This window comes from Peptoniphilus ovalis (assembly GCF_018919265.1).
Classification (GTDB): Bacteria; Bacillota; Clostridia; order Tissierellales; family Peptoniphilaceae; genus Peptoniphilus_A; species Peptoniphilus_A ovalis.
In genome coordinates this window covers 1-57,671 of sequence record NZ_JAHLQO010000004.1, presented here as the reverse complement: position 1 = coordinate 57,671, position 57,671 = coordinate 1, and the positions used below count along the sequence as shown (strand labels likewise).

52 protein-coding genes, 1 pseudogene and 2 other annotated features (1 of these 55 running past the window's edge) are annotated in these 57,671 nt (G+C 28.8%); of the genes and pseudogenes, 46 read left to right on the top strand and 7 right to left on the bottom strand.

What is annotated here, in order from left to right; genetic code table 11:
- The 23 genes from KQI68_RS06005 to trpA form a co-directional block, all read left to right on the top strand.
- Window positions 1-241, top strand: the 3' portion of a protein-coding gene (locus KQI68_RS06005) for a peptidylprolyl isomerase (protein ID WP_216549226.1). Its footprint begins 365 nt before the window's first position; the window shows 241 of its 606 coding nt (coding positions 366-606); its start codon lies beyond the left edge, outside the window; it ends in the stop codon at window positions 239-241.
- A gap of 7 nt (window positions 242-248) precedes the next feature.
- Window positions 249-851, top strand: coding sequence for a thymidine kinase (locus KQI68_RS06000; RefSeq protein WP_216549225.1), 603 nt, complete (start codon window positions 249-251; stop codon window positions 849-851).
- A 107-nt stretch (window positions 852-958) separates the two neighbouring features.
- Entirely contained in the window at window positions 959-2,020 is a 1,062-nt protein-coding gene (locus KQI68_RS05995) for a carbohydrate kinase (protein WP_216549224.1), read from the top strand.
- Between the two features lies 1 nt (window position 2,021).
- The gene (locus tag KQI68_RS05990; protein WP_216549223.1) at window positions 2,022-2,942 is read left to right on the top strand and encodes a pseudouridine-5'-phosphate glycosidase; all 921 of its coding nucleotides are present in this window, start codon (window positions 2,022-2,024) and stop codon (window positions 2,940-2,942) included.
- Window positions 2,923-3,429, top strand: coding sequence for an acyl-CoA thioesterase (locus KQI68_RS05985; protein WP_216549222.1), 507 nt, complete (start codon window positions 2,923-2,925; stop codon window positions 3,427-3,429). Before KQI68_RS05990 ends, KQI68_RS05985 begins: the two co-directional genes overlap by 20 nt.
- A gap of 100 nt (window positions 3,430-3,529) precedes the next feature.
- On the top strand, window positions 3,530-3,811 hold the full coding sequence (locus KQI68_RS05980) for a DUF503 domain-containing protein (protein ID WP_216549221.1): 282 nt from the start codon (window positions 3,530-3,532) through the stop codon (window positions 3,809-3,811).
- A gap of 15 nt (window positions 3,812-3,826) precedes the next feature.
- On the top strand, window positions 3,827-4,468 hold the full coding sequence (gene nth / locus KQI68_RS05975; RefSeq protein WP_216549220.1) for an endonuclease III: 642 nt from the start codon (window positions 3,827-3,829) through the stop codon (window positions 4,466-4,468).
- Window position 4,469: 1 nt separating this feature from the next.
- Entirely contained in the window at window positions 4,470-5,864 is a 1,395-nt protein-coding gene (locus KQI68_RS05970; protein WP_216549219.1) for a VanW family protein, read from the top strand.
- A gap of 3 nt (window positions 5,865-5,867) precedes the next feature.
- Window positions 5,868-6,836, top strand: a complete 969-nt coding sequence (locus KQI68_RS05965) for an aromatic acid exporter family protein (RefSeq protein ID WP_246541265.1) — start codon at window positions 5,868-5,870, stop codon at window positions 6,834-6,836.
- A 60-nt stretch (window positions 6,837-6,896) separates the two neighbouring features.
- Window positions 6,897-7,472, top strand: a complete 576-nt coding sequence (locus tag KQI68_RS05960; RefSeq protein ID WP_216549218.1) for a hypothetical protein — start codon at window positions 6,897-6,899, stop codon at window positions 7,470-7,472.
- The gene (locus tag KQI68_RS05955; RefSeq protein ID WP_216549217.1) at window positions 7,463-8,290 is read left to right on the top strand and encodes a CvfB family protein; all 828 of its coding nucleotides are present in this window, start codon (window positions 7,463-7,465) and stop codon (window positions 8,288-8,290) included. Before KQI68_RS05960 ends, KQI68_RS05955 begins: the two co-directional genes overlap by 10 nt.
- A complete protein-coding gene (gene rlmD / locus KQI68_RS05950; protein ID WP_216549216.1) occupies window positions 8,277-9,638 on the top strand; it encodes a 23S rRNA (uracil(1939)-C(5))-methyltransferase RlmD in 1,362 nt (453 codons plus the stop codon). The genes KQI68_RS05955 and rlmD overlap by 14 nt, the downstream gene beginning before the upstream one ends.
- 511 nt (window positions 9,639-10,149) lie before the next feature.
- Window positions 10,150-10,941 carry a YwaF family protein gene (locus KQI68_RS05945; RefSeq protein ID WP_216549215.1) on the top strand — a complete coding sequence of 264 codons (792 nt, stop codon included), beginning with the start codon at window positions 10,150-10,152 and terminating at the stop codon, window positions 10,939-10,941.
- A gap of 471 nt (window positions 10,942-11,412) precedes the next feature.
- A complete protein-coding gene (locus tag KQI68_RS05940) occupies window positions 11,413-12,567 on the top strand; it encodes an MFS transporter (protein WP_246541264.1) in 1,155 nt (384 codons plus the stop codon).
- A gap of 25 nt (window positions 12,568-12,592) precedes the next feature.
- On the top strand, window positions 12,593-13,852 hold the full coding sequence (locus tag KQI68_RS05935; protein ID WP_216549214.1) for an amidohydrolase family protein: 1,260 nt from the start codon (window positions 12,593-12,595) through the stop codon (window positions 13,850-13,852).
- Window positions 13,853-14,112: 260 nt separating this feature from the next.
- Window positions 14,113-17,646, top strand: coding sequence for a S8 family serine peptidase (locus tag KQI68_RS05930; protein ID WP_216549213.1), 3,534 nt, complete (start codon window positions 14,113-14,115; stop codon window positions 17,644-17,646).
- 140 nt (window positions 17,647-17,786) lie between these two features.
- The gene (locus KQI68_RS05925; RefSeq protein ID WP_216549212.1) at window positions 17,787-19,115 is read left to right on the top strand and encodes a C1 family peptidase; all 1,329 of its coding nucleotides are present in this window, start codon (window positions 17,787-17,789) and stop codon (window positions 19,113-19,115) included.
- Window positions 19,116-19,826, top strand: coding sequence for a YaaA family protein (locus tag KQI68_RS05920; RefSeq protein WP_216549211.1), 711 nt, complete (start codon window positions 19,116-19,118; stop codon window positions 19,824-19,826). It begins immediately after the preceding gene.
- A 64-nt stretch (window positions 19,827-19,890) separates the two neighbouring features.
- Window positions 19,891-20,129: a binding site (T-box leader), on the top strand.
- 75 nt (window positions 20,130-20,204) lie between these two features.
- A complete protein-coding gene (gene trpD / locus KQI68_RS05915; protein WP_216549210.1) occupies window positions 20,205-21,221 on the top strand; it encodes an anthranilate phosphoribosyltransferase in 1,017 nt (338 codons plus the stop codon).
- Window positions 21,218-22,006 carry an indole-3-glycerol phosphate synthase TrpC gene (trpC, locus tag KQI68_RS05910; protein WP_216549209.1) on the top strand — a complete coding sequence of 263 codons (789 nt, stop codon included), beginning with the start codon at window positions 21,218-21,220 and terminating at the stop codon, window positions 22,004-22,006. Before trpD ends, trpC begins: the two co-directional genes overlap by 4 nt.
- On the top strand, window positions 21,999-22,601 hold the full coding sequence (locus KQI68_RS05905; RefSeq protein ID WP_216549208.1) for a phosphoribosylanthranilate isomerase: 603 nt from the start codon (window positions 21,999-22,001) through the stop codon (window positions 22,599-22,601). The genes trpC and KQI68_RS05905 overlap by 8 nt, the downstream gene beginning before the upstream one ends.
- A complete protein-coding gene (gene trpB / locus KQI68_RS05900; RefSeq protein WP_216549207.1) occupies window positions 22,598-23,779 on the top strand; it encodes a tryptophan synthase subunit beta in 1,182 nt (393 codons plus the stop codon). Before KQI68_RS05905 ends, trpB begins: the two co-directional genes overlap by 4 nt.
- Complete coding sequence (gene trpA, locus KQI68_RS05895) at window positions 23,772-24,542, top strand: tryptophan synthase subunit alpha (RefSeq protein WP_216549206.1); 771 nt, start codon at window positions 23,772-23,774, stop codon at window positions 24,540-24,542. Before trpB ends, trpA begins: the two co-directional genes overlap by 8 nt.
- 110 nt (window positions 24,543-24,652) lie before the next feature.
- Here the strand turns inward: trpA and KQI68_RS05890 are convergent, their stop codons facing one another.
- Window positions 24,653-26,122, bottom strand: a complete 1,470-nt coding sequence (locus KQI68_RS05890; protein WP_216549205.1) for a helicase HerA-like domain-containing protein — start codon at window positions 26,120-26,122, stop codon at window positions 24,653-24,655.
- Between the two features lie 107 nt (window positions 26,123-26,229).
- Here KQI68_RS05890 and KQI68_RS05885 point away from each other — a divergent pair, with 107 nt between their 5' ends.
- Window positions 26,230-26,964 carry an AAA family ATPase gene (locus KQI68_RS05885; RefSeq protein ID WP_216549204.1) on the top strand — a complete coding sequence of 245 codons (735 nt, stop codon included), beginning with the start codon at window positions 26,230-26,232 and terminating at the stop codon, window positions 26,962-26,964.
- Window positions 26,965-27,294: 330 nt separating this feature from the next.
- Window positions 27,295-29,091, top strand: coding sequence for a homoserine O-acetyltransferase/O-succinyltransferase family protein (locus KQI68_RS05880; RefSeq protein ID WP_216549203.1), 1,797 nt, complete (start codon window positions 27,295-27,297; stop codon window positions 29,089-29,091).
- A gap of 66 nt (window positions 29,092-29,157) precedes the next feature.
- Here the strand turns inward: KQI68_RS05880 and KQI68_RS05875 are convergent, their stop codons facing one another.
- A complete protein-coding gene (locus tag KQI68_RS05875) occupies window positions 29,158-30,015 on the bottom strand; it encodes a GIY-YIG nuclease family protein (protein WP_216549202.1) in 858 nt (285 codons plus the stop codon).
- Between the two features lie 61 nt (window positions 30,016-30,076).
- Between KQI68_RS05875 and KQI68_RS05870 the strand changes: the two genes are divergently transcribed.
- On the top strand, window positions 30,077-30,886 hold the full coding sequence (locus tag KQI68_RS05870; RefSeq protein WP_216549201.1) for a J domain-containing protein: 810 nt from the start codon (window positions 30,077-30,079) through the stop codon (window positions 30,884-30,886).
- Entirely contained in the window at window positions 30,879-31,274 is a 396-nt protein-coding gene (locus tag KQI68_RS05865) for an HIRAN domain-containing protein (protein ID WP_216549200.1), read from the top strand. Before KQI68_RS05870 ends, KQI68_RS05865 begins: the two co-directional genes overlap by 8 nt.
- A 27-nt stretch (window positions 31,275-31,301) precedes the next feature.
- Here the strand turns inward: KQI68_RS05865 and KQI68_RS05860 are convergent, their stop codons facing one another.
- Window positions 31,302-32,582 carry an O-acetylhomoserine aminocarboxypropyltransferase/cysteine synthase family protein gene (locus tag KQI68_RS05860; protein WP_216549199.1) on the bottom strand — a complete coding sequence of 427 codons (1,281 nt, stop codon included), beginning with the start codon at window positions 32,580-32,582 and terminating at the stop codon, window positions 31,302-31,304.
- A 62-nt stretch (window positions 32,583-32,644) separates the two neighbouring features.
- Window positions 32,645-32,875 (bottom strand) — a binding site (T-box leader).
- Between the two features lie 150 nt (window positions 32,876-33,025).
- Here KQI68_RS05860 and KQI68_RS05855 point away from each other — a divergent pair.
- Window positions 33,026-33,700: a GNAT family N-acetyltransferase gene (locus tag KQI68_RS05855; RefSeq protein ID WP_216549198.1), complete on the top strand. Its 675-nt coding sequence runs from the start codon at window positions 33,026-33,028 to the stop codon at window positions 33,698-33,700.
- A gap of 44 nt (window positions 33,701-33,744) precedes the next feature.
- Here KQI68_RS05855 and KQI68_RS05850 read toward each other — a convergent pair whose 3' ends face one another.
- Both KQI68_RS05850 and KQI68_RS05845 read right to left on the bottom strand, forming a co-directional pair.
- Window positions 33,745-35,343 (bottom strand): zinc-ribbon domain-containing protein, encoded by a 1,599-nt coding sequence (locus tag KQI68_RS05850; protein ID WP_343221672.1) that lies wholly within the window; start codon window positions 35,341-35,343, stop codon window positions 33,745-33,747.
- A gap of 147 nt (window positions 35,344-35,490) precedes the next feature.
- Window positions 35,491-35,784: a hypothetical protein gene (locus KQI68_RS05845; RefSeq protein ID WP_216549196.1), complete on the bottom strand. Its 294-nt coding sequence runs from the start codon at window positions 35,782-35,784 to the stop codon at window positions 35,491-35,493.
- Window positions 35,785-35,949: 165 nt separating this feature from the next.
- Here KQI68_RS05845 and dnaX point away from each other — a divergent pair, with 165 nt between their 5' ends.
- The 5 genes from dnaX to KQI68_RS05820 all read left to right on the top strand — a co-directional run bounded on the left by dnaX (window position 35,950) and on the right by KQI68_RS05820 (window position 41,922).
- Complete coding sequence (dnaX, locus tag KQI68_RS05840; RefSeq protein WP_216549195.1) at window positions 35,950-37,602, top strand: DNA polymerase III subunit gamma/tau; 1,653 nt, start codon at window positions 35,950-35,952, stop codon at window positions 37,600-37,602.
- An 8-nt stretch (window positions 37,603-37,610) separates the two neighbouring features.
- Window positions 37,611-37,952 carry a YbaB/EbfC family nucleoid-associated protein gene (locus KQI68_RS05835; RefSeq protein ID WP_216549194.1) on the top strand — a complete coding sequence of 114 codons (342 nt, stop codon included), beginning with the start codon at window positions 37,611-37,613 and terminating at the stop codon, window positions 37,950-37,952.
- Entirely contained in the window at window positions 37,952-38,557 is a 606-nt protein-coding gene (gene recR / locus KQI68_RS05830; RefSeq protein ID WP_216549512.1) for a recombination mediator RecR, read from the top strand. The genes KQI68_RS05835 and recR overlap by 1 nt, the downstream gene beginning before the upstream one ends.
- A 51-nt stretch (window positions 38,558-38,608) precedes the next feature.
- Complete coding sequence (gene ftsH, locus KQI68_RS05825; protein WP_216549193.1) at window positions 38,609-40,489, top strand: ATP-dependent zinc metalloprotease FtsH; 1,881 nt, start codon at window positions 38,609-38,611, stop codon at window positions 40,487-40,489.
- 137 nt (window positions 40,490-40,626) lie between these two features.
- Window positions 40,627-41,922, top strand: a complete 1,296-nt coding sequence (locus tag KQI68_RS05820) for a GntT/GntP/DsdX family permease (protein ID WP_216549192.1) — start codon at window positions 40,627-40,629, stop codon at window positions 41,920-41,922.
- A gap of 173 nt (window positions 41,923-42,095) precedes the next feature.
- Here the strand turns inward: KQI68_RS05820 and KQI68_RS05815 are convergent, their stop codons facing one another.
- Window positions 42,096-42,509: a Fur family transcriptional regulator gene (locus tag KQI68_RS05815; protein WP_216549191.1), complete on the bottom strand. Its 414-nt coding sequence runs from the start codon at window positions 42,507-42,509 to the stop codon at window positions 42,096-42,098.
- 110 nt (window positions 42,510-42,619) lie between these two features.
- On the opposite strand from KQI68_RS05815, the gene KQI68_RS05810 reads away from it, so the two are divergent.
- The 13 genes from KQI68_RS05810 to KQI68_RS05750 all read left to right on the top strand — a co-directional run bounded on the left by KQI68_RS05810 (window position 42,620) and on the right by KQI68_RS05750 (window position 56,950).
- Complete coding sequence (locus KQI68_RS05810; protein ID WP_216549190.1) at window positions 42,620-43,633, top strand: metal ABC transporter substrate-binding protein; 1,014 nt, start codon at window positions 42,620-42,622, stop codon at window positions 43,631-43,633.
- On the top strand, window positions 43,630-44,292 hold the full coding sequence (locus KQI68_RS05805; protein WP_216549511.1) for a metal ABC transporter ATP-binding protein: 663 nt from the start codon (window positions 43,630-43,632) through the stop codon (window positions 44,290-44,292). Before KQI68_RS05810 ends, KQI68_RS05805 begins: the two co-directional genes overlap by 4 nt.
- Complete coding sequence (locus KQI68_RS05800) at window positions 44,292-45,083, top strand: metal ABC transporter permease (protein ID WP_216549189.1); 792 nt, start codon at window positions 44,292-44,294, stop codon at window positions 45,081-45,083. The genes KQI68_RS05805 and KQI68_RS05800 overlap by 1 nt, the downstream gene beginning before the upstream one ends.
- A gap of 88 nt (window positions 45,084-45,171) precedes the next feature.
- A complete protein-coding gene (ybaK, locus tag KQI68_RS05795) occupies window positions 45,172-45,642 on the top strand; it encodes a Cys-tRNA(Pro) deacylase (protein WP_216549188.1) in 471 nt (156 codons plus the stop codon).
- Window positions 45,643-45,644: 2 nt separating this feature from the next.
- The gene (locus KQI68_RS05790; RefSeq protein WP_216549187.1) at window positions 45,645-47,306 is read left to right on the top strand and encodes a phospho-sugar mutase; all 1,662 of its coding nucleotides are present in this window, start codon (window positions 45,645-45,647) and stop codon (window positions 47,304-47,306) included.
- An 8-nt stretch (window positions 47,307-47,314) separates the two neighbouring features.
- On the top strand, window positions 47,315-48,223 hold the full coding sequence (locus tag KQI68_RS05785; RefSeq protein ID WP_216549186.1) for a 1-phosphofructokinase family hexose kinase: 909 nt from the start codon (window positions 47,315-47,317) through the stop codon (window positions 48,221-48,223).
- 10 nt (window positions 48,224-48,233) lie between these two features.
- Window positions 48,234-48,785: an isochorismatase family protein gene (locus tag KQI68_RS05780; RefSeq protein WP_216549185.1), complete on the top strand. Its 552-nt coding sequence runs from the start codon at window positions 48,234-48,236 to the stop codon at window positions 48,783-48,785.
- 67 nt (window positions 48,786-48,852) lie between these two features.
- Window positions 48,853-49,878 (top strand): metallophosphoesterase, encoded by a 1,026-nt coding sequence (locus KQI68_RS05775; protein ID WP_216549184.1) that lies wholly within the window; start codon window positions 48,853-48,855, stop codon window positions 49,876-49,878.
- Window positions 49,868-52,114, top strand: a complete 2,247-nt coding sequence (locus KQI68_RS05770) for an ATP-binding protein (RefSeq protein WP_216549183.1) — start codon at window positions 49,868-49,870, stop codon at window positions 52,112-52,114. Before KQI68_RS05775 ends, KQI68_RS05770 begins: the two co-directional genes overlap by 11 nt.
- 7 nt (window positions 52,115-52,121) lie before the next feature.
- Window positions 52,122-52,805 (top strand): metallophosphoesterase, encoded by a 684-nt coding sequence (locus tag KQI68_RS05765; protein ID WP_216549182.1) that lies wholly within the window; start codon window positions 52,122-52,124, stop codon window positions 52,803-52,805.
- Complete coding sequence (locus KQI68_RS05760) at window positions 52,805-53,338, top strand: class IV adenylate cyclase (RefSeq protein WP_216549181.1); 534 nt, start codon at window positions 52,805-52,807, stop codon at window positions 53,336-53,338. Before KQI68_RS05765 ends, KQI68_RS05760 begins: the two co-directional genes overlap by 1 nt.
- A 54-nt stretch (window positions 53,339-53,392) precedes the next feature.
- On the top strand, window positions 53,393-55,732 hold the full coding sequence (gene ppsA, locus KQI68_RS05755; protein WP_216549180.1) for a phosphoenolpyruvate synthase: 2,340 nt from the start codon (window positions 53,393-53,395) through the stop codon (window positions 55,730-55,732).
- Window positions 55,733-55,879: 147 nt separating this feature from the next.
- Window positions 55,880-56,950, top strand: a complete 1,071-nt coding sequence (locus KQI68_RS05750; protein WP_216549179.1) for a BMP family lipoprotein — start codon at window positions 55,880-55,882, stop codon at window positions 56,948-56,950.
- A 95-nt stretch (window positions 56,951-57,045) separates the two neighbouring features.
- Here the strand turns inward: KQI68_RS05750 and KQI68_RS05745 are convergent.
- Window positions 57,046-57,671 (bottom strand): annotated as a pseudogene (locus KQI68_RS05745) (IS30 family transposase); the annotation flags it as partial.

Below are 57,671 nucleotides of genomic sequence, written 5' to 3'. Positions count from 1 at the left end.
TGATATTATTTCACAAATGAAAGAAGCTGGAGAAAAAAGAGGTTATCCAGAAGAAGTTGTAAAAGCTTATGAAGAAGTTGGTGGAGCATTTTGGCTTGATGGCAAGCATTCTGTTTTTGGTCAAGTATTTGAAGGAATGGATGTAGTTGATGATATTGCCAAATCAAGAGTAAATCCTATGGATAAACCAATTAATGATGTGGTTATTGAAGAAGCTGAAGTAGAAGTTTATCAAGGATAGAAAAAGTATGCACCAATATAAAGGTAGAATGATTTTACACACAGGTTCTATGTTTTCTGGAAAAACTAGTTCCTTAGAAAAGGATTTAAAGAGATTTTCGATAGCAAATTATAAAGTTCTTGCATTTAAGCCAATTGTAGACAGAAGATATTCTAAATCTGAAATAATTACTCATGATAAAATTTCTATCGAAGCAATAGAAGTTGACTCAAGTGCTGAAATCTTAGAAATCGTTGAAAGTAAATCTCCTGAAGTTATAGGAATAGATGAAGTACAATTCTTATCAGATAGCCCAGAAGAAGTTCTTAAAAATTTAGAATATATTCTTTCTATGGGAATAACAGTAGTTATGGCAGGGCTTGATATGGACTACATGGCTGAGCCTTTTGAAATAGTAAAAGAACTTATGCCAAAGGCTGATTATCTCAATAAACATCATGCAGTTTGCAAAAAGTGCGGAGCAGATGCATGGGTATCTCATAGAAAAATAAAATCAGATAAAAGAGTTGAACTTGGAGCGGTGGAAGAATATGAACCACTTTGCAGATCTTGCTACAAAAAAGAACTTGAAATAGATAAGCTAAAGAAAAATCAAGAAAAGTTTTTATAATTTAATAATTTTACAAAGAGACTATTTAATTAATTTTAAATAGTTTTTTTTATTGACAATTATTAATCATTTAATTATAATTTAATCAAATGATTAGAGGTGATTAAATGACGCCAAGAGAAAAGGAAATTATAAATCTCTTAAAATCTAATCCAACAATATCGCAGCAAGAGATTGCAAATGCTTTAAATATAACTAGATCAGGAGTATCAGCTCATATAAATAATTTGGTAAGTGCTGGGTATATCTTAGGTAGAGGTTATATTTTAAGAGAAGAAAATTACATCGCAATCATTGGTGGATGTAATATGGATATAGTGGGTTCAACCACTGATATTTTAAGAGAAAGGGATTCAAACCCTGGTAGAATTGAGTATTCAAGTGGAGGAGTTGCTAGAAATATTTGCGAAAACTTGGCAAGACTTGATGTAAATTGCACGTTTTTATCAGTGCTTGGTCAAGATGATGCTGGAAGAAATATAATGAGTGAACTAAACTCATTAAATGTAGACACATCTAAGATTATGATTACAGAAGGAATTACTCCGCATTATCTAGCAATACTAGATGAAACTAAAGACATGTATGTCGCAGTTTCAGATATGGAACTTCTAAAAAAACTTGATGAAGAATATTTTGAAAAGAATCGTGGCATTGTTGAAAATGCTGATTTTGTAATAATGGATACAAATTTAGAAAAATCTTTTATTGAATACGCTGTTAAAAATGTCACAGCTAAATTTTTGGTGGATGCAGTTTCAACTGCAAAAGCTATGAAATTAAAAGATGTATTAGATAAAATTTATTTCTTAAAAGTAAATATATATGAAGCAAAAGCACTTTCAGGAATAGAAAGTGAAAATATTGAAGAAATTGGTAAAGATTTAATTAATAAAGGTCTAGAAACTCTTGTAATAACTGCAGGTGAAAAAGGATCTTATTATTTTGAAAAAGATTTATGTATTATAAAAAAATCTAGACCAATAGAAGTTGTAAATGCAAGTGGAGCAGGAGATGCCTTTATGGCAGGTTATGCCTATGGACTTTACAATGATTTAGATATAGAAGATAGACTTAGCACTGCTGATGCAGCAGCAAGAATTGCTCTAAAGAGCATTGGAAGCACGTCAAAGGACATGAATGAGAATAATTTAAAAGGAGAAATGTAAAATGAATAAGGAAATACTAAAAAATTACTTAGAATTTAATGATGAAGTTAAAAAAGCTATGGAAGAAGGTAAACCAGTTGTTGCTCTTGAATCAACAATTATTTCTCATGGAATGCCATATCCACAAAATATTGAAACAGCTAAAGCTTGTGAAGAAATTATAAGACAAGGTGGAGCAGTTCCTGCAACTACAGCTATTATTAATGGTAAAATTAAAATTGGATTAACTGATGAAGAATTAGAATTTATGGCAACTTCAAAAGATATTATCAAAGCATCAAGAAGAGACTTTGCTTACATTGTTTCTCAAGGACTTAACGGAGCTACAACTGTTGCATCAACTATTATAGCTTCAAGATTAGCAGGAATTAAAATATTTGTAACAGGTGGACTTGGTGGTGTTCATAGACATGCTGAAACTACATTTGACATTTCAAGAGACTTAGATGAACTTGCATCAAATGACATAATGATTGTTTGTGCAGGATGTAAATCAATTCTTGATATTGGACTTACTCTTGAATATCTTGAAACTAAGGGAGTTCCTGTTTTTGGATACAAAACTGATGTAATGCCAGCTTTCTTTACTAGAAAAAGTGAATTTAAAGTTGATTACAATATAAAAGAACCAAAAGAAGCTGCTGAAGCTGCACTTACTCAATGGAATCTTGGACTTCAAGGAGGAATTCTTCTTACAAATCCTATTCCTGAAGAAGCTTCAATGGACGAAGAAAAAATTAATAAAGCAATTGAAGATGCTCTTGTGGAAGCAGAAGAAAAGCACATCCATGGAAAGGAAACAACTCCATTCTTACTTTCAAAAGTATTAGAAGTTACAGAAGGAAAATCTCTTGAAGCAAATATAGCTCTTGTAAAAAATAATGCAAGGTTAGGTGCTGAAGTTGCAAAATACCTTTACTAATTCAAAGAAAGTTTCAGAATCAAAAGTAGTTTTCACTTATGGAGTTATGCCAACTGATTTAAACACAGGTGGCACAATGTATGGACCAAGAGTTTTTGAAATAGCTGATCACAGTTCGGGAACTTGTGCAATAAGACATACTAGATCAAGAGTTGCTACAATTTCATGCGATAACTTAACTTTTTATAAACCAATTCATCAAGGAGATTTTTTAACTGCTACAACTTATATTTCTGGAGTTGGAAATTCTTCAGTTGAGGTTTTTACAAAATTTGAAAAGGAAGCTCCTATGACAGGTGAGGTTGAACTTTGTGCATTTTGTTTTTTAACTTTTAAAGTTAAAGGACTTGACGCAGGCACAATTCCCGCAATTGAGCCAGAAAATGATGAAGAAAGAAAAGTTATGGAAGGCTACGAAAAAAGAAGAGAGATAAGTAAATTAAGACAAGCATCAAATGCAACTGTAATTAATTTATTTCAAAAATAAAATTTAGAGGCTTGATTACTCAAGTCTCTTTTTTTCGGCAAAATACAATTAATTTAATAATTTTACGGGAAATAAATTAACTTATGTTATAATTTAAAGTATGGTTATAGGAATATGCACTTGTGAAATATTGATTTATGAATGTAATTCTTTGAAGGAAAAAAGATCAGTCATAAAAAGTATTATAAACAAGTCAAAAAATAGATTTAATATTTCAATTGCAGAAGTTGGAGAAAATGATATATGGCAAAAATCAATTATAGGATTTTCAACTATCTCAAACGACACTAAAATTGTGGATGAAACAATTGAGAAAGTTATTAAATTTTTTGAAAGCTATACTGAAATTGAAATTCTAAAAATTAAAAGAGAAATATTGTGAGATTGGTGAATTATTTTGAGTAAACTTTTAACCCATGATGAAGCAGATTACTGCTTAGACATCTTGGAAGAAACCTATCCTGATGCAAAATGTGAACTAGAACACAGAAATCCCTTTGAACTTTTAATAGCTACAATTTTATCAGCTCAATGTACCGATGTTAGAGTTAATAAAGTGACTAATGAAATGTTTAAAGAATACAATATGCCAGAAGATTTTGCAAATATGGATATTCATAAACTAGAAAATTTAGTTAGAGAATGTGGACTTTATAGAAATAAGGCTAAAAATATAAAAGCGGCAAGCAATGTAATAATTGAAGAATTTAATGGAGAGGTTCCAAAGACTATAGATGAATTAATGACACTTCCAGGAGTCGGAAAGAAAACTGCAAATGTTGTAGCTTCAACTTGCTTTGGAGTTCCTGCAATTGCGGTTGACACTCATGTTTTTAGAGTGAGCAATAGAATTGGTTTTGTAAGTGAAAAGACTGTTGAGAAAACTGAAGTTGCTTTACAAAATAAAATTGATAGAGACAGATGGACTAAGGCACATCATTTATTTATTTTTCACGGAAGATATTGCTGTAGTGCAAGAAGTCCACAGTGCGAAAAATGTAGTATAAATCATATATGTAATTATTATTCGGGGGAATAATATGGAAAGTTTAAAAGATAAAATTTTAAATATTGATAAGAAAATTTTAATTGCAATTTCTATTATTCTAATGCTATTTTTTATATCTGTGATGTATTTTTCTTATGAATATTCAAATAAAGATATTCACAGAGGAGTTAAGATTGAAGGAATTGAAGTTTCAAACTTGAATAAAGATGAAGCTCTTAAAAAAGTAAAATCAGAAACTGATAAATTAATTTCGGATTATAAAGTAAATTTTGTAACAGGCGAGGAAGAATTCAAAATTCCTCTTAAAGAATTTGGATATTCACTTGATTTAGATAAAGCTATAGATGAAGCATATAATTACGGCAGAAGCAATAATATATTTAAAGATTATTACCAAATTTTAAAAAGCTTAATTGCCAAAGAAAATATAATAGCAGCAACAAAGATTGACAATAGAGCAACTAATGAAGTTGTTGAAGATTTAGGAAATAAAATTTTCATTAAGCCTAAGGATGCGAATCCAGTAATTAATGAAGATAAAACTGTCACAATTTCTAAAGAAAGTATTGGAAGATATTTAGATCTAAATGAGACAAAGAAATTATTAAATATAGATATTTTAAAAGCAGATAAAATTGAGCTTCCTGTTTATAAAACTGAGCCAGCAATTTATTCAGATTATTATCAAGGAATTGATAAAGTATTGGGAGAATTTGAAACTGATTACTCAACTTCAACTAATAATAGAAAGGAAAATGTAAAACTTTCTGCATCTAAATTTGACAACTTAAAACTTGAACCAAATCAAGAAATTTCTTTTAATGATCAAATAGGAGATATTACAGTAGAAGAAGGATTTAAAACAGCAACTGTAATAGTTTCAGGCGAATACGAATCTGGAGTAGGTGGAGGAGTTTGTCAAGTTTCCACAACTTTATATAATTCATTAATACTTTCAGATTTAGAAATTGTAGAAAGACATAATCATTCAAGACCTATAAGTTATGTGGAACTTGGTACAGATGCAGCAGTTGTAAAAGGATATAAGGACTTAAAATTTAAAAACAATACTAATCATCCTATTTTAATAGTAGCCTCTGCAGATGGAAAGAAACTAAACTTTAAAGTTTTAGGAAATTCTCAAGATAGAGATTATGAAGTTAAAATAATTCCTGAAAGAAAGGGAGTTATTAGCCCACAAGTTAAGACAAAATACTCTGACAAAATGTATGAAGGAGATTCTAAAGTTGAGCAAAGTGGCAGCAGAGGATATTCTTATGTCACATTTAAAGAAATTATAAAAAATGGAGAAGTACAAAATACAACTCAAATTTCAAAATCATATTATATTCCTAAGGATAAAATAGTTGTAGTAGGAACAAAAACTTCTGATAGTAGTTCAGATAAGGATAATGATGAGGATTGATTTATGAAGAAATTGATGAATGAGACGATTCTAATAAGGACTTTAAAGACTGCCTTTGCTGCAATTGCTTCAATTGTAGTTGCAAATACTCTTTCATTAGATTTTTCTGCTGCAGCGGGAATTATTGCCATATTAAATGTATTTGATACTAGAAAGGCAACAACAGATGGAGGCCTTAGAAGAACATTATCTGCAATTTTAGCTTTAGCAATTGGCGGAATCTGCTTTGAACTTTTTGGCTACAAGACTTGGGTATTTGGACTTTATTTATTAATTTTTGTGCCAGTTTCTTTTATATTAAATATTCAATTAGGACTTGGCCCATCAAGTGTCATAGTTACTCATTTAATGTCTTTTGGAGATGTTAATAAATTTATTATTTTAAATGAAATGGCATTAGTATTTATAGGTACTGGCTTTGCAATGATTACAAATTTTTATGCTCCAAATAAGCAAAAGAAATTGCATAAATTAGTAAGTTCAATTGACAATCAAATTAAATTTCTACTAAATTTATTTGGTGAATCACTTGTTGCAAATATAGATGTTTCATTGTATCGTGACAGAATTGAAAAGCTTGATAAGGACTTAGACAAGGCAATTGAAATGGCAGTTATAGAGAGTGAAAATATGATTGAAAATAGTAATGTAATGCTTTATGATTTGCACCTAAGAGAAAGAGAGCTAAATTATCTAAAGGATATTTACAATGATCTTAAGAGCATACCGTCAGAGTATGATGAAGGTCATTATTTATCTAAGATTTTAATTGATACTGCAAATAACCTAACTGAAAAAGATGCAATAGTTGATGTAAAGGCTAGACTAATTTATTTTAAAGAACATGTTGAAATGATGGAGCTTCCTAAAAATCATAAAGATTTTGTAATAAGGGCGACTGTATTTCAAGTTTTTAGAACAATAGATCAATTTATTGATGTAAATAACTATATAGTGAATAAACCAATTTAAGACTCCTTGTGGAGTCTATTTTTTTGAGATTAAATAAAGAACATATGATAAAATGTAGTTATGAAATTTTTTAAAAAATTTAAAAAGAAAAAATCTATTTATCAAATTTTAATATCTAATAATTTTAATTTAGAATCAAAAGAAGTAAAAGAATTAAATTTGTCAGACGGAAGTTACGAATTAGAAATTATAGAGAAAAACGAAATAAATCATATTTCTACAAAAGAAATAAATAAAGCAGTTGATGATTATTATTTTAAAGATAGAGAAGCAATAGAAGAATTTGAAAATTTCTTTAGAGAGAATAAAGCCCTTGAAGCTGAGAGAAATTTTTTGAAATACTTGCTTTCGAAAATAGAATTTGACGAGTCTAAATTAGTTGGACTTTCAATACTTTTAATGAGAGATAGTAGAGTTGAAGAATGTGTAAAATTTGGGATGCTTCTTACAAAATATTTCAATTTAGGAGAAGTGAGAAGAGCCAAAGAAATATTTATGAATTTATTAAATCATCCAGCATTTGTTTATTATGGAATTGATTTTGTAAAAGAGATAGACTATGCAATCTTAGACGATTTGCATGAAAAAGGTACGGAGATATCAAAGAAGATTATAGAGGAGAAAGCATGGAATTAGGAAAAATTCAAAAATTAAAAGTAGCATCAAAGGATAAAAACAAAATATATCTTGCAGATGAAGAAAATAACAAAGTTTTATTAAATAAAGACGAGGGAAAAGATTTAAAAGTAGGAGATATAGTAGATGCATTTGTCTACAATGGGCACGAAGATTTTGAGGCAACATTAAAAACTCCATACGCAGAAGTTGGAGATTTAAAAAAATTAAAAGTTGTAGATAAAGCAAGAGTTGGATATTTTGTAGATAATGGAACTGATAAGGATGTATTCTTACCTTATAAAGAAGCTTATGGAAGGCTAGAAGTCGGAAGGGAATACCTACTTTATCTATATCATGACAAAAGCGATAGACTTGCCTTTACAATGAATATCAAAGATAAATTAAAAACTAATGAAAATTTTAAAGTTAATGATATAGTCAAGGGAGTAATTTATAGCATAGGAAGACCTGGGGCCTTTGTTGCAATTGAAAATGAATATGACGGAATGATTCCCAAAGAAGAGCTTAAAGGAGTTTATAGAATTGGAGATGAAGTAGAAGCAAGAGTACAAAGAATACTTCAAACAGGATTTGTAACCCTAACATTAAGAGAAAAAGCCTATAAACAAATTGACGCAGATGCCGATGAAATTCTAGAACTTCTAGAAGAAAATAATGGAGTGTTAGAACTTGGAGACAAAAGTGATCCAGAGCTAATTAAAGATATTACAGGTCTTAGCAAAAAAGCGTATAAGAGAGCAATCGGACATCTTTATAAGAAAAAATTAATTAATTTATATAGCACTAAGATTGAGTTAAAAAATGGCAGAAAATAATTTTATTGGAGAAATTGTAGACTTTGACTTCAAAGGTAAGGGTATTGTTAAGCTCGATGGAGTTCCAGTTTTTTTAGATGGTGGAATAATTGGAGATAAAGTAGAGTTTCAAATTACAAAAAAGAAAAAGAATTTCTGCAATGGAAAAATAATAAAAATTATAAAAAAATCTTCAAAAAGGGTGAAATCACCATGCATATATTCCAAAACTTGTGGAGGATGTGACTTTTTAGAATTAGATTCAGAAGAAGAATTAAAATGGAAAGTCAGAGATATAAATAATAACTTAAAAAAGATATCTGGCATTGATATAGAAGTATCTGAAATAATTCAATCAGAAAAACTTTTTGAGTATAGAAATAATATGCAATTTCAAGTAAAAGATGGAAAGATTGGACTTTATGAGAAAAATTCGAGAGATATAACACCCATTAAAAAATGTCTTATGCAAAGTAAAAATGCAAATAAAGTTTTAGAAATACTTTGGAATTTCAAACACATTAATAAATTAAAAAGAATCGGAATAAGAACAAATTATAAAGATGAAGTACTTTTAATTCTTGTAACTAAAAGCGAAAAGGTTGATATTAAATCCATTATTTATGAACTAATTAATTCAAATGTAAAATCAATTTATATGAATTACAATAGCGGTGATAAATATCACTATTCAAGAGAATTTGAATTAATTTATGGAGATCAAACTCTTGAAGAAAAACTACTTGATATAAAATATGAAATTTCTCCAGAATCTTTTTTTCAAGTTAATAGACTTACTACTGAAAAATTGTATGAAAAAGCCATAGAATACATTGAACCAAAAGAGGAAGAAAAAATATATGATTTATACTGCGGAGTAGGCTCAATAACACTTTCAGTTGCAAGATACGATGCAGAATTAATCGGAATAGAAATTGTCGAAAAAGCTGTGGAAGATGCTAGAAAAAATGCAGAAAACAATAATTTAGAAGCAAGATTTATAGCAGGAGCTTCAGAAGATATAATAGAAAAACTTAAGGATGAAGAAAAAATCTATCCAGATAAAATAATATTAGATCCACCTAGAAAAGGACTTGATGAAAGCTTAGCAAACTTCTTAGTAGAAAATCCAGTAGAAAGAATTGTATATATATCTTGTAACCCATCAACACAAGCAAGGGATTTAAAAATTTTAAAAGAAAAGTACAAAATTGAAAAAATAGCGGCAGTGAATTTATTTCCTAATACGGTGCATGTGGAGACCATAGCTGTGTTATCAAAGATTCAACTAGATAATCATAAAACTGTCGAAATTGAAGAAGATTATATATCGGATATTAACTTTTCAGAAGTTTTTACAAATAATTAAATACTATATTACAATTTAGAAAATTTTAAAAAAGATATTTTAGTAAATAGAGAATTTGATTTTACCTACCATAATAATATTTACTCTGTTACTTATTCTAAAGAAGGATACATTTTTACTGATATTAATAATAAAAGGGATTCTGTATACGCTTCTTATGAAGATTTGTTAAATAATACAAAAATTGAAGGCAAAAAAATTGAAGAAATAATAGATATAAAACTTTATGAGGATTTAAGCATTTATTAGATAATATTATTAAATAAATAGAAGAAGATAAGCATCTAGAAAACTAGGTGCTTTTTTTGATACATAAATAATATTCTTGAAATATGCAGAAAATAATTTTTATTTAAAATCTAATTTATATTAGAGATATTGAGTTTTAGATTTATATAATAAAATTAATTTTACTTTTTATTTACATAAAGTTAACAACCCAAAGATAGACAAAATTATTACATTTTTATAAACTTTAAATGTAACAATTCTTATTTTAAGGTGGTTTTTTATGGATATAATTAGGTATTTTTTCCGCGTAAATAAAGATTCGGTTCGTTTTGAAGCTTATAGTTTAGAGCATTTAATTCTTTTACTCCTAATGCTTGGAGTGAGTTTGTTATTCTTTTTAAAAAAAGATTTAATTCGCAAAAATGAATCTCTTGATAAATTTATTCGTTATCTTTTAATGAGTTTAATTATATTTCAACAAGGGACTTTTCTTTATTTTAATTTCGTTTTAAGGGAAAATGGATTAGCATTGGGTTTACCTTTATATACTTGCAGGATAGCTCTTTATACTGGCTTTTTTGCTCTTGCTACTTCTTGGAAAATGCCAAAAGCTGTTACAGTTTATTGGGGATTTGTTGGGGGAATTATCCCAATGATTGTTCCAGATCTTGAATATTATATTTGGCCCCACATCAGTGTTTTAAATTATTTTTTAACTCATTTTTTAGTTTTTTGGTCAGCGTCCTATTTACTATTTGTTAAAAACTTCAAATTTTCAAAAAATACTTTAAATTTGAATTTAGTTTTTACAAATATTTTTCTAACTATATCCTTAATAGTGAATTTATTATTTGGTGGAAATTACGCATACTTAAGTACTAGTCCAATATTTAAAGATATGTTAATGGAGATTCCAAAACCTATTTATGTTCTTATAGCCTATTTAGTTTATAATCTTTTTGCTCTTATCGTTCATATTATTGGAGTAAATGGACTGAAATTAAAGGCAAATAATAAGGTTAGTTTAGAAAGTTTTTTAAGAAAAGCTAATTATAATAATTTAAAGTTTTAGAATTTGAAATTTTCAAAAGTTACTTAATAAAATATAAAATTTTAAAATGATTCATAGTTTTATTTATTTTGATAGGAAATCTATAAGAAAACTATGAGTCATTTTTTCTATATTTAATAATTAAGTTATCTATTTTAAAATTTAAATTAAAAAGTTCTATATTTTTATATTTAATTCATATTTATTATAAGTTAGAATTAATAATAATTAAAAATATACATAGACTATAACTAATTCATTTCAATAAATCTCATAGTTTTTCCATCAAAATTTTATTCTTTTTGTTTAATTTTTCATTTAATAATCATATTATTTCTGTCCCATAATACTAAGGTTTTACTTAAAGGAAGATAATTGACGTTATCTTTATTTAAAAGCCTTAAATAGAGTATTATTCATATATTGTATTTAATATTTTAAATAGTATAATATATGTACAATCATAATTTTTAATGAAGGAAGGTTTTATTTTTGGAGCAAAGAAAAAGATTTGATTGGCCAGATTTTATTTTAATGGCCAGCGTGACTTTTATGGCGATTTTATCTGAGCTTGTTCCATCTGGAATTTTGCCTGAACTTATGGAAGGATTAAATATCACAGAAGCTCAAGGTGGTACATTAGTTGGATTTTATGCCATAGCCAGTGCAATTTTTGCAATTCCACTTATCTCTGCCACTGTAGAAATGAGCAGAAAGAAATTATTACTTATATTATTGATAGGATTTGCAATTAGTAATGCCTTGGTAGGAATTTCAACAAGTTATAATATGGCTATTGTTGGAAGAGTGCTTGGAGGAATTTGTGCCGGTGTTTTATGGCCAATGGTTGCTGCTTATGGTATGAAGCTTGCAGATGATGAACACAAGGGTTTTGCTGTTGCTGTAATTATGAGTGGTACTACTTTTGGAATGAGTATTGGACTTCCAATTGTAACAGCAATAGGAACTAATATTGGATGGAGACAAGAATTTTTCTTTATATCAGCTGTTATTCTTGTTATTACAGTTTTAAGTTTTTTAAAATTACCTAATGTTCCTGGAGAAAAGAGACAATCTTCTAATTCTCCGCTAACTCTTATTAAGAATAAGGGAGTACTAATTATAATTTTATTGACTTTTATAGCTGTAGTAGCAAACTATGGAGTATACACTTATATAACTTATTTAGTTGAATCAATTAAATACAGTGGAGGAATTGGACTTGCTCAAGTTTTATTTGGAATTGGTTCAATTTTATCTGTTGTAATTGCTGGTAAAATTATTGACAGACATATTAAGAATTTAACTCTTTTAATGCTTGGAAGTTCTTGTATCGCATTTATAATATTTTGGTTATTATCAGGAGTTACAATATTTTGTCATATTGCATTTGTAATATGGGGAATTGGATTTGGAGCTTTAGTTACACTTTTCCAAACTGCAGTTGCAAGACAAGTTCCAGAAAATGCTTCAGCTGTTGCAACATCACTTCAATCGGCATCATTTAACTTTTCAATAATGGTAGCAAGTTCTCTTGGAGGAGCACTTCTATCTACAGGTTCAATGAATGCTATGCTTATAATAATGGCAATACTACTTGCAGGTGGAATTGTTGTAGCATTTTTGTCAAAGAAAACACTAGCTTAAATATATAATTTTAGGAGGAATTAAAATGAAAAAGAAATTTATTAATGCAAAAATTTATGGTCACGATGATGCTTCAGAAATTTTAGTTGAGGATGGAAAATTTGTAGAATTTGGAAATAATTTACAAGGAGCAGATGAAGAAATTGATCTTGATGGAAACCTTGTAATTCCACCATATGTTGACTCACATCTTCACCTAGATTACTACTTTGTAGGTCAAACAGATGAAGCTAAAAATGAATCCGGCACACTTTTTGAAGCAATTGATATCTGGAATGATTTTAAAAAGGGATCAACTAAAGAAGAGATGAAGGATAGAATCAGAAAAGCTGCTTTAGATTGTGTAAGCTATGGAACACAATACATCAGAGCTCAAACTGACTGTACTGATCCCAATTTAACTGGAATTAAGGCAGCTCTTGAAGTTAGAGATGAACTTAAAGATATTGTTACTATTCAAGTTGTTGCATTCCCTCAAAATGGAATGTATTCATATAAAGAGGAAGGAAAGACTGGTAAGGACTTAGTAGAAGAAGCTCTTAAATTAGGTTGTGAAGTTGTTGGTGGAATTCCTCACAACGAATGGAGTCGTGAACTTGGAGAAAAATCAATTAAAGATATAGTTGAATTAGCAGTTAAATACGACAAATTAATAGACGTTCACTGTGATGAAACTGATGATATTATGGCAAGATTTATCGAAGTTTTAAATGCTGAAGCTATGGAAAAGGGAATAGGCGAAAAGACTACAGCAAGTCATACTTGTTCCTTTGGATCAGCTGATGACTCTTATGCATTTAGAATGATGGGTCTATTTAGAAAATCAAAAATTAATTTTGTTTCACTTCCAACAGAAAATGCATTTTTACAAGGACGTCAAGACACTTATCCAAAACGTCGTGGACTTACAAGAGTTCTTGAATTTGTTGACAATGATGTAAATGTATGTTTTGCTCAAGATTCAATTGTTGACCTTTGGTATCCAGCTGGAAATGGAAACCTAATGAATATTTTAGACAATGGTATTCACATGGCTCAACTTATGAGAGAAGAAGACTTCAAGAGAGACTTTGACCTTGTAACTTACAATGGAGCTAAGGCAATGTATCTACAAGATGAATATGGTTTAGAAGCTGGTAAGCCTGCTAACTTTATTGTTCTTGATGCACCTAATGAATTCGAAGCGATTAGAAATAGAGTTGAGTGTCTATCTTCAGTGAGAAATGGAGAATTTTTATTCAAGAAAGCCAAAAGAGAATTTGAAATAGAACTTAAAATAGACTAATAATTTTATGTTTGTCCCTTAATCTAATAAGATTAGGGGATTTTTTTTGATAATAGTTAAATTTTTATAAACTTTTTGAACTTTTTAGAAAAAAATAACTTAAACACATAGTAAAATTTTTAATAAGAAATATCAAGAAGCTCTATTTTTACGAATTATAAAATAGATAAATTAAGTAGACATCAAGGTTTGGTTATTGACACAATAATTTTTTCGATAATATAATAATTTTTGCTGACAATTTAATACAAGGAGAATAAATGAAAAAAAGACTATTAATTCTTATTTTGACTTTTGTTTTATTTTTTAATATTGATTTTGTATTTGCTAGTGAGTTTACAAAATCATACATTGTAAATGTTAATGTAGAAAATATAAACAAAGGTTACAAAGATAATTTTGAAAAACAAAATTATAAAGCAGCTAAGGAGATTTCAGATAAATCCTTAACAAGTTTTCAACAAAAATTAGAAGAGAATTTTCCTAATATTAAGGTAAAGGGTAGAATTTCATTATTACTACCATCTTTACTAGTAGAAGGCAACGATAATGACATTGAAAAAATAAAATCTTTTGCAAATGTTGAAAATGTTTATGAAAACAGAACATTGATTGAAGATAAACCTGTTGAGAGAGCTGGATATTATTCTAGAGATCAAAAACAACTCATGATGTCTTCTAATTTATTAATTGGCAATGATGAAGAACTTCAAAGAAAATATGATGGAGAAGGTAGAGTTCTTGCTGTAATTGACGGTAATATGGAGCCTGATAATTCATGCTTTAGACTTGATTCAAATTATAAAAGATATGATAGTAATGATATTTATAATATAGTTAATTCTGGATTAACTTACGGAAGAGATTATATTAGAAATATTTATAAATCTGACAAAGTACCTTTTGCATTTAATTACAGAACAGGAACTACAGATTTAAATCCAGAAGGCGAAAGAGTTGCTCATGGACAACATGTATGTGGAACAGTTGCAGGTAATAGATTTAATTTTAGAGGAGAAACATTTAGAGGAGTAGCCCCTGAATCTCAATTGTTAATGATGAATGTAATGAGAAGAGGTTCAACTAATTCATTTGTTTATATTAAAGCTATGTCAGATGCTTTGGTATTAAAAGCAGATGCTGTTAACATGAGTTTAGGATCAACTAAGGGTCAAATGCAAAATCTTGACCCAGCAATTGTTGAAGCTGTTAACAGAGGTTATAATTCTAACACAAACTTTGTAATTGCAGCTGGTAATGAAGGAGATTACAAAGGAGATTTATCCTCTGACAATCCTGATTACGGTGGAATTGGTGATCCTGGTATAGTCGAAAATTCTATTACTGTAGCTTCACTTGAAAATGAAAAGATTTTTGGTAGAGCTATAGAAATTGCTGGTGTTAAATACAGCTATGAAAACTCAAATTTTCTTTTGAGAAGAGGATACTATGATGTAGTTGACTGCGGCGAAGGAAAAGCTGAAGATTTTTCTGGAAAAAATTTATATGGAAAAATTGCTTTAGTTAAGAGAGGAACAAATTCTTTCAATGAAAAAATTGCAATTGCTGAAAATGCAGGAGCAAAAGCGATTATAATTTTTAATAATATTAAGGGATCTTTATGGGTTGATGGAAGAAATGCAAATATTCCTGTCTACACAATAGCAAATAAACCTGGAGAAATATTAAAATCTATAGAAAATAAAAGAGTTTATTTAAACACTAGAAATGAAAGAGTTGAAAATCCATTATTTGGAGAAATTTCTGACTTCTCAAATTGGGGACTTACTTCAGGTGGATATATGAAACCAGATATAACTGCACCTGGTGGAAATATAATGTCTACAACAACTGTTGATGGTTCTTTTGCCAATATGTCAGGAACTTCTATGGCAACACCTCATGTAACAGGAGCAATAGGAGTATTAAGAGAAGCTCTAGATGATAATCCAATTTACTCTAATATTCCTAATAAAGCTAAACTTGTAAAACAGTTAATTATGAATTCTGCTGTTCCTCACACAGATCCATTTACTCATTATTTGACTTCTCCAAGAAGACAAGGAGCTGGAGTTTTAAATCTTAAAAATGCAGTAGACCTTGACTTTACAGTCGTAGATGCAAAGAGTGAAATTCCATCAAGATTTTTAGGAAATATTAATAATGAATTAGAATTTAATTTAATTATCAAAAATTATTCTAATGAAAGAAAAGTTTTAATTCCATCAATTGCGACAACTGTTGAAAAAAGAGATGGTAAAAAATTATTACTTAGACCAGATGAATTATTTTCTAGAAACTTCGATGATAGTCCACTTGTTTTGAGACCAAAAGAGGAAAGAAAAGTTTCTTTCTCTATTCCAATTGAAAATCTTGATAAAATTAAAGATTTTTCTAATGGATTATTCGTTGAAGGATTTTTAAATTTCAAGGATCAAAATAATAAGAGTGCAAACTTTGCATTTGTTGGGTTTAAGGGTTCATTTGAAAAAATTCCTGGAATAGAAAAACCTATTTATGATTTTGACTTTGCTAATGAAAATCCAATGTATTACAGAATAAATAGTGTGTCTAGTCCATGGTATTATTTTGTAACATCACTAATAACTAATAAAAATATTAATACTCAATACGGTTATAGTAATATTAATGTAATTGCTGGTATGAGTAATTTTATTGATGTTAATAATTCAAAAAATACTAGAAATGAAGTTAAACCAAATTTTGAAAATATTGTTATAAGTCCTAATAATGATGGAAACAACGATAAGCTTAATTTAAGTCTTGTGGCTACTAGAAATGGTCTACTTTCTGTAAAACTAAAAGATGATCAAAATAATACTTATGTATACAGTAGAAGAAGATTAATGTCTAATTTCTCAGCTGACCCAGATAATGCAGGTGGAAGATATGGTTTCGATGGATATACTTTTATCAAAAACCCTATTTACAATCTTAACGATTTAAAAGATGGTAAGTATGAATTGATTTTAGAAACTATGGCTGATAACTATAATTACAGCGGTGAAACAAATTCAAGTACTATTAAATTTAATATTGATAGAAAAGCTCCAACATTAAAAGATGTTGTAGTTACAGAAAATGAAAATACTTTAACTATTAGCTTTTCTGCAAATGATTTAAGCTTTATTAGAAGTGCGAGAGTTGAGCTAGGAAGAGATTATCAAAACTTAAAACCAGAAAATGGAAGATACACTATTTATTGTGATAAAGAAGATTTACCACATCTAAGAATTAGACTAATTGATGGTGGATATAATGAAAGCTTAAACAAAATTACTGATTACAAATACGTAGATAATCGCAATACTTTAAGAGGATCATTAAAAATTAACGCTATTAAAGAAGTTTTACCTTCACTTAATATTAAATTATTAGATGAAAATAACAATGAAGTGAAAGAATTAAATAACTTAAAACTTGGTAATTATAAATTGTATATCTTAGGCTATGATGAAAATTATGAATTATTAGGTAATGATAGTTATGAATTTGTCGTTGATAGAAATAATTTAGATTATGTTCTTGATTTACAATTTAAAGAAAAAGAAAAGAAAGCTTTAGTTAATTTTATTTTCAAATACAATAACAGACCTATTGAAGGAATAAGATTTAAACTTAATGATGATGTTTATTATGATGGAGAAAATGAAATTAATTATGGAGAATATAATTTAAGCCTTTATGATAATATTGAAGGTTTTAAAAATGTATATGGTAAAGTTACAATTAATGAAAAAACTAAAAATGTTATTGTAAATCTTTACAAATAAAATATAATTGTCAGCAATTAGCAAAGTTTATCTTTGCTAATTTTTTTATAAATTTAAAAGACAATTTGATATTTTAAATCAATATGTCTTATAATATTATTTATAAATTAAAAGTACTAAAATAAAATTGAGGCGATAAAATGCAAAAATTAAACAGTGAATTATTAAAGAAATTTGAAAATCAATATGATTCTGACATTAAAAATAACCTCATTGAAGGTGCAATTTCAAATGTTGGAGTTGTTGAAGCAAGCAAAAATAAAAGAGTTATAAATAAACACAACTTTTTATTTAATGAAGAAATAGATCATAAAAATATAACAAATCAAAATCAATCAGGAAGATGTTGGATGTTTGCCGCATTAAATATGGCAAGACCAAAAATTATGAAAGATTTAAACTTAGATGATTTTGAATTATCTGAAAGTTATTTATACTTCTATGACAATATGGAAAAGACAAATGTGTTTTTAGATAAGATAATAAAGACAAAAGATTTGGATATTAACAGCAGAGAAGTAATTGATGCACTTAAATTTAAAACAGATGATGGCGGATACTTTGAGTATTTTAAAATATTAATTGATAAATATGGTATAGTTCCTAAAAATGTAATGGGTGAAAGCTTTAACACTGATAATGCTCGTGAAATGTTTTTGAGAATTGAAGAAGTTACTAAAAAGTATGCCATGGATATAAGAAATGAAAATAGCTATGAAGAGATTGATAAATTAAGAGAAGAATGTCTGTCAAAAGTCTATAACATCTTGGTTAAATGCATTGGAAAGCCAGTTGAAAAGTTTGATTTTGAATATCAAGACAAGGACAAAAATTACCACATTGAAAAAAATATGACACCTATGAGTTTTTATAAAAAGTATTTAGATGGATTTTATGACAACAAAATAAGACTTATAAATGACCCAAGAGAAAGAAATCCGTACGCAAGAGTATTTATTAATCCTGAAATAAAAAATTTAGTTGAGCTTGAAGGACTAAGGGGATTAAATGTGCCGACAGAAGAAATGAAGAATGCTATGGTTAAATCTTTAAAAGATGGAAACACAGCATGGTTTGCTTGTGATGTTGGAAAAATGAGCGATAGAAAATCAGGTATTCTAGACTTAGATTTATATAATTATGATGATACATTAGTTCCTGTAGGAGAATTTTCAAAAGCTGATAGAATAGATTCCCGTCAATCAATGGCAACTCATGCAATGAATATAACTGGTGTAAAAATTTTAAATGATAAGCCAGAAATGTGGAAAGTAGAAAATTCTTGGGGAGAAAAAAATGGTAAAAAGGGAATTTTCTCAATGTCTGATGCTTGGTTTGACTCATATGTCTATGAATTAATAATTGAAAAAGATTATGTTGATGAAAAATATTTAAAGGGACTTGATGAAGAAGCAATCGAGTACAGTCCTTATGATGCATTTTGTACTGCTTTTGGAAAAGTTAGATAAATGAAAAATATAATAATATTATCACCAAGTAAAGAAATGGATTGGAATAGCGGTAAGGAAAATATTGATTTAGATGAGACTAGTCTTAAAATTATAAATGAAATTAAAAAATTTAGAAAAGAAGAGTTGGCAGATTTTTTTAAAATTGACAGCGAACTAGCTCAAAGGGTATTTACTGCATATAAAGAAATTGATAAAAGTACTGCAAAAAATGCAATTGATACCTACAATGGACTGGCATTTAGACAATTTGATTCTGAAGTTCTACATTATGATTTTACAAAGAATCATCTATTAATTTTATCCGCTCTTTATGGACCAGTTGGCCCACAAAATAAAATAAATCCTTATAGATTGGATTTTTCTAAAAACTTAAAAATTGAAGATACAAATTTGAAAAAGATTCAAAAAGAAAATTTTAATGATAAGTTAAAAGGTTGCAGGATTTATAATTTAGCATCAAAAGAATTTTCAACTCTTTTAGATAAAAAGAAAATGGGTGAGTGGGTTGAGATTGAGTTTTACGATGATTTTGAAAATAATAAAAAGACTCACTCAGCTACAAGTAAAAAACTTAGAGGACAACTTGCAAATTATATTTTAAAAAATGAATCTTTTGATGAAGAAATTTTTAAAAATTTTAAATTTGAGGGTTATAAATTTAGCGATAATAGTAAAGAAAAATTTTATGTTTATGAAAATAAAATTTAAAAAATTTAAAATAGTTATTGACTTAAATTTTTAAAAATGATATTATTTACACAATTTCATAAAAAATAAACCGTTGAAGCGGAGATAAAAATAATGATGCCTTTACAGAGAGTCTAAGTTGCTGAGATTAGATAAGAAACAAGTTATTAAATGGACCGCTGAGGGCACAGTGAAAAGTTTTTACTTAGTACTCTGTGACGTATGCATACGTAAGTTGCAAGGGGTATGATGGTACCCTGGAGAGTGTGGTATTTCCATGAATACAAGGTGGCACCGCGGATATTTTGATTATTCGTCCTTGGCAGAATATATTCTGTCAGGGACTTTTTTTATTCCTTGATAGAATTTCATAAAAATATATTTATTAAGGAGAGAAAAATGATTAAAGATGCAATTGTAAAAATAGTAAACAAAAAAGATTTAACTTTCGAAGAAGCTTATGATGTAATGAATGAAATAATGAATGGAGAATCATCTAGTATTCAAAATGCCGCTTATTTAGCTGCGCTTTCTACAAAGTCTGCTAGAGCTGAAACTATAGATGAGATATCAGGTTCTGCCTTAGCAATGAGAGAACATGCTGAAATTTTAGATCATGATTTTGAAGTTTTAGACATAGTTGGAACTGGAGGAGACAAATCAAATTCTTTTAATATATCTACAACAGCTGCATTAATACTTGCAGCGGGTGGTGTTAAAATTGCAAAACACGGAAATAGAGCAGCATCTTCTAAAAGTGGAACTGCTGATTGCCTTGAAGCACTTGGAGTAAATATTAATCAAAGTCCTGAAAAATGTAGAGAGCTTTTAGAAAAAATAGGTCTATGTTTTATATTTGCGCAACAATATCACAAATCCATGAAATATGTGGGACCTGTGAGAAAGGAATTGGGTTTTAGAACTGTATTTAATATCTTAGGACCTTTAACTAATCCAGCAAAACCAAAGTATCAAGTATTAGGTGTTTATGATGAGTATTTATTAGAGCCTGTGGCGAAAGTTTTACAAAATCTAGGATTAAAAAGAGCGATGGTAGTTTTTGGTCAAGATAAGCTTGATGAGATTTCTCTTTCATCTAACACTAGTGTCTGCGAGATAAATGGTGACGAAATTAAAAAATATGAAATAGATCCAAGAGATTTTGGATTTGAATACTGCTTAAAAGAAGATTTAGAAGGTGGAGATGCAAAGGAAAATGCTAATATTACAAAATCTATTTTAAGAGGAGAAAAATCTCCAAGAAGAAATGTAGTCCTATTAAATGCTGCTTCAGGATTTTATATTTATGGCAAGGCTAATACTCTAGAAGAAGGTATTAAAATAGCTGAGGATATTATAGATTCAAATAAAGCTTTTGAAACATTAGAAAAACTAATAGAAATGAGCAACAAATGATGAATATTTTAGAAAAAATTGTTAAAGATCAAGAGGCGAATTTAAACTCAAGGAAAAACAAAGTTTCTCTTGAAGAAATAAAAAAATTAGCAAAAGAAAAAGAAAGAGGAGAATTTAAATTCGAAAAAGCTTTAAAAAAAACAGGGATAAGTTTTATTTGTGAATGCAAGAAAGCATCTCCATCAAAAGGAATAATAGATTCTGAATTTGATTATCTTAAGATTGCAAAAGAATACGAAGAAGCAGGAGCAGATATGATATCTGTATTGACAGAAGAAAATTATTTTCTTGGAAGTATAGATTATTTAAAAGAAATTAGCAATGAAGTGAATATACCTTGTCTTAGAAAAGACTTTATAGTAGATGAATATATGATTTATGAGGCAAAAGTTTATGGAGCAAGTGCAATACTCTTAATAGTTTCACTCTTAGATTCTGATAAATTAAAGAGATTTATAGAAATAGCAGACTTCTTAGGACTTTCATCTCTAGTAGAAGTTCATGATGAAGAAGAATGTAAAATTGCTATAAATGCTGGAGCCAGGATTATAGGTGTAAACAATAGAAATTTAAAAGACTTTAGCGTCAATACTAACAATACAAAAAATTTAAGAAATATAGTACCAGACAATATTTTATTAGTTTCAGAAAGTGGAATAAAAACTAAAGATGATATAGATATTTTAGCTGATATAAGAGTAGATGGAGTTTTAATCGGAGAAACCTTAATGAGAGCAGAAGATAAAAAGGAAAAATTAAATTATTTGAGAGGTAATAATGACTAAAATAAAAATTTGCGGATTAAAAAGAGAAGAAGATATTAATTATGCAAATAATTTAAAATTAGATTATATAGGTTTTGTATTTGCAGAAAAAAGCAAAAGATATGTTAGTTTAGAAGAAGCTAAAAAACTTAAAAACTTACTCAGTAATGAAATAAAATCAGTTGGTGTATTTGTAAATGAAAGTATTGAAAATATCTTAAGATATATCGATGAAGATATTATTGATATTATTCAACTTCATGGAGATGAGACCGAAGAATATATATCTAAACTAAAATCAAAAACTAATAACAAAATTATCAAAGCTTTCGAAGTAAAAAGTGAAAATGATTTAGAACTTGCTAAAAATTCTTCTGCAGATTATATCTTATTAGATTCTGGAAAGGGAACAGGAAAGACTTTTGATTGGAATAAAATAAAATCTTTTGATAGAAATTTCTTTTTAGCCGGAGGGATATCGAAGGAAAATATAAATGAAGCTATAGATAAATTTAATCCTTATGCATTAGATGCATCTTCTTCATTAGAGACAAATGATGTTAAGGACTTTGAGAAAATGAAAGAATTTGTGGAAATAGTTAGGAGAAAAAGATGAAAACTAAATTTGGAATTCATGGTGGTCAATATATTCCAGAAACACTAATGAATGCTGTAATTGAACTTGAAAAAGCCTATGAATATTATAAAAATGATAAAGGTTTTAATAAGGAATTAGATTTCCTTCTTAAAGAGTATGCTAACAGACCTTCTAAATTATATTTTGCAGAAAAAATTACAAAAAAACTTGGCGGAGCTAAAATTTATTTAAAAAGAGAAGATTTAAATCATACAGGTGCTCATAAAATTAATAATGTTTTAGGACAAGCTCTACTTGCAAAGAAAATGGGAAAGAAAAGATTAATTGCTGAAACAGGAGCAGGTCAACATGGAGTTGCAACTGCAACAGCTGCAGCACTTTTAGATATGGAATGTGTAGTATTTATGGGAGAAGAAGATATAGAAAGGCAATCTCTAAACGTTTATAAAATGAAACTTTTAGGTTCAGATGTAATTTCTGTAAAATCAGGAACAGGCACATTAAAAGATGCCGTCAGCGAAGCAATGAGAGAATGGACTAGAAGAATTGATGACACTCACTACTGCTTGGGATCTGTTATGGGTCCGCATCCTTTTCCAACAATTGTAAGAGATTTTCAAGCTTTGATTTCAAAGGAGATAAAAGAAGATATTCTTGAAAAAGAAAATAAACTTCCTGATTATGTAATTGCATGTGTTGGTGGAGGATCTAATGCAATTGGCTCATTTTACAATTTTATTGATGATAAAGAAGTTAAATTAATAGGATGCGAGGCAGCAGGAAGAGGAGTTAACACAAAAGATACAGCAGCCACAATTGCCGTTGGAAGAGAAGGAATATTTCATGGTATGAAGTCATATTTTTGCCAAGATGAGTTTGGACAAATAGCTCCTGTTTATTCTATTTCAGCAGGTCTTGATTATCCAGGAATAGGACCTGAGCATGCATATTTACACGATATAAAAAGAGCAGAATATGTTCCAATAACTGATGAAGAAGCTGTAGAAGCTTTTGAATATCTTTCTAAGACAGAGGGAATAATTCCTGCTATTGAATCATCTCATGCACTAGCTTATGCAATAAAGATTGCTCCAAATTTAGATAGGGATAAAATAATTGTTGTAACTCTTTCAGGAAGAGGAGATAAGGACTGTGCACAAATAGCAAGATATAGGGGAGTTGAAATAAATGAGTAGAATTAAAGAAGCCTTTAAAAATAAAAAAGCTTTTATTGCTTTTATAACTTGTGGGGATCCCAATCTAGAAGTTACGAAAGAAATTATTCTTGAAATGGTAGAAAAGGGTGTGGATTTAATAGAACTTGGAATTCCTTTTTCAGATCCTACTGCCGAAGGTCCAGTTATTCAAGAGGCAAATTACAGAGCTTTAAAAGGTGGAGTAACAACTGATAAAATCTTCGAATTTGTAAAAGATTTGAGAAATGAAATTTCGATTCCTTTAGTTTTTATGACTTATTCAAATGTAATTTTTTCATATGGAAGCAAGAAATTTTCAGAAAAATGTAAAGAAGTTGGAATTGATGGAATTATTTTACCAGATTTACCTTATGAAGAAAAAGATGAGTTTTATGAAGTTTTTAAAAATAATAATATTGATTTAATTTCTATGATAGCTCCAACTTCTGAAGATAGAATTAAAAAAATAGCAAAAGAAGCCGAAGGTTTTATATATATTGTATCTAGTTTAGGTGTAACTGGAACAAGAAAAAATATTGATACAAATCTCGAGCCTATTATAAAATCTGTTAGAAAAAATTCCAAAATTCCTGCTGCAATTGGTTTTGGAATCTCAAATGCAAAGTCAGCTAAAAAGATGGCTAGTATTTCAGATGGAATAATTATTGGATCGGCTATAATGAAGATTATTAAAGAATATGGAGAAGAATCTCCAAAATATGTAGGAGAATTTGTAAGAGAAATAAAACAAGCTATAAATTAAAAAAATTAACTCATTATCTTAAGTATATAAAAAAACCCACTATAATATTCACATGATTTCCTATTATAGTGGTTTTTTTATTTTAAAACAATCTGAAGATAAAAATTAGCTTATCTTTTCTTTTTTATTGAGCCAAGTAATCCTCTTGCAATTTCACGTCCAATAGTTCTTGTAATAGTACCAAGCATTGAGTCAATCCCCTTGTCAATATAAGATTTTTGTCTTCTTGAACTTTTAGTGCTTCCTTTAGAAATTTCTTTTTCTCTCTTTGCCAGTTCTTCTTCTCTTTCTTTTAATTCCTTATCTCTTGCAATTTTTTCAGTTAAAACCTCATAAGCAGATTCTCTATCAATTGATTCTTTATATTTAGCATATAGATTTGAGCCTTTGACTAAATTTTCGTACTCACCATCGGTTAAAGCATTAAAAGATGAGTGAGGAGGCATTATTAATGATTTTTCGGCGATTGTAGGAGATCCATCTTCATCTATAAATGAAACTATTGCTTCTCCAGTTTTCAAATTAATTAGCTCTTCTCTAATGTCAATTTTTCCGTCTTGTCTAAAAGTATCAGCAACAGCATTTATCGCCTTTAATTCTTTAGGTGAATAAGCTCTCAACTGATGAACTATTCTATTCCCAAGTTGAGATGAAACTTCTTCAGGAATATCTAAAGGATTTTGAGTTATAAAAAATACTCCAACTCCCTTACTTCTAACAAGTCTTACAACTTGAATAATTTTATCCTTTAAAACTTTTGGAGAATTATTAAAAAGTAAATGTGCTTCATCAAAGAAAAATGCAAGCTTTGGTTTATCTAAATCACCAACTTCAGGGAAGTTTTCATAAATTTCTGATAAAAGATAAAGTAAAAGCATTGAATATAAAATTGGATTTGATATTAATTTATCAGCTTGTAGAATATTTACAAATCCATTAGAATTACCATCTACTCTTACTAAATCATTAATATTAATAGCAGGTTCTCCAAAAAATAAATTTCCACCTGAATCTTCTAAAAATAATAATTTTCTAGAAATTGCAGATAAAGTTTGGCTTGCAACATTTCCATATTCCTTACTAATTTCATCTCTATTTTCTGAAACAAAATTAATCACTTGTTTTAAATCCTTTAAGTCGATTAATAAAAGACCATTTGAATCTGCAACTTTAAAAATTATATTCAAAACTCCCATTTGAGTGTCATTTAAATCCAATATACTAGAAAGCATAATAGGACCCATCTCTGAAACTGTAACTCTTAGAGGAATTCCCTTGTTTTCGTAAATATCCCACATTGTAACAGGATATTCTTTAAAAACAAATTCTTCAGGACCTATAATATCAAGTCTATTTTTAACATTGTCATTCATCTCGCCAGGCTTAGAAATATTTGCAAGATCTCCCTTTACATCTGCAAGTATTGTTGGAACGCCTGCATTTGAAAGTCCTTCAACGAGAATTTTTAGACTCACGGTTTTACCAGTTCCAGTGGCACCACTTATAAGTCCATGTCTATTTACTTTATTTAAAAGAAGGTAATTTTTGTTTTTTCCTTTGCCAATTAAAATCTTATTCATAAAATCCTCCCATAATTATCATAAGTTTATTATATCAAAGAGTGGCATATTCTAAAATATTTTAAAAAATATAGTATAATGTTATTAATAAAATTTCGAGGGATATTATGATTTATTTGGAAAAGATTAATGGGATTGATTTAGAGGGTATTGAAGAGGATGATTATCTTATAGATATACCTGCAATTAAAAATTTTAAGGAAATGACTTTTGAAAAGTCAGTCACATTTTTTGTCGGAGAAAATGGCACAGGAAAATCGACTTTGTTAGAAGGAATTGCAATTTCACTGGGATTTAATCCAGAAGGTGGGTCGAAAAATTTTAATTTTGCTACAAATGATACTCATTCAGAACTTGGAAATTTAATGAATATAAATAGAGGGATAATAAGGGAAAGAGATGGATTTTTTTTAAGAGCAGAATCTTTTTATAATGTCGCATCTGAAATTGATGAACTTGATAAATTAGGTAACAGTGGTTTTATGAATTATTATGGAGGTAAATCACTTCACAAGCAATCCCATGGAGAAAGCTTTCGCTCAATAATAAATAATAGATTTAGCGGTAATGGAATTTATATCCTTGATGAACCTGAGTCTGCACTTTCTCCAACATCACAAATGTCACTTCTTTGCATTATAAATAATTTAGTTAAGAGAAACTCTCAATTTATAATTGCTACTCATTCGCCAATACTACTTGCTTATCCTGAATCAGATATTTATGAGTTTAGTGAAGAAGGTATTAAAAAAACAGAATATAAATTGACTGATACATATTCAATTACAAAATCTTTTTTAGATAATCCTGAAAGAATGATTCACTTACTATTTGATGAATAAAAAATTTGACTAAAATTTAAATAAATGATATTATTAATTTATATTGAAACTCAATAGGAAGAAGAGTAACCCTTTGGAATGATTACAGAGAGCTTCATTTGGTGAAAGAAGTAGAATGAAATTGGGTGAACATGGTCTTTCTCGAGTGCTTGTCGATATTTAGATAAGTACGGATTCGCCCGTTACAGCGATAGAGTATGATTGTACTCGAAGAGTCTCATATTGCGAGATATGAGAGAACTAAGGTGGTAACACGGATTTGCTTTCGTCCTTTATGGATGAAAGCTTTTTTTATTATAAATTTGTATTTAAAATTGGTAGGAGGAAAAAATGCCATTAATAATACCTAAGGATTTAATTGTTGAAGATGTTTTAGAACGAGAAAATATTTTTACCATGAGGGATTCATCTGCTGCTCAGCAAGATATCAGACCTCTTAATATTGCCATTGTAAATCTAATGCCTAAAAAAGAAGAAACTGAACTTCAACTCTTAAGAATGCTATCAAATACTGCACTTCAAATTAATATAGATTTAGTTAGAATGGAATCTTACAATCCAGAAAACAGCGACTTAAAAAGATTAAAGGCCTTTTACAAAACTTATGATGATATAAAAAATAATAAATACGATGCAATGATTATAACTGGAGCTCCAATTGAAACTATAGCTTATGAGAAGATAAAATATTGGGATGAGTTAAAAACTATATTTGAATTTGCAAAGGAAAATGTATATTCAACAATGTTTATCTGTTGGTCTGCACAGGCTGCTCTTTATCATTATTATAATATTGGTCACAAAGTTTCTGATCATAAAATCTTTGGAGTTTTTGAATTTGATAAACTTAAAGATAATAAAATAATCAAAGGTTTTGACGATACATTTTTAATTCCAACATCAAGACACACTTATGTAAACATTGAAGAATTTGAAGATTATCCTGATTTAGAAGTTCTTGCTTCACGAGAAGATACTGGAGTTTCACTTGTTACTACAAAAGATCACAGATTTGTATTTAACTTTGGACACTGGGAATATGACAAAGATACCCTTCACAACGAATACATTAGAGATCTTTCTCAGTCTAAAAAGATTGCTCCTCCAATAAACTATTATGAGGACAATGATCCGAAGAAGGATATCAAAATAAGATGGAGATCAGCTGGAAACTTATTTTTCTCAAACTGGCTAAACTACTGCGTATATCAAGAAACTCCCTATGCAATTGACACAATAAAGGGAAAATCTGTATCTAAATTTGGTGGAAGTTCACTTAAAGATGCAGGCCAATTTGCAAAAGTTAAAAAGATTATTTTCTCTAAGGATGATAGAGATGTAATTGTTGTTTCAGCACCTGGAAGAAGATTTAAATCAGATACTAAGATTACAGATGAATTAATTTCTCTTTCTGAAAAGAATAAAAATATCATAGATCTTAAAAACATAATGAAATCACTAGAGGATGATTTAAAAACACAAGAAATATATAGAGAACTTCAACTTGAAAAGATTAAAAAGAGATTTCTATCAATTGCTGAAGATTTGAAGCTTGAAGATTTTTGGAATGAAGAACTTAAATTTGTATTTGATGAAATTAAAGAGTCAAACTCACCTGAGTTTATAGTGAGTAGGGGAGAATATCTAAATGCAAAACTACTTGCAAAATATTTAGATTATGATTTTATCGACGCTAAGGACATAATTTTCTTTGATGAGCATGGTCATGTTGATTTAGAAAAATCTTCTGAAGCTATAAAGAAAATTATAGGAGAGAATAAAAAAGCGGTAGTGCCAGGATTTTATGGAAGCAATGGAAGTGGAGATATTGTAACTTTTTCAAGAGGCGGAAGTGACTACACGGGTAGCCTTATCGCATACGCACTTGATTCAAGCGTCTACGAAAATTGGACTGATGTAAATGGGATAATGACATCTGACCCAAAAAGTGATCCTAATGCTAAGACAATTAATAAGCTCAACTATTCTCAGCTCAAAGATATAATTGACAATGGAGCTGAAGTTTATCAGGGAGATGCAATTGATCCTGTAAAGAGCAAAAATATCACTATTAAAATTTTAAACACAAATGATCCAGAAAATGGTGGAACAATTATAAAAGATTAAAGGACCCATAGAGGTCCTTTTTAATTTTTACTTTTTCGACATTCTGTAAAAGACATATGGAGTTTTTTATTTTGAACTTATATATTCTGAGAAAATTATATTTTTATACTCTTCGTCATTATTTTCTTTGATTTCATCGAGATTTATATTTTTATAATTTTCTAAATTTATAGTCTTATCTTTTGCAATTATATTTCCCTTGTAAGTCATAATAAAATAATCTTTATCATCGCTGTAAAAAACATGAGAATTATTATGAAAGTCAATTTTCTTAAAATAATTTATAAATAAAATTTCAAATTCTCTTATTAGATTCTTAAAAAATATTGCATCTTCAAAGTTTAGATTTTCAGATAATTTAATCATCTCTGTTTTTAAATTATTTCTGAATATTTCAAAATAATTTTCTTTAAAAATTAAATTAAGACTTTCATAAGTTTTAGATTTTTCTTCATTATTTAAATTTTTTGGAAATAAATTCTTTTTGAAAATAAAATTCTCTCCGTCACAGGAAATAGGAAAGATGTATTTCATATTTTCTATAAAATTATCTATATTTCTACTTTTTATTAGTGGACCAAATCCATTGTCACTTATTTTGAGCATTTTATCTTTATCGATTTCAAGATAACATAAATTCTTTTTATTTTTAAATTGACTATTGTATATTGGATAGTGCTTTCTAATTAATTCGTATTCGAGTAGCCTTGCTTCTAAATGAGTATCGCATTTTATAATTTTCAAATCATTCACAAAATCCATCATTATATAAATTTTTCGCCTACTGTGATGATTTGAAAAATAAGAACGAATTCTAGACTTTAAATTATTACTTTTACCAATATAAACAATTTTGTTATTTGCGTAAAATAAATATACTCCTGGAGAGTTGGGAATATCCTTTAACTTTTCTCTTAAACTCATATTAACACCATCTATATTTTAACATATACTTTGGTATAATATTATTACAGGAGGGAGAGAATTGAGTGGATTAGTCGAATTTCCAGGGGATAGAGAGCTTAAAGTAGAGATTAAAGTTTTAAAAAAAGAAATTTCAAGCCTGGTTTTAAGACGTGATGATTTAAAATATACAATATGTGAAAATATTAAAATGAAGTATATGCTTGAAATAGGGACCTTAGAATTAAAAGTTTACGACTTATACATAAAATACATTAGATTAAAAAGAAAGAAAGAATTAATTCAAGCTAGAATAAATAGAAATGAAAAAGTTGAGCTAAATAGTATTGAAGAGCAAATTGAAAGAGAATTTTCTGAATATAAAGAAAAGCTAAATAAAAAATTAAAGGATGTAAGTTATGCCAAGGCAAGAAATGATTTACCCATTATTTGTAATGAAGATTCTAAAAGACTTAAAAAGCTATATTTAGATATTGTAAAAAAAATTCATCCAGATTTAAATCCAAATATAACTAAAGAAAAGATAGAACTTTTTCATCATGTTTTAGACGCATATAAAAGATGCGATTTAGTTTCAATGGAGACATTTTATATTTTGATTGAAGAAGATAGAGATTTTGAAGGGGATAGTAGTCTAAGCTCTAATTTGAAAGAAGAAAGAGATAGACTTTTAAAATTACTTGAAAAGCTAAATGAAGAAATAGAAAAGATTAAAAAATCCTATCCTTATATATTAAAGTCTTATCTTGAAGATGAAGATTTGAAATTACAAAGAATCGAAGGATTAAACTATAAATACGCATCTTATAAAATTGCTATTGAAACTCTAATGGAAAATATAGAATTATTGTTGAGGCGATTAGATGAGTGATTTAATAAAAAAAGATGATGATAATTTATTAAAAATAATTCACAATGGCGGACTTTTAGATTTACCAAAACCCTTTGAAGTTGAAATATTTTTGTTTAAAACTCATATTGCTGGCACAAGTCACATAGATAATATTTCAAAAATTGAAAAAACTTTAAATTTAAACGATAAATTGAATTTTTATAGAGAACCAGATAATGAATATGACCCTCAAGCTATAAGAATTGAAACTGTAAAGGGCGAAAAGATAGGTTACGTTCCAAAAGTAGACAATATAATTTTCTCAAGACTTATGGATGCTGGAAAATTATTATTCGGTAAAATTATTAAAAAAGAAGATATCAATAATTGGATTTATATAGAAATAAATATTTATCTAAAAGAATAACCCCCTAGCAATGCTAAGGGGTAATTTTTATAGATTTTCTAAAGCTTGTTTAAGATCTTCTATGATGTCTTCAACATCTTCTATACCAACACTCATTCTAATTAAATCAGAACTAATGCCAGCATTTTTAAGCTCTTCTTCATTCATTTGTCTGTGAGTTGTACTTGCTGGATGAAGCACACAAGTTCTTGAGTCAGCAACATGAGTTACAACAGCTGCAAGTTTTAAGCTATCCATAAATTTAGTAGCTGAATCTCTTCCACCTTTGATACCAAAGGAAATAACTCCACATGAACCATCTGGCAAATATTTTTGTGCAAGTTCGTATTGTGAATCTCCTTCAAGTCCAGAGAAACTAACCCATGAAATTCTATCATCATTCTTTAAGAACTTTGCAACTTCAAGTGCATTTTCATAATGTTTTGGCATTCTTAAATGAAGAGTTTCAAGACCAATTCCTAAATAAAAGGAATTTTGAGGAGATGGAATACTTCCAAGGTCTCTCATAAGCGTTGTAGTCATTTTTGTAATATATGATGCTTTTCCAAAAGTTTCTGTGAAAACAACTCCGTGATAAGTTTCATCTGGAGTAGTAAGTGATGGGTATTTGTCCTTATATTTATCCCAGTCAAAATTACCAGAGTCAACAACAGCTCCTCCAACTGAATTTGCAAAACCATTCATGTATTTTGTAGTTGAGTGAGTTACAATGTCTGCACCCCATTCAATTGGTCTTAAAAATATTGGAGTAGGGAAGGTATTGTCAACGATTAGAGGAACTCCGTGGTCATGAGCTGCCTTTGCAAAAGTTTCAATATCTAGTATTTGAAGTGATGGATTGGAAAGAGTTTCTCCAAATACAGCTTTAGTATTTTCTTTAAAAGCTTTATTTAGTTCATGAAGACTAATATCTGGTTCAACAAAAGTTGCTTCGATTCCTAGGTCATTCATAGTGTGAGCAATTAAATTATATGTTCCGCCATAGATTGCAGAAGATGAAACAATGTGATCTCCGGCTTTTAAAATATTAAGTAATGCGTAAAAGTTTGCAGCTTGACCAGATGAAGTAAGCATACCAGCGACACCACCTTCAAGTGCAGTTATCTTTGCAGCAACTGAATCATTAGTCGGATTTGCAAGTCTTGTGTAAAAGTAACCAGATTCTTTTAAATCAAATAAATTTCCCATTTGCTCTGATGAATCGTATTTAAATGTTGTAGATTGAACAATTGGAAGAACTCTTGGTTCACCGTTCTTTGGTTCGTATCCAGCTTGAACACAAAGTGTTCCTAATTTTTTCTTAGTCATTTATTTCTCCCTTAAATATATTTTAATTTATATAAAGCTTTGTATAAAAAAAGCTCTCATCCGCAAAGGACGAAAGCATTCGTGTTACCACCTTAATTCTCTCATATCTCGCAATATAAGACTTATTGAGTATTAATACCCTTATGCTATAACAGGCATACCTGTCGCAGCCTAAATAACTTCGGTGCGAAAACTCCAAGACCATGTTCCAAAGATTATTTTCAATTTCTCTCACCAAATGAAATCTCTCTTGAGAAAATAATTCTTTGTACTCTTCTTATCAAAGTTTTATATAAATTAATTATTAACAAAGATTATAATTTAATTCCAATTTTTAGTCAAGCCAAAGGATTAAAGTGGAAATAAAATTGTTTTAAATAAACTAAATTGATTAACATTGAGCTTTATTGTATTATTTAATTAATATCTTTTTGGAGGTGTCTATGTTAGCTAGAGAATTAGATTTTAAATTTATTGAAGAAGAAAATATAGATGAAGTTGTAGAACTAATGGAGAAAATAAATGAATCAATAAATGATTCAAGTATCTTTTCTAAGGATGAGAAAGAAGATCTTTTAGGACTTTTAGAAAGAGGAGGGGCAATAGTGGGAGTTTATCACAATAATAAATTAGTTGCCTTTAGAAGTCTAAATGTTCCAAAAGATGAAGAAAATTTAGCATATGATGTAAAACATTTCGATATAGATCCTGATACTGTTATCATTAATGATAGCGTAGGTGTTTTAAAAGAATATAGGGGAATGAATCTTCAAAATGTGACTAGAGACAAAGTTTTACAAAAGTACGAAAATACCAAATACACAAATAAAATGTCTACTATTTCTCCAACTAATCCTCATTCTTATAAGAATACATTGGAATCAGGATATACAATTGTTGAATTAAAGAAAAAGTATCCAGATGAAAAATCTCCTGAAGGATACGATAGATTTATTTTATTAAAATCAGAAGACATAAAAATTGAATTCACAGGAAAAGAAGAAAAAGTTTCATACAAGGATACTGAGAAAATAAAAGATTTGCTCGTTGATAAGCATATTGGTGTTTCAGTAGACGAAGATGGTATAATTTTATTTAGACAAGTAAAAATTATTTAAAATAAAAAAATCTGTTAGAGTTTTTGCTCTAGCAGATTTTCTTTTTAAAACAATGTTACAAATATGAAATTGATTATAAACCAAATCATCTTAAATAATAGTTCAAATAATATAAAAGCGATTGAATACCATCCAATAAAGTTAATTTTAGATCTTCCAATGAAATGTTTTCTATAAAGTGTGATAGAAATAATTGGTGCAATTGTAATTAATACAAGAGTTGCAACTGGCATTGCAGTTAGTGCTGCAAGTTCAGTATAGTGAAATAATCCGCCAAATGGTGAAACAATAAATCCGATAAATAAAACAACTTTACAAATTATCCAAGTTATTAAGGAATTAAATTTAACTTCATCATAACTTGTGTCTATATCGTCTCTATCTGTTGCAAGATTAAGAGGAACATAGAACTCAACATAGTCAAACAGAATTCTCAAGACTAAGAATATAATTAGTATGGGACTAAATCCATGATTACCTAGTACTAAGGAAATGGCTGTCAATAAAACTCCAATACCAATTACTATTTTACTTTCATTGGAACCAATTTCTTTGATGTAATTTGAAAGAGGAGTAGTAATTTTTTCGAAGAAATCAAATACTCCTTTAAAATCTTCAGAAAGTTTATGAAAGCTTTCAATTGATTTTTCTTTTTTAGGTTTATCTTCTAAAACTGTTTCTTTGTTGGATTTTTCGATTTCCTTATCCAAATCAATTTTAGTAGTAGCATTTTCAGTTACTTTATTTTTATTTTTCTCTTCATTATTTTTATTAAAGCTAAAGAAATCTTTAATCTTTTTTCTTTCTTTTTTGATATAAGACTCTACTTCAGAATTTTTTTCTTCTTTTTTAACACTTTTAGGAGTCTCAGATTTTTTTTCTTCTAGAATATTATTATTTATATCAGAAACCGTAATCTTAGGTGTGCTAAGAGTATTTTCAAAGTTTTTCTTAGAAGTATTGACAGGATCAGTAATTTCTTTTTTAACTTCTTCTGAAGATTTAGGGTCATCTTTAATTTTAGAAAATATTGAAAATTCATCATCATCTTCGTTGATAAAATTATGCCACTTTTCTTTTAAAGAAAATTTCTTAGATTCTTTTTTTTCTTCAGGATCAGGAACAATATTATCTTTTTCTACTAAATCCTCTTCTTTATTTTCAATAAGATTATTTTCATCAAAATTAGATTTTTTAAGCTCCTCTTGAACTCTACGCACAAGTTCACTTTGACTAATTTTAAAATACTCATCATAATCTTTAGATTCTTCAGCAACTTTAGTTTTTTTAGATGATTTAGGTTTTTCTATTTTTTGGGCTTCTTTTTTAATTTCCTCATCATTAGATTTAGACTTTGAGTTTTCTTTCTTATAATTTTCAATATTCTTAGAAACTTTCTTATCTACTTGCGCAATAATATTTTTTATGTCATCAGTAGTGTCAATTCCATCTAAGGATTTAGGATTAAATACCCTCGTTTCTTCGCTAATCTTTTTAACTTTGTTAGTATCTCCCTTGGAAGTAATGTTCTCGTCATTAGGTAAAAATTTTACATGAACATTTTTAATATTAGCTCCGCAAGAAGAACAAAAGTTATCATCTTTTGATATGGGATGACCACATTTTGGACAAAACAAAGGCACACCTTCTTTCGTAAATATTATAATATTTATTATATCATACTTTTAAAATTACCTGACAAGAATTTACATTTCTTGAAAACAATTTTAAAAGAATATATGTACAAAAAAAGAAGCCAATTAAGGCTTCTCTTATTAATTAAATATTAATTATTTTGCAGGTGCTTCTTCAGCAGCTTCTTCAGCTGGTGCATTTGTAGTAGCTGCATCTGCTTTAGCATTGATTTCTTCTTTTGCTCCTTCTTCAGCAGCTTCAACTTGAGCTTCTGCTTCTTTAGCGTTAGCTTCTACTTTAGCTTTGTTAGCTTCAGCTTGTTCTTCTACTGCTTGGTTTTTAGCGTTAGCTGCTTCTTCAGCTTTGTTGTTAGCTCCTTGACAAGCTACCATACCTAACATTAATGCAGAAATCATTCCAACGCTTGCTATTTTCTTTAAATTTTTCATTTTAATAAATCCTCCTATTTTTTGAAACCATTTGTTTCTTTTATGACTATATGATAGTCTTTCGTTGTGAAAATTATGTGAAGATGATGTTAAAGATTTTTGGAAAAATATATAAAATTAATTTAATATAATATGATTTAATGTATAATTAATACAGGTGAGAAAATGTATAAAGCACTTTATAGAAAGTATAGGTCCAAGACATTTGATGAAATGTGTGGACAAGAAGCAGTAGTTGCTTCGTTAAAAAATCAAGTAAAAAACAATGAAATATCTCATGCATATATATTTTCAGGTACAAGGGGAACAGGAAAAACATCTGCTGCGAAAATTTTTTCAAGAGCAGTTAATTGCTTAAATCCTAAAGATGGAAATCCTTGTAATGAATGTGAAAATTGTAAAAAAATTTTAAATGAATCAGTTCTTGATGTAGTAGAGATGGATGCTGCAAGTAACAATGGAGTTGACGATATACGTGAACTTAAAGAAAAAGTTGTGTATCCTCCAACTTCTTTAAAATACAAAGTTTATATAATAGATGAAGTTCACATGCTTTCAAAGGGAGCCTTCAATGCACTTTTAAAAATTCTTGAAGAGCCACCAAGACATTTAATCTTTATATTGGCTACAACTGAACTAGAAAAGATTCCAGCTACAATTTTATCTAGATCTCAAAAGTTTTTCTTCAAAAGAATTCCTTCAGATGTTATTGAAAATCATCTAAAAGAAATTACAAAACTTGAAGGAAAGTCTTGCGATGATGATGTTTATTCATTAATAGCAAAAAGTTCAGATGGAGCTATGAGAGATGCACTATCAGTACTGGATCAACTTTTAACTCTAGATAAAAATCATATTGAAACAAAAGATGCTATGGAAATTCTTGGAATATCTTCATCGGATTTATTGTTTGAACTTTCAGAAGCATTAATTGCTAGAGATATAAATAAATCTCTAAATACAATTGATGAAATTTTTAGAGAAGGAGTAGATTTTACAACATTAACTTCTCAAATCCTTAATCATTTTAGAGATTTAATATTAGTAAAAACTTTAAAAAATCCTGAAAAAATTGTGTTTTCAACTTATATTAAAGATTTTAGTTCTCTAGCAGGAAGATCGGACCTTGAGGACCTTATCGTAATAGTTGATTTGCTAAAAGAAATTACAAATGAAATAAAATATGCAGATAATAAGAGAATAATTTTTGAAATGAACTGTATTAAAATCTGCAACAGAAATAATGGTGACGATATACTTGGAAAAATTAAAAATCTAGAAGATAAAATAAATAATATTGGAACTGAAAATTTAGTTACTAAAAAAGTTTATCCAGTTGTTAATGAAATTCCTGTTAATAACAAAATTAATGATACTTTAAATATTGAGCATGAAGTTGAAGCTCGACCAATTGAAAATTCACTGCAATCTGATATAATTAAAGAAGTTTCAACCAAAGAATCTAATGAGGTTTCTAAAGAAAATTTAGACTTAAATAAAATTAAAAATGACTTTCCAAAAATAATAGACGAATTAAAGTCTAAAAAAGAAATTGGATTGGCGGGAATCATAGAAAAAGCAGATATAGAAAATTTTTCTAATGGCACACTTGTATTTAATTTTAGCAAAGAAAATTCTTTCTATTATGAAGTTTTTAATAAAAAAGAAAATATTGATAAGATTTCAGATGAATTAAAATTAATTTATGGTAGAGATATTGAAGTACGAGTCAAAAATGGAGATTCTTCATTTAGTATTGATAAGAAACCAGATAAATTAGAAGAAATTTTTGGAAAAGAAAATATTATAGATATTTAGGAGGAAATATGGCTAGAGGTGGATTTAACGGCTTCCCAGGCGGAGGCGGAAGAAATAATATGATGAAGCAAGTTGAAAAGCTTCAAAAACAAATGGAAGAAATGCAACAAAATCTTCAAAGTCAAGAAATTTCTGCTAGTGCAGGTGGCGGAGCTGTAACTGCAACTGTTAATGGAAATAAAGAATTAATTTCTGTGAAAATTGACAAAGAAGTTGTTGATCCAGATGATGTTGAAATGTTAGAAGATCTTATTGTAGCTGCAATTAATGAAGCAACTAGAAATGCTGAAGAAAAAATGAGCTCACAAATGGGAAAATTAACTGGCGGACTTAATATTCCAGGTCTATGATGAATAAAGAAATAGGACCAATTGAAGATTTAATTAAAAAATTAAATAGACTGCCGGGCATAGGTTCCAAAACTGCTCAAAGACTTGCATACCATATCATAGAAATGGAAGATGTTGAAGTTGCAGATCTTGCAAATTCTATTATCAGAGCAAAAAAAGACACTAAGCAGTGTTCGATTTGTATGAATTATGCTGATAGCGATCCTTGTGAAATTTGCTCTAATAATTCTAGAGATGATTCAATAATATGCGTAGTTGAAAGTCCAAAAGATGTTGAAGCTATGGAAAGATCTCTAAGCTTTAGAGGAAAGTATCACGTGCTTCATGGAGTTATTTCACCACTTAAGGGAAAGACAGCAGAAGATGTTACTATTAATCAGCTTTTAAAAAGAATTGAAAATGGTAATGTCAAAGAAGTTATTGTTGCAACTAATCCAACAGTTGATGGTGATACAACTGCAAGATATATTCAAAATATCTTAGAAAAATATGATGATTTAATTATTTCTAGAATTGGATATGGTTTACCTGTTGGTGGAGATTTGGAATATTATGACGAAATAACTATTTCAACAGCAATTCAAAATAGAAGAAAATTAGATTAATTTTTGGGGTTTGTCCCCAAAATTTTTTTCTATACAAAAGGGGGAGGAAATTTGTCTAAAAAGGACAATAACAATTTTAAAAAATATATTCCCACAATTCTTTATGTTATTCTAGCAATATTTATCTTTTACACAATTGCCATAGTCTTAATTCCTAGAATTACTAAGGAAGAAGATATAAAAGAAATTGACTATGTAAGTTTTGTAAATATGGTAAATAGTGGAGAAGTTAATAAAGTTGAAGTCAAGGACAAGACGATAGCATTTGAAGCTGAAGAAAAAGGGGAAAAGACTAAATATGTTACAAATAGGATGTATGATCCTAATTTAGTTGATAGACTTGTCAATAAAAATGTTAAAAGTGCTCAAGTTTTAAAACCAGAATTAAATCCTTTTGTTTCTTTTTTAATTTCCACATTTGGAACAATATTCATTTTTGTTGCTGCATGGTGGATTTTATCAAAAGTTGTATTTAATAAAATGGGTGATGTTGGCCCTATGAATTTTGGCAAAAGTGGAGCAAAAATTTATGTGGAATCAACTGATGGTATAAAATTTGAAAATGTGGCAGGGCAAGAAGAAGCCAAAGAAGCTCTTTCGGAACTTGTAGACTTTTTGCACAATCCAAAAAAATATACAAAAATTGGTGCAAAACTTCCTAAAGGAGCACTATTAGTTGGTCCTCCAGGAACAGGAAAGACTCTTCTTGCAAAGGCAGTTGCCAGCGAAGCAGAAGTTCCATTCTTTTCAATTTCAGGTTCAGCCTTTGTTGAGATGTTTGTAGGCTTAGGTGCTGCAAAGGTTAGAGATTTATTTAAACAGGCTGAAGAAAAAGCACCTTGTATTATTTTTATCGATGAGATTGACACAATTGGTAAAAAGAGAGATGGCGTTGGAATTTCAGGAAATGATGAAAGAGAACAAACTCTAAATCAACTACTATCAGAAATGGATGGTTTTGACGCAAGAGCAGGTGTTGTAATACTTGCTGCGACAAATAGACCTGATTCCCTTGACCCGGCTCTTCTAAGACCAGGAAGATTTGACAGAAGAATACCAGTAGAGCTTCCAGATTTAGCAGGAAGAATTGCAATACTAAAAGTTCATGCAAAGAAAATCACTAAAGAAGAAAATATTGACTATGAACAAGTTGCAAGAGCAACTGCTGGAGCAAGTGGTGCTGATCTTGCCAATATGGTAAATGAAGGAGCACTTAGAGCAGTTAGAGAAGGCAGAGATAAAATGAGTCAAAGAGACTTAGAAGAATCTGTTGAAGTAGTTCTTGCTGGATATGAAAAGAAAAATGCTGTTATATCTCCAAGAGAAAAGAGAATTATTGCATATCACGAAGTAGGGCATGCTTTGGTAGCGGCAAAGCAAAAAGGATCAGCTCCAGTTCACAAGATTACAATTATTCCTAGAACTTCTGGAGCACTTGGTTACACAATGCAAGTAGATGAAGAAGAAAAATTCTTAATGTCTAAGGAAGATGCCATAAATAATATTGTAACTTTAACTGGTGGAAGATCAGCTGAAGAAATAATTTTTAACACCAGAACTAGTGGTGCATCAAATGATATTGAAAAGGCAACAAAAATTGCAAAGGCAATGGTCACAAGATTTGGTATGACAGATGAATTTGGATTTGTTGCACTAGAATCTATGACTAATGCTTATCTTGGAGGAGATAGTTCACTTCAATGTTCTCCGCAAACTCAATATGAAATTGATGAAGCTGTTCAAAAAATTATTGATGACGCTCATAACGAAGCCAGAAAAATTTTAAGAGAAAATATTAAAGCTCTTCATGCAATTTCTGAATATCTCTTAAGACAAGAGACGATAACTGGAGAACAGTTCATGGATCTTTTAAAACAATATGAAGAAAACCAAGAGACTGAAACACAAAAAGATATAGAAATAGAAAATTAAAAAGAAATTAAAGTCAAATTTTAAAATAAGATTTTGCTAACATAATGCGAAATCTTATTTTTTTATTTTAATTATTCATGAAAACCTTTATAATGTAATATGTAAGTACAAAAAGGAATTAATTAAAGGAGAAGAAAATGATATTTTCAAATGCAGTTGTACTTTCTGTAATTATCTTGGCAACTCTATGTGTATTAAAAGTGCCAGTATTTTTCGCACTAATGATTTCTGCAATTTCTGCAGGATTAATCGCAGGGTTAGGTATTACAGATACTATGACTTATTTAATTGGAGGAATGGGAGATAATGCTGAAACTGCTCTAAGCTATATTCTCTTAGGTTCTCTTGCTTATTGTATGGAAGAAACTGGAGCAGCGGCAATAATGGCTAAAAAAATTAGTCATCTAGTTAAAGATAATAAATTTTTATTATGCGTAATTATTGTAATAATTTCTGTAATTGCTGAAACTATTATACCAATTCATATTGCTTTTATACCAATTTTAATACCACCACTAATTTCTATTATGAATAAAATGAAAATGAATAGAAAAATGTTGGCAGTATCTTTTGGATTTGGATTAAAGGCACCTTATATTATGCTTCCAATAGGTTATGGAGCAATTTTTCACGGACTTATCGTGGATTCATTTAAATCATCTGGTTTAGAAATCACAGGTTCTGATGTAATTAGAACAAACTGGATTGCTGCAGCTATTATGCTGGGAGGACTTATATGTGGATTGATTTTATTTTCTAGAGACAGAGAATATGAAATTAAAAAAGTTGATAAAAATGAAAATATTTCTGAAAAATTAGAAAGAAGACATATATTCGTTCTATTATCAGGAGTAATAACAGTAGTAGTACAAGTATTAACTAATTCACTACCTCTTGGAGCACTAGTTGGACTAATTTTTATAGTTGTTACTAGAGTAATAAAATGGGATGATATGCAAAAGATGCTTGATGGCGGTATTGCAATGATGGGCTTTATTGCATTTGTAATGCTAATAGCTGCAGGATATGCAAATGTAGTTATCAAATCAGGTGCTGTAAATGAATTAGTTGAAGTTGCTAAATCTTTACTTGGAGGATCAAAACTTATTGCTTCTTATGTAATGATTTTACTTGGACTTTTAATCACACTTGGTATTGGTACTTCCTTTGGTACAGTTCCAATTATATCAGCGATATATGTTCCAATAGCAATGTCACTTGGATATTCAACTATGGCTACAATCTTACTTGTTACTGTAGCAGCAGCTTGTGGAGACGCAGGTTCACCTGCATCTGATACAACTCTTGGGCCAACATCTGGTCTTTCTGTTGATGGACAACATGATCACATCAAAGATACATGTATTCCACAGTTTTCATTCTTTGGAATACCACTTATAATCATTGGTGGATTTTTAACTACAATTTTATAAAAGTAAAAGAGACTTCTGCGGGGTGGACAGAAGTCTCTTTTCTTTTGCTGAAACATATAAGTAAAGCTTAGCAAAATAATATAATAATATTAATTCACTACTTATATTATAACCTTTAAATATAAAAAGTAAAGAAATATTTTATAATACGAATCTAATTTCATAATGTGGAATTATTTATTTTGACAATCAGGACAAATTCCCTTAAGTTCTATGACATGATCTACGACAATATAGCCAGTTTCAATTGAAGCTTCTTTTTCAAAATCAGAGATAGGACAATTTTCGATGGCGGAAATTTTTCCGCACTTTTCACAAATTATATAGTGTTTATGTTTTTTATCTCTTAGTTCGTAATACAAAAGTCCATTTTGATATAAATTCTTTTCAATTATTCCAACATCAGTCAATTGATTTAATATTCTATAAAGGGAAGTGAAGCTAGGAAGTTCTTCCTTATCAACTTCAGCAAATATTTCTTCAGTGTTCATTGGAATTTTAGATTGGTGTAAAAGTTCTAGAATAGCAAGTCTACCTTTAGTTATTTTTAAATTATTATCCCTTAGTAATTTTTCAAAATCTTTCATAATAACCCCCTATTAAATTAATTATATCAGAAAAATTTTATATTTTACTTTAAATAAAATATAAAAGTGCTATAATAGTTAATGGAAATCATTATTGTTAAGGAGGACTTATGAAAAAATTATTTAAATTATTTATGATTTTTGCTGTATTAACATTATTTACAGCTTGTTCAAAAGATACAAAAGAAGTTAATAAAACTTCAAAAGAAAATTTACCAAAGGTATATGCATCTGTATATCCCATCTATGATTTTACAAAAAAAATAGCTGGAGATAAGGTAGATGTAGAAATGATTATGCCAAATGGAACAGAACCACATGATTGGGAGCCGGATCAAGATGCAATTAAATCATTAGAAAATGCTGATTTATTTATCTACAATGGTGCAGGTCTTGAGCATTGGGTTGATAAAGTTCTTGGATCACTTTCCAATGATTTAATAGCAGTGGAAGCTTCAAAGGGCATAAATTATATAGAAGCAACTCATAGCCACGATCATGATCACGAAGATGAAGAACACGAACATCATGAAGGAAATAATCACAATGAAACCATAGATGACCACAATCATGAAGAACATCATGAACATAATCACGGCAATGGACCAGATCCACATGTTTGGTTATCTCCAAAGAATGCAAAAATTGAAATGGAAAATATAAAAAATGCTTTAATTGAAATGGATGAAGAAAATAAAGAATATTATGAAGCAAATTATGAAAAATATGCTAAAATGTTAGATGATCTAGATGCAAAATATAGAGATAATCTTAAAGATTTAAAGGACAATAAAATTGTAGTTAGTCATGAAGCCTATGGTTATTTATGCAATGAATATGGTTTAGAACAACTTGGAATTCAAGGAGTAAATGCAGAAACAGAACCAGATGCTAAGAAAATGGCTGAAATTATTGATTATATAAAAGAGAATAATATCACTACAATTTTTACAGAAGAATTAATTGATCCTAAGGTTTCAGAAATCATAGCTTCAGAAACTGCAGCTAAAGTTGAAGTTCTTTCTCCAATTGAAGGTTTAAGTGATGAACAAATTAAGTCAAATGAAGATTACTTTAGCATTATGGAACAAAATCTAGAAAATTTAGTAGGTGCGTTAAAATAAATAATAAAATTCTGCTTGAAATAAAAGATCTAAGTTTTAAATATAATAGTGAATTAGTACTAGAAAATATAAATTTAAATGTATATAAGGGCGACTATGTCGCTCTTATAGGCTCTAATGGAGCTGGAAAATCAACGTTGATTAAGTTAATTTTAAATCAGTTAAAACCACTTGAAGGTGAAATCAAAATTTATACGGAAAATGGATATGCAGGTATTGGTTATGTTCCACAATTAACTATCTCTTCTAATTTAGAATTTCCAATAACTGTTTTTGAACTCATATCACTTGGACTTTATCCTAAAAATAAAGGATTTAGAAAACTTGATGATGTTGATAAAGAGAAAATTTATTCAGCACTAAATTTAGTTGGAATGAAAGATTTTTCAAATAATTTATACACTGCTTTAAGTGGTGGTCAAAGACAAAGAGTTTTAATTGCAAAGACTCTTGTTGCCACTCCAAAATTTCTAGTGCTTGATGAACCAATGACAGGTATTGATAAAGATTCAAAAAAATCATTATTCAAATTATTAAATCACATTAATAAATCTCATGGAATTACAATTTTAATGATTACACATAACCTTGAAGAAGTTGAAGAAAATGTAAATAAGATTTATCAAATAAAAGATAAAAAGATATGGGAAGTGAAATAATGTCGATTTTTGAATATTCTTATATGATTAAAGCCTTAATTGTAGGCATAGCAGTTTCTATAATAATACCTTTTATGGGAATTGTAGTTGTTAATAAAAAGATTTCAGTAATAGGAGATGCACTATCTCATGTTTCACTTGCAGGAGTCATGCTTGGGCTAATGACTTCAACTTCTCCTGTTCTTGGAGCAATATTTTTATGTATAATAGGATCTTTATTTTTAGAGTTTGTGAGAACTAGATTTCCAGGATATCAAGAGATGTCTAGTGCCATTTTAATGAGTACAGGTATTGGACTTGCTTCGATTTTATCAGGATTTGTAAAAAAATCAGCAAATTTTGAATCTTATTTATTTGGATCAATTATTGCAATTCCTGAATTTGATTTTTATTTAATATTAATAGTTTCTGCCATTGTATTTATTTTATTTACTTACTTATTTAAGGATCTTATGTATATTTCCTTTGATGAATCTTCAGCGAGACTTTCAGGGATTAATGTAGATAGAGTAAATTTAATATTTATGATTCTTATAGCAGTCACAATTTCTGTATCAGCAAGAACTGTTGGAATTTTAATTATTTCATCATTAATGGTTATACCAGTCGCATGTGCAATGCAATTTAGAATGGGATATTTAAAAACTACAATTTTATCATCAGTTTTTGGTGTTCTTTTTACAATCCTTGGTTTATTTATTTCTTTTTATATAGGACTTAAACCTGGAGGAACTATTGTATTAATTGGTGTATTATTTCTAGTAATTTTATTAATATTTAAGAGAAGATGAGTAGGGTTTCCTGCTCTTTTTTTGTAGTATAATAAATTAAGATGAATATATTTAAAATTTGGGGTAAAATTAATACATAGGTGATGACATGAAAAAGACTAATGCTATGAGAATTTTGGAAAACGAAAATGTAGATTTTGAAATTATAGAATATTCAAAAGATGAAGGAATTAGTGGAATAGAAGTTGCTGATAATCTTGGAGAAGATAGGAATAGAGTTTTTAAAACACTAGTTACTGAATCAAAAGAAGAAGAAAATTATGTTTTTGTAGTACCAGCTTCTAGTGAACTTGATTTAAAGAAGGCAGCAAAAGTATCTAATTCCAAGAAAATTGAAATGATTCCTCAGAAAAAATTACTTCCACTTACGGGATATGTACATGGAGGATGTTCACCTGTTGGAATGAAAAAATCTTTTAAAACTTTTATAGACAGCTCAGCTGAAGATTTTGACTTTTTTTATGTAAGTGGTGGAAAAGTTGGAATGCAAATTAAAGTCAATCCAAAATCCCTTATAGAAGCTATAGATGGCAGTTTTGCAGATATAAAAAAGGAGTAATTATGTATAAGGATATTTATAACAAATGGCTTGAAAGTGAAAGTGTAAATAAAACTTTAAAGAATGAACTTAAAAACATTAAATCTGAAGAAGAAATTGAAGATAGATTTTATAAAGATTTAGAGTTTGGTACAGCAGGTCTTAGAGGTATAGTAGGAGCTGGAACTAATAGAATGAATTATTTGACAGTTGGAAAAACTGCCCTAGCACTATCGCAAGTAATAGAAGAACTTGGAGAAGATGCAAAGAAAAAAGGTGTTGTAATTGGAAGAGATATTAGACATTTTTCCTATGAGTTTTCAATTCTAACAGCAAAAATACTTGCAGAAAATAATATAACTGTATACTTATTTCCAGGAATTGTTCCGACTCCAATTTTAGGGTATTCAATTAGATATCTTGGAACTCAAGCTGGAATAATGATTACTGCATCACACAATCCAAAAGATTACAATGGGTTTAAATTATATTGGGATAAAGGTTCACAAATTTTATCTGATGTAGCTGATAAAATAGAAGAAAAATCAAGAGAAATCGACATATTAAATTATGATTTTAATAGTTTAAAGAAAATTAATGAATACGAAAGTATAAAATTTATTGACGATAAAGTAAAGAAATCATATTTTAGAGAAACTTTAAAACACAGCTTGACTGATGATATAGATAAAGATTTAAATATAGTTTATACACCACTAAGTGGCTGTGGCAATAAATATGTTAGACATATTTTAGATTTAAGGGGATTTAAAAATGTACATGTAGTTGGAGAACAAGAAAATCCAGATCCTGATTTTACAAATGTTAAAAATCCAAATCCAGAAGATATAAATTCATTTGACAGGGCAATCGAACTTTCAGAAGAGGTAAATGCAGATTTAATTATAGCAACTGATCCTGATTCTGATAGAGTAGCAGTTCTTGAAAATAATGAAGAAATCTTACAAATCACAGGAAATCAAATGGGTTTTATCTTGGGCAAATTTATCCTTGATAGACTTAAAGATAGAGGAAGACATTTAGAAAATTATGGTATTGTAAAGACAGTAGTTACTGGAGATTTAATTAAGAAAATTGCAAAGTCTTACGGTGTTGAACTTGTAGAAACTCTCACTGGTTTTAAAAATATCTGTAATGTTGCAAATATTTGGGAAGAAACTGGAGAAAGAGGATTTATCTACGGCTATGAAGAATCTATAGGATACTGTATTGGTAACCATATTAGAGACAAGGACGCAATTATAACTACAATGATTATTGCAGAACTTGCTGGATATTTAAAAAAGAAAAATTTAAAAATTAAAGATTATATAAAAGAAATATATGATGAATATGGTTATTTTGAAGAATATTTAGATTCAATTTATTTTGAAGGAAAAGACGGATCTTCTAAGATGAAAGAAATAATGAATAAATTTAGGCAAGAAGATGATTTTTCTGAAATTGGACAGATTTATAAGAAAAAAGACTTTATAGATGATCCTGAAAGTCCCCAAGATTTACTAAAATTCTATTTTGATGAAGAAACATGGTTTGCACTAAGACCTTCGGGTACAGAGCCAAAATTGAAAATTTATGCTTATGCAGTATCTGCTGATGAAAAAAGTGCAAAAGAAAAAATTAAAACTATAGAGAAAGTTGTTTTAAGTAAAATAAAAAAATGAGGTGAAAAATGATATTATTTTGTGATTTTAATCCAAAAATTGTAAGAGAATACAAATTAGATGATTCTGAAAAAGAAGAGATTATAAACTCTAAATTTTATCCTTCTGGTCACGGAATTGATATGTCATTTTTTACTAGAGCTCTTGGAGTTGAAAGCGAAGTTTTTATGCTTAAGGGAAATAAACTTGGTAGAGAAATTGCTCTTAATCTTTCAAAACTTGGGATTGATATTACTCCAATTAATTTAAAAGATGACAATATTGAGGAAGTTGTAATAGATTCAGATAAGTCTCAGATGAGATATAGAACTAAAGAGCCTAGAATTACAATGGAAGACAGAGCAGAGATTTTAAATTCCTTTGAAAGAACCCTTTACAACAATAGTATTGCTGTGATTCCAAAAATTGATTTAACAGGGCTTGATTCATCTCTTTATGAAAAACTTGTAAAGATTTGCTATAAAAATAATACTAAAGTTATTGTAAATACTTCTGATTTAACTGAAATAGAAAGATCAAATCCTTATATTTTAGTTTATGATAAAAATGATATTGAAGAAAAAAGAAAAATAAATTACACTGGCGAAGTAATTGAATTTAATAAAAAGTTCTTAAAAATGGGGACTAAAATTGTCGTAGCAAATAGTAAGAGATTTACAATTATTTCAACTGAAGATAAAAATTATAGAGCCTATCTTGATAAGCAAAAATTCGGAATAAATGAAATTTTAGATGATTTTAATACTGATCTATCAATTGCAGGACTTTCAATAGCTTTAGATAGGGAATATGATTTTATAACGTCAATGAAACTTTTAATTGCCAGCGGAGTTTGGCAAAATTTTAAAGAGCAAGAAGAAATTGACATGAGTTACATTAAAAAATTAATGAATAGTGTAATAGTTGAAGAAATATAGGAGGACAAATTTGAAAAATTTTAAATTAAATCGTGAAGACGTTGTTTTTACTTTTATTGATATTCAAGACAAACTTTTAAAGGCAATGTACAACAAAGAAGAGATAGTAAAAAATGCAACTGTACTTTCAAATGTTGCAAAAATTATTGAAGCAGAATCACTTTTCACTGTTCAATATCCAAAGGGACTTGGCTATACTAACGAAGAAATTAAAAAGCCTTTAGAAGAAAAAGAAGAATTTGGAAAACTTTCCTTTAATATATGTGATGATGAAGAAATTTTAAAAGAAATAAAAAGACTAAATAAAAAACAATTTGTAGTTTGTGGCATGGAATCTCATATCTGTGTTCTTCAATCAGTTAGATCACTTCTTGAAAATGGCTATGAAGTATTTTTAGTAGAAGATGCAATTGGTTCAAGAACAGAAAAAAATTCTAAAAATGGAATCGAACAACTAAGAGAAATGGGTGCAGTAATTACAAATACTGAATCAGTTTTATTTGATCTAGCAGGAGTTGCTGGAACAGACGAATTTAAAACTCTACAAAAATTAATAATTTGACAAGGGGCTTCCAAGGAGGAAGCTCTTTTTTAATTCCATTCTGTGATATAATATTTTTGGTGATAAAATGAAAATAATTCACATTTCAGATTTGCATTTAAAAAGATTTTACAAGGGAAAACTGCCCCTAGAAATTTCAAATATATTATTAGAAGATACTTGGAAAGCACTTGTTAAGGCTTCTGAGTATTCTAATAAAATTAAGGCAGAGATTTTTTTAATCTCAGGAGATTTATTTGAAAAAGAATTTTTTAATCTAAAAGATTTAAATAGATTATTTGATATTATAAAAAATATTTCTGCTAAGGTATTTATAGTTTTTGGGAACCATGACTATATGTCAAATGACAATATTTTTGGAAAAGTAAAGCTTCCAGAGAATTTGTATATTTTTAACAGTGAACTTAGTTTTTATGAAATGGAAGAACTTAATACTAGAATTTATGGAGTATCTTACAATAATTTTAGCTTTTTGAAAAATTTTGAGATGCCAGAGCTTGATAAAAATTATATTAATATTGGATTATTTCACAATGATTTTAACGATGAAAGATATTTAATGTTAAATTTAGATGAGTTAAAAGATTTTGACTATGTTGCACTTGGTCATGTTCATAAAAGACAAAGAATTTTAAAAAATGTCTACTATGGCGGATCTATAATACCACTCTCTTTTAAAGATGAAGGTCCAAGAGGCGGAATAGTTTTTGATACAGATACTAAAGAAGCTGATTTTGTAAATTTTAGTGAGAGAGAATTTATAAAATTACCAGTTGATATTGATAAAAATATGAATTTAAATGATATTTTAAGTAATATTCAGAGTGACATAAATGATAAAAATCTTTATAGAATAATACTTAATGGTAACCATAATAATTTTATGGAAGTAGAAAGCTTTCTTAATAATAATATTAAGGCTTTTTATTTTGAAATTAAAAATAATTTAAAGCCAGCAGTATCATTAGATGAAATTATAAAGAGTGAAGATTATTTAAATGATTTTTTCAATAGCTTCAGTAATTCTGAATTGGAATTAGAATCAAAAAATATGATTAAAGATTATATTTTGGAGCAGTACTATGAAATTTAATGAATTTGGACTTTTAAATTTTGGAAAGTTTGAAGATAAAATAATTCATCTTGAAGATGGTTTAAATATAATTTATGGAGAAAATGAGGGCGGAAAGTCTACTATAGTTAATTTTATAGATGGAATTTTTTATGGATTTAGCAAAGATTCTTTAAAAAAGAAAATTAAGGATGATATTTACGATAAATCAAAACCATGGAATTCAAATTTATATAAAGGTTATATTAATCTTTCAGATGGTAAAAAAGATTATCGAATTTCTCGTGATTTTGAAAATGATACTTTAAATATTTTAGATATATACAAAGGCGAAGAATTAACAGATTCAGACAAATTATATGAATACTCGCGAATTCCTCAGCCGGGAGCTTTATTTTTTGATATAAATAGAAAAATGTATTGTTCGAGTTTCTTTTTATCTCAAAGACTTTCACAAGTTGAGGAAGATGCAGCTAATGAACTAAAACAAAGAATAGATAACTTTTCTGTCTCATCAAATGAAAACTTTAATTACAATAAAGTTTTGGAAAAAATGGAAGAAGATTTGTATAAATTAGGTACTAATAAGAGAAAGACTTCAGACATTGGAAGACTTTATTCAGAACTTGATAAGATTAATAATGAATCATCTAGTTTAGTTCATATAAGAGATAAATATAATGAAGTTTTAGATGAACTTAATAAAAAGAATCAAAGACTTAATGAATTGAAAGATAATTTAAGAGGAAGAAAATTATTTGAACTTCAAAATTTAAAAGAAAAATTAAAAACTTTGGAAGATAAGAACATTAAGGATGAGTTAAATTACGAGGATTACGATAGAGCAATTGAATTAAATAAATTAATCAGATTTTACCTTAATAAATTGGATAGTCTCATGATTGATAATGATGATGAGTTTATTTCAGATGAAACTGACTATGAAGAAGATTATATAAATTTTAGAAATATTAATGACAGACTTAATGAATTAAATTTAGATAATTTTTCTAAGGAAATGGAAATTATTTCATCAGATCTAGTTAATATAAAAAATAATGGAAATTTTTATTTATTAAAAATAATATCTTCATTTTTACTTTCTGTCTTAATAATTGTTTTATCAATTTACTTTAAAAATTATTTTTTTATAATTCTATCTCTAATCCCTCTTACTTATTCATATTTTAGAGTATTGAGATATAGAGAAAATAGAGATTTGCAAAATAGGCTAAAAAACAAATTAGTTATACTAAAGAAAAAATCAGTTGAAAAAACTTTAGAAAAACAGAAATATGATAGAGAATTTGAAATTCTTTATAATAAATACAATGTTTCAAATACAACAGAACTTTCTCAGATTCTTGAGAATAATAGATTGGAAAATGTGAAACGATTAAGTAAAAAAGAATTTAATAAACTTGTTGAAGACAGAAATCGGGAAGAATTAATCGATACAAAAAATAAAATTAAAGAATTTGAAGATGAAATTTATTATATTTTTGATAAATATGGAGTAAATAATATTTCTGAATTCAAAAATAAATTTAATGATTTTAAAGATGCTTCAATAAATGAGATAAATAATATCAAACTACAAATTAAGGACTTATCAAGAGAAGACTTAGGTGGCGAAATTTATCAAGAAAGTGATATTTCTGATATAGAGAATAAAATTAGAAACGAGAATCTAGAAATTTCTAACTTAGAAGGTGTTTTAAGTGCATTAGAAGATTCTCTTTCAAAGTACAGAAGCTTAAAAGAAAAGTCCTATGAATTAAATAGAAGACTTGAGAAATTAGAACATAATAAAGAAGTGTTAGAATTTTCAATTTCTAAACTTAAAAGTTTTATGAAAAGTAGAAGAGAAGATAGTCTTCCTGCAATTAAAAATAATATTGAAAAAATAATTTCTCAAATCACAGATTCAAAGTATGATGAGATTTTAATTGACGATAAATTTAATATTAAAATCTATGACAATGATCTTAATGATTATGTAGATTTAAGTAGTCTAAGCATAGGAACAATTGACCAAATTTATTTATCATTTAGATTATCTATTTCTAAAATAATATCAGATAAAAATATACCTATTATTTTAGACAGTCACTTTGATTCCTATGATGACAATAGACTTTATAACACTCTTTCGATTTTGGGAGAAAATAATCAGACTATTATTTTCACAAGTACTAAAAGAGAAATTGAAATTTTAAATAAAATGAATAGGAATTATAATTTAATAAATATTTGAGGTGTATATGATATATGCAATAGGAGATTTACATTTTGATTATTCAAAAGAAAAACCTATGGATGTATTTGGCGAAAATTGGATAGACCATGAAGAAAAAATAATTAATAATTGGAAAAAAAGGATTAATGAAGAAGATTTAGTTCTACTTCCTGGAGATATATCTTGGGCTTTAAAATTAAAAGATTCAATAGATGATTTGAAAAGAATTGATAATCTTCCAGGGAAGAAGATTATTTCAAAAGGAAATCATGATTATTGGTGGTCGTCTTTAAATAAGATGAATAACTTGGGTTTTGAAAGCATTGAATTTTTATTTAACAATTCATTCGAGTACAAAGATTATTCAATTTGTGGCACAAGAGGATGGGCTTCTCGCGATTCTTTTGAATTTAATGAAAATGATGAGAAGATTTATTTAAGAGAAGTAATCAGACTTGAAAACTCTTTAAAAGAAGCAAAAAATAAAAAAATTATTGCAATGATTCATTACCCGCCCTTTAATCAAGATTTTAAGCCTAATGAATTTTCAAAAATGCTTTCAGATTATGGTGTGGAAAAATGTGTCTACGGCCATTTACATGGACAAGGTCATAAATATAGATTTCAAGGAGAAATGCTTGGAGTTGAATATCAATTTGTAGCAAGTGATTTTTTAAATTTTGATTTAGATATTGTTTTGGAGGAATAATGGAACGAGAAATAGAAGTTAAATTATTAGACATCGACATAAATGATTTTGAAGAAAAATTAAAAGAAATTGGAGCACAATTTATAAAAGAAGAAGATCAAATTAATATTACCATAAATTCTACAGCACATAAGATTTATAAAAAGAAGGGTTATCTTAGAATTAGAATTGCAAAATCAGGAGATGAAGTTAAAAAGTATTTCACATTTAAAGAAAATATTTCTGATATAAAAGTTAGAGATAATATAGAACACACTACTGAAATAAGTGATGAAAAAGAACTGATAAAAATTTTAGAACTTCTAGACTATGATAAATTCGACAAGGGTTATAAAAACAGAAAGAAGTACACTTATAAAAATCTTATAATTGACATCGATACATGGGATGAACATACTTATCCAAATCCATATGTAGAAGTAGAGGGACCTTCAATAGAAGAAATATACGATTTTGTAGATGAGCTTAAAATCAACAGAGACAATATTTCAACTATGTCTATACAAGAATTAAAAAAATCTTTTAAAAAATAGTGTATCACATTTAACTAATGTGTTATAATATTTGTAGTAAAAAAGGAGGATAATATGTCTAAGTATAATTATATTAAATGGTTTAATGAAATTGGCAAGGATGATGTTGGAATTGTTGGAGGAAAAGGAGCTAATTTAGGGGAATTAACTAGCTTTGGACTTCCTGTGCCACCGGGATTTTGTGTAACAGCAGGTGGATACACAGAATTTATTAAATACGCAGAACTTGACGAAGTTGTTAAACTTTTAATGGAAGCAGTAGATGTTGACGATGTGGATGAACTTACAAGAGCATCTGAAGAAATTCAAAATAAAATTAAAGAAAAGGATTTTAACCCAGAACTTGAAGAAGAAATTTTAAGAGCTTACAGAGAATTCTCAGAAAGCATAGGAGTTAAAGATCCTGAAGTAGCTGTTAGATCTTCAGCAACTGCAGAAGATTTGCCAGATGCATCTTTCGCAGGACAACAAGATACTTATCTTCACATTAGCGGTGAAGAAGAATTATTAAATCACATTAGAGATTGTTTCGCATCACTTTGGACATCTAGAGCGATTTACTACAGAGAAAAGCAAAACTTTGATCACTTTGATGTAGCTCTATCAGTAGTTATACAAAAGATGGTTAACTCAGAAAAATCAGGTGTAATGTTTACAGCTAATCCTATAAATAATGACACTAATGAAATGATGATTAACGCAAGTTATGGTCTTGGAGAAGCTGTTGTATCAGGAATTGTTACTCCAGATGAATATATAATAGATAAGAAAACTAAAAAAGTTATCGAAGAAAATATCAGCGAAAAAGAATACATGGTTATCAAAAGAGAAGATGGCGTTGGTACAAAAACTGTAATGGTTAAAGATGTATTGGGAGAAGATGCCATTTCAGCTGAAGCTCTTTCTAAAGAAGAATTAAATACACTTATTGAAAGAGGATTAAAAGTAGAAGAACTTTATGGATCAGTTCAAGATACTGAATGGGGATTTGATAAAGACACAAAAGAATTTTATTTCTTACAATCAAGACCTATCACTACTTTAGGAGATAAAAAAGAAGAAAAACTCGTTACTCTTGCAAAGGGACTTCCAGCATCTCCAGGAATTGGAAGAGGAGAAGTTAAATTAATAAAAGACATCTCTGAAATTAATTTAGTAGAAGAAGGAGATATCTTAGTAACAGGAATGACTAACCCAGACATGGTACCTGCCATGAGAAAATGTGCAGCAGTAGTAACAGATGAAGGTGGAAGAACTTGTCATGCTGCTATTGTATCTAGAGAGCTTCAAATTCCTTGTATAGTTGGAGCTAAATCTGCGACAAAGAGTCTTAAAAATGGAATGACAGTTACAGTTGATGCTACAAGAGGTGTTGTATACGAAGGGGAAGTTTTAAAAGAAAAAGAAGATAGCAAAGTTCCTAACAAAGAAGTATCAAGCATTGCAAATCTTGATGAACTTAGAAATCTTTTTGCTCCTACAACTGCAACTAAAATTTATATGAACCTTGGAGAACCTGAATTAATTGAAAAATATAAATCTCTACCAATTGATGGAATTGGACTTATGAGAACAGAATTTATATTCACAAATATGCTTGGCGCTCACCCAATGTATCTTGTTAAAAACGGACAAGGAGACTTCATGGTTGAGAAACTTGCTGAAGGAATTTCAAAAGTTGCTCAAGCAATTTATCCAAAGAATTTAGTTGTTAGAACAAGTGACTTTAGAACTAATGAATTTAGAGGACTAAAAGGTGGAGACGAAGTTGAACCAATTGAAGCAAATCCAATGATTGGTTGGAGAGGTGTTTCAAGATATATCTCTCCTGAATATGAAGAAGGATTTAGACTTGAGTGCCAAGCAATTAAAAAAGTAAGAGAAGAATATGGACTTACTAACGTAATTGTAATGCTTCCATTTGTTAGAACTCCTGAAGAATTAAAAGTTGTTAAGGGGATTATGGCTGAAGAAGGGCTTGTACAATCTAAAAACTTCAAGATTTGGATTATGGCAGAAGTTCCAGCAGTTGTTCTTCAAGCGGAAGAATTTGCGGAATTAGTTGATGGATTCTCAATTGGATCAAATGACCTAACTCAACTTGTAATGGGTGCAGATAGAGATTCTGGAATTCTAAATAACATGGGATACTTTGACGAAAGAAATGATGCAGTTAAAATCGCACTTAAGACAATAATTGATGCTGCAAATAAAAAAGGCATAACTTGTTCAATTTGTGGACAAGGACCAAGTCAATATCCTGAGCTTGCAGAATTCTTAGTAGAATGTGGAATCACATCAATGTCTGTAAATCCAGACACAGTTGAGTACACAAGAAGACTAGTAGCAAGTGTCGAACAAAAAATAATATTAAAAAAACTTAGACAATTATAAAATACAAGGGAGACTTAGGTCTCTCTTTTTTTGTAAAATTAAATACACATTTAAATTCAAAAGTAAATTTATTTTGACATAATAAATTGAATTAATACGTATTATATTATATAATTTAATCAAAATAAAAAGGAGGATTTATTTATTATGAAAAAGAAAATCACTTTACTATCTGTACTAACACTTGCAATGACGCTTGTGGCATGTGGAGGCGGAAAGAATGAAGCAAAACCAGCTGAAGGAGCAAAAGATGCAGCAGCGACATCTGAAATCAAAGTAGGTTTTGTAACTGACGAAGGTGGAGTTAATGACCAATCTTTCAACCAAGGAGTTTGGGAAGGACTTGACAAAGCAAAAACTGATTTTGGTCTTGAAGCAGATTACCTAGAATCTAAAGACTCAAAAGACTATACACCAAATCTTGAAACTTTTGCAGATCAAGAAAAAAATCTTATAGTTGGTGCTGGATTTAAAATGGGCGATGCAATAGCAGATGCAGCAAATCAATATCCAGAAATCAATTATGCAATAGTAGACGTTGACGTAACTAATGGCGGACAAGCAGAAGCACCATCTAACTTACTTGGAATCATGTTTAGAGCGCAAGAACCATCATTCTTAGTTGGATATATCGCTGGTATGACTTCTGAAACTAATAAAGTAGGATTTGTTGGTGGACAAGAAGGAAACATCATTTGGGGATTTGAATATGGTTACAGAGCTGGTGTAGATTACGCAGCTAAAGAAAAAGGAACTGAAATTGAAATCCTTAGCCAATATGTAGGCAACTTTACAGATGCACAAAAAGGTAAATCAATAACAACAACAATGTATCAAAACGGAGCAGATGTTGTATTCCACGCAGCAGGGGGAGCTGGAGACGGAGTTATTGAAGCAGCAAAAGAAGCTGGCAAATATGCAATTGGCGTAGATAGAGACCAAAATGCACTTGCACCTGAAAATGTATTAACATCAGCTATGAAAAACGCTGACGTAGCAGTATATGAAGTAGTACAAGAAATGAAAGATGGAAAATTCGAAGGTGGAAAGACAATCGAATTTGGACTTGCAGATGGAGGAGCAGTAGGAATTGCACCAACATCAGACAAAAATGTTAAACCAGAAATCTTAAAGAGCGTAGAAGAAATCTCTAAGAAGATAATTGACGGAGAAATTAAAGTTCCTTATAATGAAGAAACTTATAACGAATATAAATAAGATTATAAACAGAAGAGTAGATGGAAAACCCATCTACTTTTTTATTGTGATTAAGATTAATTATAAATTATGAATTGCAAATAATAATGCGACACTTAAATTAAACTAAGTTCGTGCATAAATACATCAAATGGAGTTTGATAATTTAGACGCTTTCTAGGTCTACTATTAAGCTCCATTAAATTTTTAATTATTTCATTAACTGATATTTTTGCTAAATCTGTTTTCTTTGAATAGTATTCTCTTAAAAGTCCATTGGAGTTCTCATTAGTCCCTCTTTGCCAAGCTGAGTATGGATCTGCAAAATAGAATTCTATCCCCATGTTTTCTATGTCTTTATAGCAGGCAAATTCTTTCCCTCTATCAGTTGTGAAGCTTTTTAAGGCTTGTTATGGGAGTGGATATATCAATTTCTTCATTGCCTCTAACATTGAATCCTTACTTCTATCTTTCATAGGTATTGCTATATAAAACCTAGATTTCATTTCAACAAAAGTAGCTAAACATCCTTTACTTTTACCTATAGATGATACAACCGTATCTAATTCCCAATGACCAAATTCTTCTCTTTTCTTTATCAGCTTAGGTCTTTTTCTTATTGAAGTTCCAATATTAAATCTTCCTCTTGTTTCTTTTACTTTCCTTGACTTAGCTTTTCTTCTAAGCTTTGTAATATTAAAATTTATAATACCAGAATAAAGCCAATTATATATAGTTTTAA

What these genes read in the sequence shown, in the direction of transcription:
- KQI68_RS06000 (WP_216549225.1), top strand. Translation starts at nt 249, where the DNA reads ATGCACCAATATAAAGGTAGAATGATTTTACACACAGGTTCTATGTTT.
- KQI68_RS05995 (WP_216549224.1), top strand. Translation starts at nt 959, where the DNA reads ATGACGCCAAGAGAAAAGGAAATTATAAATCTCTTAAAATCTAATCCA.
- KQI68_RS05990 (WP_216549223.1), top strand. Translation starts at nt 2,022, where the DNA reads ATGAATAAGGAAATACTAAAAAATTACTTAGAATTTAATGATGAAGTT.
- KQI68_RS05980 (WP_216549221.1), top strand. Translation starts at nt 3,530, where the DNA reads ATGGTTATAGGAATATGCACTTGTGAAATATTGATTTATGAATGTAAT.
- KQI68_RS05970 (WP_216549219.1), top strand. Translation starts at nt 4,470, where the DNA reads ATGGAAAGTTTAAAAGATAAAATTTTAAATATTGATAAGAAAATTTTA.
- KQI68_RS05965 (WP_246541265.1), top strand. Translation starts at nt 5,868, where the DNA reads ATGAAGAAATTGATGAATGAGACGATTCTAATAAGGACTTTAAAGACT.
- KQI68_RS05960 (WP_216549218.1), top strand. Translation starts at nt 6,897, where the DNA reads ATGAAATTTTTTAAAAAATTTAAAAAGAAAAAATCTATTTATCAAATT.
- KQI68_RS05955 (WP_216549217.1), top strand. Translation starts at nt 7,463, where the DNA reads ATGGAATTAGGAAAAATTCAAAAATTAAAAGTAGCATCAAAGGATAAA.
- rlmD (WP_216549216.1), top strand. Translation starts at nt 8,277, where the DNA reads ATGGCAGAAAATAATTTTATTGGAGAAATTGTAGACTTTGACTTCAAA.
- KQI68_RS05945 (WP_216549215.1), top strand. Translation starts at nt 10,150, where the DNA reads ATGGATATAATTAGGTATTTTTTCCGCGTAAATAAAGATTCGGTTCGT.
- KQI68_RS05935 (WP_216549214.1), top strand. Translation starts at nt 12,593, where the DNA reads ATGAAAAAGAAATTTATTAATGCAAAAATTTATGGTCACGATGATGCT.
- KQI68_RS05930 (WP_216549213.1), top strand. Translation starts at nt 14,113, where the DNA reads ATGAAAAAAAGACTATTAATTCTTATTTTGACTTTTGTTTTATTTTTT.
- KQI68_RS05925 (WP_216549212.1), top strand. Translation starts at nt 17,787, where the DNA reads ATGCAAAAATTAAACAGTGAATTATTAAAGAAATTTGAAAATCAATAT.
- KQI68_RS05920 (WP_216549211.1), top strand. Translation starts at nt 19,116, where the DNA reads ATGAAAAATATAATAATATTATCACCAAGTAAAGAAATGGATTGGAAT.
- trpD (WP_216549210.1), top strand. Translation starts at nt 20,205, where the DNA reads ATGATTAAAGATGCAATTGTAAAAATAGTAAACAAAAAAGATTTAACT.
- trpC (WP_216549209.1), top strand. Translation starts at nt 21,218, where the DNA reads ATGATGAATATTTTAGAAAAAATTGTTAAAGATCAAGAGGCGAATTTA.
- KQI68_RS05905 (WP_216549208.1), top strand. Translation starts at nt 21,999, where the DNA reads ATGACTAAAATAAAAATTTGCGGATTAAAAAGAGAAGAAGATATTAAT.
- trpB (WP_216549207.1), top strand. Translation starts at nt 22,598, where the DNA reads ATGAAAACTAAATTTGGAATTCATGGTGGTCAATATATTCCAGAAACA.
- trpA (WP_216549206.1), top strand. Translation starts at nt 23,772, where the DNA reads ATGAGTAGAATTAAAGAAGCCTTTAAAAATAAAAAAGCTTTTATTGCT.
- KQI68_RS05890 (WP_216549205.1), bottom strand. Translation starts at nt 26,122, where the DNA reads ATGAATAAGATTTTAATTGGCAAAGGAAAAAACAAAAATTACCTTCTT.
- KQI68_RS05885 (WP_216549204.1), top strand. Translation starts at nt 26,230, where the DNA reads ATGATTTATTTGGAAAAGATTAATGGGATTGATTTAGAGGGTATTGAA.
- KQI68_RS05880 (WP_216549203.1), top strand. Translation starts at nt 27,295, where the DNA reads ATGCCATTAATAATACCTAAGGATTTAATTGTTGAAGATGTTTTAGAA.
- KQI68_RS05875 (WP_216549202.1), bottom strand. Translation starts at nt 30,015, where the DNA reads ATGAGTTTAAGAGAAAAGTTAAAGGATATTCCCAACTCTCCAGGAGTA.
- KQI68_RS05865 (WP_216549200.1), top strand. Translation starts at nt 30,879, where the DNA reads ATGAGTGATTTAATAAAAAAAGATGATGATAATTTATTAAAAATAATT.
- KQI68_RS05860 (WP_216549199.1), bottom strand. Translation starts at nt 32,582, where the DNA reads ATGACTAAGAAAAAATTAGGAACACTTTGTGTTCAAGCTGGATACGAA.
- KQI68_RS05855 (WP_216549198.1), top strand. Translation starts at nt 33,026, where the DNA reads ATGTTAGCTAGAGAATTAGATTTTAAATTTATTGAAGAAGAAAATATA.
- KQI68_RS05845 (WP_216549196.1), bottom strand. Translation starts at nt 35,784, where the DNA reads ATGAAAAATTTAAAGAAAATAGCAAGCGTTGGAATGATTTCTGCATTA.
- dnaX (WP_216549195.1), top strand. Translation starts at nt 35,950, where the DNA reads ATGTATAAAGCACTTTATAGAAAGTATAGGTCCAAGACATTTGATGAA.
- KQI68_RS05835 (WP_216549194.1), top strand. Translation starts at nt 37,611, where the DNA reads ATGGCTAGAGGTGGATTTAACGGCTTCCCAGGCGGAGGCGGAAGAAAT.
- recR (WP_216549512.1), top strand. Translation starts at nt 37,952, where the DNA reads ATGAATAAAGAAATAGGACCAATTGAAGATTTAATTAAAAAATTAAAT.
- KQI68_RS05820 (WP_216549192.1), top strand. Translation starts at nt 40,627, where the DNA reads ATGATATTTTCAAATGCAGTTGTACTTTCTGTAATTATCTTGGCAACT.
- KQI68_RS05815 (WP_216549191.1), bottom strand. Translation starts at nt 42,509, where the DNA reads ATGAAAGATTTTGAAAAATTACTAAGGGATAATAATTTAAAAATAACT.
- KQI68_RS05810 (WP_216549190.1), top strand. Translation starts at nt 42,620, where the DNA reads ATGAAAAAATTATTTAAATTATTTATGATTTTTGCTGTATTAACATTA.
- KQI68_RS05800 (WP_216549189.1), top strand. Translation starts at nt 44,292, where the DNA reads ATGTCGATTTTTGAATATTCTTATATGATTAAAGCCTTAATTGTAGGC.
- ybaK (WP_216549188.1), top strand. Translation starts at nt 45,172, where the DNA reads ATGAAAAAGACTAATGCTATGAGAATTTTGGAAAACGAAAATGTAGAT.
- KQI68_RS05790 (WP_216549187.1), top strand. Translation starts at nt 45,645, where the DNA reads ATGTATAAGGATATTTATAACAAATGGCTTGAAAGTGAAAGTGTAAAT.
- KQI68_RS05785 (WP_216549186.1), top strand. Translation starts at nt 47,315, where the DNA reads ATGATATTATTTTGTGATTTTAATCCAAAAATTGTAAGAGAATACAAA.
- KQI68_RS05775 (WP_216549184.1), top strand. Translation starts at nt 48,853, where the DNA reads ATGAAAATAATTCACATTTCAGATTTGCATTTAAAAAGATTTTACAAG.
- KQI68_RS05770 (WP_216549183.1), top strand. Translation starts at nt 49,868, where the DNA reads ATGAAATTTAATGAATTTGGACTTTTAAATTTTGGAAAGTTTGAAGAT.
- KQI68_RS05765 (WP_216549182.1), top strand. Translation starts at nt 52,122, where the DNA reads ATGATATATGCAATAGGAGATTTACATTTTGATTATTCAAAAGAAAAA.
- KQI68_RS05760 (WP_216549181.1), top strand. Translation starts at nt 52,805, where the DNA reads ATGGAACGAGAAATAGAAGTTAAATTATTAGACATCGACATAAATGAT.
- ppsA (WP_216549180.1), top strand. Translation starts at nt 53,393, where the DNA reads ATGTCTAAGTATAATTATATTAAATGGTTTAATGAAATTGGCAAGGAT.
- KQI68_RS05750 (WP_216549179.1), top strand. Translation starts at nt 55,880, where the DNA reads ATGAAAAAGAAAATCACTTTACTATCTGTACTAACACTTGCAATGACG.